This is a genomic window from Nocardioides sp. IC4_145 (genome assembly GCF_011250565.1).
Taxonomy (GTDB): Bacteria; Actinomycetota; Actinomycetes; order Propionibacteriales; family Nocardioidaceae; genus Nocardioides.
Window position 1 is genome coordinate 1 of sequence record NZ_JAANMS010000030.1, and the last position, 57,671, is coordinate 57,671.

A 57,671-nucleotide genomic window follows, 5' to 3' on the forward strand; every position below is an offset into this window, starting at 1 on the left:
TGCCCGGCGCCGAGGACGCGACGTACGACGCCGTGCTGGTCGGACCGGGCGGCCGCTCCCCGAAGCCGGTGTGGACGCCCCCGCTCGCCCAGGTCGGACCCGGCGAGGGCCCCACGCTGGTGCCGACCAGCCGGGACGGCTCGCTGCGCTTCGGGCTGGAGCGGGCCGACGACGGCACGCTGCGGCTGGTCCGCACGGTGGTCGCCGAGCCGCTGCCGCGCCTGGTGTCGGTCACCTCGACCCCGACCGGCGACGCGGTCGAGCTGCACGTGGCCGGCGCGGCCGGCAGCGAGCTGCACCTGCGCGCCGGCGGCCCGGAGGGCGAGGTCGTCACGACCGTGCCGATCCTCCAGGGGCGGGCCCGGCTGCACCGCGACGACGTGCCGCTCGACCGCGGCCGCAGGCTCGCCGTGACCGCCGGCACCGCCGCCGCGGCCCGACCGGTCGCCCGCGACGGCAACGACCTGCGGGAGGCGAACCCGGCCACGCTGCTGCCGCACCTCTACCTCGACGACGCCGACCGGCCGCTGTGGCGGCTGGTGTGGACGCCCGACCGGACGCTCGGCGTGCGGGTGCCGCCGCGCGACACCGACCACCAGGCCCAGCAGGAGGACGACTCGTGAGGATCGCCTGGCTCGTCCTCAACCTCGACGGCATGGGCGGCACGTCGCGGTCGGCCATCACCCAGGCCAACGCGATGGCGCCGGACCACGACGTGACGCTGGTGAGCGTCACGCGCAGCGCGGACCGGCCGCACTACGACGTCGACGACCGGGTGGACGTCCGCTACCTCGTCGACGTCCGCGAGGACCGCGACCCGGCCGTCTCCCCCGTCCCCGGCGTCCCGCCGCGGGTCGCGCAGGGCCTCGCCGGTCGGGAGTCGGTGCTGGTGCCGGCCCGCTGGGACGGCCAGTTCTCCGCGCTGACCGACGTGGCGATGGAGGCCGCGCTGCCGGCGCTCGACGTCGACGTCCTGGTCACCGTCACGCCCGCGCTGCTGGCGTCGGCCGTCCAGCTGCTGCCCGACGCGGTGACGGTCGTCCACCAGGAGCACCGCTCGTCCTCCGACCGCACCTCCGGCCTCGAGCCGCTGCTGACCTACGCGCCCCGCGCCGACGTGGTCGCGCTGCTGACCCCGACGGTCGAGACCTGGCTGCGCGAGCGGCTCGGCGACGTCGCGCCCGAGACCGTCGTCGTCCCCAACCCGTTGCCGATCGGCTTCGTCCCGCGCTCCCGGCTGGACCGCAAGGTGATCACCGCCGCGGGCCGGCTGGTGCAGGAGAAGCAGTTCCCGAAGCTGGTCGCGGCCTTCGGCCAGGTGGCCGATCGCCTGCCCGGCTGGCGGCTGCGGATCTGCGGCGAGGGCCCGCAGCGCGCGGAGATCATGCGCCAGGTGCGCAAGGACGGGCTGTGGGACCGGGTCGAGCTGCCCGGGGCCGTGCCGGACATGCGCGGCGAGTGGGCGAAGGCCTCGATCAGCGCGCTGACCTCGCGCGCCGAGGGCTTCCCGCTCGTCGTCCAGGAGGCGATGGCCGCCGGCGTGCCGGTCGCGAGCTTCGACTGCGCCTCCGGCCCGCGCGAGATCATCGAGCACGAGGTCTCCGGCCTGCTCGTCGGCCCGGAGTCGGTCGCCGGCATGGCCGCCGCGCTGCTCCGCCTGGCCACCGACGACGACCTGCGCCAGCGGCTGGGCGAGGGCGCCCACCGCGCCGCCCGGCAGTACGACGCGCAGGCGCTCGCCGAGCGCTGGCTCGGGATCTTCGCCGACGCCCGTGCGCGCCGGGCCGGCCGCGGCCGGCTGGAGTCCCGCGCGCTCGCCACGCCGCCGCGCCGCCCACGGCCGGTCGTGACCGACCCGGCCGAGGTCTCCGGCGTGACGCCCCTGGAGGCGCGCCGCACCGCGCTGCGGCTGGCCGTCGAGGCGGCCCGCGCCGCCAGCGACGCCTGGTTCGTCGTGCCGCGCGACGGGGCCACCCCGCCGACCGTGGTGGTGCCGATGTCGGCCCGTCGCGACGTCCTCGACCACCTCGCCGCCGCCGGCGTCCCGGCGTACCTCTCCCTGCGCGACCCGGCCCAGCACGGCTGGCACGAGCGGCGCGGACCCGTCGGCGACCTCGCCCGCGACCTGCGCCGCGGGATGACCACCTCCGTCGCGCTCGAGCCGTGGCCGGCCGATCCCGGCACCGGGCGGCCGGGGCTGCTCGCGCACGACGGCGGCGTGGAGGTGCAGTTCTGGGAGTCGACGGTCGACGGCGACCTGGTCGCCCCGCGCCGCAACCGCTGGGTGCAGCTCGTCCCGCCGGGCACCGACCTCGTCGACCACGAGGTCGAGGGCGTGCCGGTGCGGACGCTGGCGCTGATGGCCGAGCCGACCTTCGACGAGGTCCGCTTCCCCGTCGACGTCGTCTACACCTGGGTCGACGGCGACGACCCGGTCTGGAACGACGCCCGCGCCGCGCGGCTCGCGCAGGTCACCGGCACGGCCACCACCCGCGAGGCCAGCGGGCGGGCCCGCTTCGTGCCGCGCGACGAGCTGAAGCACTCCATGCGCAGCGTGCACCTCTTCGCGCCGTGGGTGCGCCACATCCACCTCGTCACGGCCGGTCAGCGGCCCGACTGGCTCGCCGACCACCCGCAGGTCACCGTCGTCGACCACCGCGAGATCCTGCCGGCCGACGCGCTGCCGACGTTCAGCTCGCACGCGATCGAGACCGGCCTGCACCGCATCCCGGGGCTGAGCGAGCAGTGGGTCTACTTCAACGACGACGTGTTCCTCGGCCGGCCCGTGCGGCCCGAGCAGCTGTTCGCGCCGGCCGGGCAGAACGCCGTCTTCCTCTCCACCACGACCGTCGGGCCGGACGACGCGCCCGGCGCGCCGGCGTACCTCCGTGCCGCGTGGAACAACCGTCGGCTCCTCCGCGACGCCTTCGGCGTCACCACCACCAGCACGCTCGCGCACACGCCGCACCCGCACCGGGTCTCGGTGCTCGCCGAGATCGCCGACCGGTTCGCCGACGAGGTCGACCGGACCGCCCGCGCGCCGTTCCGCTCCGAGACCGACGTGTCGCTGCTCAGCTCGCTCGCGCAGCACTACGGCCTCGCGACGGGCACGGCGTACGTCGGGTCGGCGGAGCACGCGTTCGTCAACGTCAGCAACAGCGACGTCGAGTGGCAGCTGCAGCGGCTGCTGGAGCGCGGGCAGGACTTCTTCTGCCTCGGCGACCACCACGACCACGCGGTGACCGCGGCCCGGCTCGACGCGCTGCTGGCCGACTTCTACGCGGAGTACTACCCCGTCGCCGCGCCCTGGGAGCGCTAGCCGGTCAGCCCCGCTCAGCCGCGCTCAGCCCCGCTCAGCCCCGCTCAGCCCCGCTCAGCCCTGGGGCGCCTGCAGCGCCTTCAGCTCGGCGCGCAGCTTCTCGATCCGCTCGTTCTTGGTCGCGAGCCGATCCTTGAGCTGGCGGCGGACGGCGGCGACCTGCGCCTGGGTCTCGTCGGAGGCCATCGCCGCGGCCTCGTCGTACATCGCGGCGTACTCCGCCTGCAGCCCGGCCAGCTCCGCCACCGCCGCCTCGTCGTGCGGGGAGGTGACCAGGGTGCCCATCGCGGCCCACGTCCGGTCGGCGAGCGAGCGCAGCGTGGGCGAGACCGTGATGTCGTCCCAGGTCACCTGCGAGCGGTTGAGGCGGACGTCGACGAAGTCGTCAACCGGGTGCGGACCAGTCAGCGCGCCGGCGTAGGTGACGCCGAGCTGGTCGCCGGCGCGGGTCATCGCGGTGCGCCAGTCGGAGACGAGGTCGGCGTACGGCACGAACGCCCGACGGTGCGCCCGCGTGGCCTGCTCGGTGAGGAACGCGGCGTTGACCCAGGCGGCGACGTTCGCGGTCTCGCGCTGGCGGCGGAAGGAGTCCGACTGCGAGGTGAGGTACGCCGTGTCGCGCGAGCGCACGACCTCGGTCGGGTGGCGGAGCATGGTCAGCGTCGACACCTCGACACCGAGTGCGCCCGCGACCCGCAGCCACAGGTCGTGCACCCAGAACTCCCGCGGGTCCTTGACGACCACCTGCGGCTCGCCGAGCGCGACGACGCCGGCCAGCCACTCGAGCAGCTCCGCCTCGGCCTCGGGCGTGACCGCCGCAGCCGCGACCTCGGCCGCGGTCGGCCGGGTGTCGATCGTGCGGACCGGGACCGGGTTGAGCAGTCGCTTGTGGAACTCCGTCACCCACAGCGGCTCGTAGTAGCCGCGCGGGTTCGACTCGTCGGCCTCGACCTCCGGCTGGGGCACGTGCAGCCCGAGCCGTTTGAGGGTGCCGGCGACGCTGCTGGTGCCGCTGCGGCCGGAGCCGGTGACGATGACGAGCTTCACGGGCGCCGAGGCTACGCGACTCTCCGCCCCGCTCCGGGCTCAGTAGGCTGCGCGACCGTGAGAGCGATGGGTGCCGACTTCCTCCCCGTGGCGCCGGCCGTGGGGTCCGTGCAGCACGAGGGCCGGGCGACGGTCTGGGCCGAGCGGCCCGACGGGAGCCGGGCGGTGCTGCGCGTGCGGTTCGAGGACGCGTCGGCCGCGGCGGTCGTCCACGAGCTCGACCTGCTGCTCCCCGTCGAGGAGGCGGCCGGCTCGGACCGCCGGCGGCTGCTGCTCATCGGCTCCCGCGAGCCGGACGTCCGCGCCTACGTCCGCCGCCTGGCCGACCAGGACTGGCGCGAGGTGGCCCGCGCGGTCCCCGCCGGCGCCGGCTACGCGCTCAGCCTCGTGGAGAGTGCCGCGGGCTGACCCCCGTCGAACCGGTCAGGCCCTCCGGGCGCGCAGCTGCTCGACGAGGATGTCGCCGTGGCCGGCGTGCCTCGCGAGCTCCGCGACCAGGTGCGCCAGCACGAAGCGCAGGCTCACCGGCCCCTGGTGCCAGGGGTACTCCTCGTCGAGCTCGTGCTCCGCGGCGATCGTCCGCGAGCGGTCGCACGCGTCGGCGTACCCCGCTCGCACCGACGCGACCGTGTCGTCGTCGGTGAGCACGAAGCTCTCGTCCACGGTGTCCGGGATGCCCAGCTCGGCGCGCGGGACGCCCGCGACCCGGCTGTGGAACCACACCTGCTCGACGAACGTCGCGTGCTTGACCAGCCCCAGCACGGTGGTCAGCGACGGCACCAGGCGCACCCGGGCCTCCTCCTCGGTGAGGTCGTCGAGCAGGCCCGCGACCGCAGCCCGTTGCCGGTCGACCATCGCCTCGAGCAGCGCCCGTTCGCCGGCGACCGTCGGGCCGCGCTCGGCGGTCACCGCGTGTCCTCGACCCGGTTGCCGTCCTCGTCCCAGTGCGAGGCGACCTTCTTGCTCGGCTGCACGCGCGGCGGCTCGCCGGGCATCTTGGGGTAGTCGGGCGGGAAGTTCAGCTCGCCGCCGGGCAGCTCCTCCCACAGCCGCAGCAGCGGCTCGAGGGAGCACGCCACCTCGTCCATGTCGGCCCACGGGTCGCCGTCGGCGAGCCGGTCCGGGACGGTGAAGAGGTTGTACGCGTGCGGGTCGGTGAGCTCGGCGAGCTCCGCCCACGTGACCGGGGTGGAGACCGGCGCGCCGGGGATCGGCCGCAGGGAGTACGCCGAGGCGATGGTGCGGTCGCGGTTGTTCTGGTTGTAGTCCACGAAGATCCGCTCGCCCCGCTCCTCCTTCCACCACTCGACCGTGACCCCGTCGTCGCGGCGGGCCAGCTCGCGCCCGAAGCCGATCGCGGCGTGCCGCAGGTCGGTGAACTCCCACCGCGGCTCGATCCGCACGTAGATGTGCACCCCGCGGTTGCCCGACGTCTTCGGGTAGCCGCGCAGACCGAGCTCCTCGAGCAGCTCCCGGGCGACGCCGGCCACGCGGACGGCGTCGGCGAAGGACGTCCCGGGCTGCGGGTCGAGGTCGATGCGGAGCTCGTCGGGGTGGTCCACGTCGTGGCGCCGCACCGGCCACGGGTGGAAGGTGAGCGCCCCCATCTGGGCGCACCACACCGGCACCGCGATCTCGGTCGGGCAGATCTCCTCGGCGGTCCGGCCGGACGGGAAGGTGATCTCGACGCTCTCGAGGTAGTCGGGCGCGCCCTTGGGCACGCGCTTCTGGTAGAACGCGTCGGCCTTCTCGCCGGGCCGCCCGGTCGCGAGCTTGATGCCCGGGTGCACGCCGGCGGGCCAGCGCTCGAGCGCGGTGGGCCGGTCGCGCAGCGCGCGCATCAGCCCGTCGCCGACCGACGCGACGTACTCGGCCACCATCAGCTTGGTGACCTCGGGCGTGCTGTCCGTCGCCGGGTAGATCACCCGGTCCGGGCTCGTCACCCGGACCTCGCGGTCCCCTGCCACGACCGTCGCCGCCGCTGCCTTCGCCATGGCGACACGCTAGCGGGGTCAGCGCCGGGCGGGCGTGACCTCCGTGAGCGCGGAGCTCGGCTGGAACGTCGGCCGCTTGTCGAGGTCGTCACGCCCCGGCCGGACGAACTCGAAGCTCGCGGTCGTCGCCAGCACCCACTCCGCCGGCGGCGCGTCGAGGCCGAGCACCTCCTCGGCGACCGAGGAGTACGCCGCCACCAGCCCCTCCGCGCAGGCCAGGTGCGCCGGAGGCAGGTGGAAGGCGAGCCGGTCGACCTCCGAGCGGGTGCCGACGAACGCCAGCGGACGGCCGAGGCTGGCGCCGCAGACCCCGCAGACGCGGCTGAGCGCGCACTGGGTCACCCGCCGCTTGTCCAGCCCGCGGGCCGACAGCACGCTGCCGGCCGGCCGGTCGCCGTACCCGACGTCGGTGCCGGCGGCGAACGGCACCGGCACCCCCAGCTCGGGGTCGGTCGGCAGCTCGGCGAACTCCCGGGGTGCGGGGTCCATCAGTCGTGGCTCCTCTCCCGGGGCGAGCGGGTCCAGGCACCGAGCTCGGCGCGGCGCGGTTGGCGCTCGGCGTCGGACTTGCGGCGCCGGTCGCGCGACGGCTCGTTCGCGGTGTCGGAGCGCTCCGGCGGGGCCGGGTCGTTGCTCGTGGTCCAGCTGTTCGGCACCGAGAGCTTGATGATCGTCCGCAGCGCCTGGCCGTACTGCCGGTGCAGGGGGCCGGTCGTGTACGGGATGTCGTACTTCTCGCACAGCGCGCGGACCTTGACCGAGATCTCGGCGTACCGGTTGCTCGGCAGGTCCGGGAAGAGGTGGTGCTCGATCTGGAAGCCCAGGTTGCCGCTCATGATGTGCAGCAGCGGGCCGCCCTTGAAGTTCGCGGCACCGAGGATCTGGCGCAGGTACCACTCCGAGCGGGTCTCGTCCTCGAGCTCCTCCTCGGTGAAGTGCATCGCGCCGTCGGGGAAGTGGCCGCAGAAGATGATCACGTAGGACCACAGGTTGCGGCTGAGGTTGGCGGTCGCGTTGGCGACGGCGACCTGCTTCCACCGCGGGCCGGACAGCGCCGGGTAGACGACGTAGTCCTTGAGCACCTGGTTGCGGCCCTTGCGGAAGATCTGCTTGAGCTGCCGCTTCATCTCCTTGGGGTCCTTCTCGCCCTTGCGGATCCGCTCGAGGTCGAGGTCGTGGAGGGCGACGCCCCACTGGAAGAGCGTGGCGAGCATGGCGTTGTAGACCGGCTGGCCCAGGTAGTACGGGTGCCACTTCTGCTCGCGCGCCATCCGGAGGATGCCGTAGCCGATGTCGTTGTCGTGGCCCAGGACGTTGGTGAACTGGTGGTGGATGTAGTTGTGCGAGTGCTTCCACTGCTCGGCCGGCTGCGCGGTGTCCCACTCCCAGTTCGAGGAGTGGATCTCGGGGTCGTTCATCCAGTCCCACTGGCCGTGCATGACGTTGTGGCCGATCTCCATGTTCTCGAGGATCTTGGCCAGGCCGAGGAAGGTCGCGCCCGCGACGAGAGCGGGCTTCTCCACCTTCGGCGCGAAGCGGCCGCCCCACGTGCCGGCGAGCATCGTGACCCGGCCGGCGGTCGCGAGGCCGCGCTGGATCTTGATCATCCGGTTGATGTACGCCACGTCGGCGGCGCCGCGCGAGTCCTCGATCTCCTGCCGGATCGCGTCGAGCTCGCGCCCGATCTGCTCCACCTCTTCCTCGCTGAGGTGGGTGTACTCCTTGACGTCCGCGATGGCCACGGGGCCTCCAGTGCTGGTGTCGGTCGTGCGGTGGTGGATCAGATGTCGAGCGTGCAGTCGCCGACGGCGGCGGTGACGCAGGTCTGCACGGGCTCGTTGGGCTGGCCGAACTCGTCGCCGCTGCGCAGGTCGCGGACCGTGCCCTCGACGAGCGTGAGCGTGCAGGTGTGGCAGATGCCCATCCGGCAGCCGTAGGGCATGCCGACACCCGCCTCCTCGCCGGCCTCGAGGACCGTCGTGGCGCCGTCGACCTCGATCGACTTGCCGGAGTTGCGGAACGTGATCGTGCCGCCCTCGCCGCCCTGGTCGCCGAGCTTGAGCTGGAAGCGCTCGAGGTGGAGCTGCTCCTCGAGCCCCTCCTTCTCGAAGTGCTCGCTGATCGCGTCGAGCATCGGCCCCGGCCCGCAGGCCCAGGTCTCGCGCTCGCGCCAGTCCGGGCAGATGCCGTCGAGCCCCTTCTCGGGGTGCTCGAGCTCGAGCATGCCGTCGGTGTCGGTGTGCAGCTGGTGCAGCGTGAGCCGGTCGTGCTTCTCGGCGAGCGCCTCGAGCTCCTCGCGGAAGATCATCCGGTCGGGGGTCGGCGAGGAGTAGTGCATGACCACGTCGGGCGCCTCGGGGCCGTCGAGGGTGCCGCGGCGGTCGAGGGTGCGCAGCATCGACATGACCGGCGTGACGCCGCTGCCAGCGACGAGGAACAGCATCCGCGGCGGCGGCGGGTCCGGCAGGGTGAAGTCGCCCTCGGGCAGCGCCAGTCGCAGGATCGTGCCGGGCTCGAGGCCGTTGACCAGGTGCGACGAGAGCTTGCCCTCGGGCATCGCCCGCACGGTGATCGAGATGGTCCGGCCCTTGCGCTGGGGCTCGGAGGAGACCGAGTACGACCGCCACTGGAACTTGCCGTCCACCTGGATCCCGATGCCGACGTACTGCCCCGGGCGGTGCCGGTAGCGCCAGCCCCAGCCGGGACGGATCACCAGCGTGGCGGCGTCCTCGGTCTCCGGGACCACCTTCTCGACGCGGCCGCGCAGCTCACGGGAGGTCCACAGCGGGTTGAGGAACCGGAGGTAGTCGTCCGGGTCGAGCGGTGTCGTGAGCGTGTGGCCCGCCTTGCGGACCCGCTCCCACGGGATCGTCGCTGCCATGCCGCCCCCCATACCCACGTGATGTCGGTCGCACGCCCCAGTGAACACATGTCCTCTAGACCGGTCAACCGGTCGTCCACGACGGATCCGCGCTGGTCCCGCGCCGTAGGCTGGAGACATGGGTTACCAGGTCGAGAAGTCGGACGCGGAGTGGCGCGAGCAGCTGTCCCCCGAGGAGTACGCCGTGCTGCGCCAGGCGGGCACCGAGCGCGCCTTCACCGGTGAGTACAACGACACCGAGACCACCGGCGTCTACCGGTGCCGCGCCTGCCAGGCCGCGCTCTTCGAGTCCGACACCAAGTTCCACTCCGGCTGCGGTTGGCCGTCGTTCTACCAGCCGATGACCGACACGATCGAGTACATCGAGGACAACTCGCACGGCATGAAGCGGGTCGAGGTCCGCTGCGCCTCCTGCGGCTCCCACCTCGGCCACGTCTTCCCCGACGGCTACGGCACCCCGACCGGCGACCGGTACTGCATCAACTCGCTCAGCCTGACCCTCGAGCCGGCCCAGCAGACCACCCACCAGGCCTGACGGGTCAGCTGCCGAACCAGCCCGCGGGGCCGAGCTCGGAGCCCATCCGCGGCACGTACTGGTCGAAGTAGATCCGCGCGATCAGCTCGCGCCGCGACCGCACGTCGGCCTTGTCGAAGACCGACTTCAGGTGGTCCTGCACGGTGTAGGTCGAGACGTGCAGGGTCGCTGCGATCTCCTTCGTGTCGACGCCCTGGAGCACCAGCTGGGTGACGTCCCGCTCGCGCTGGGTCAGCCCGAAGGCGGCCACCACCAGCGCGACGATCTCCGGAGGCCGAGCCTCCTCGATCGTGACCACGACGTCGCCGGCACGGTCGCCGAAGGACGTCAGCGGGGAGGCGTGCAGGACCAGCCACATCCCGCTGGCGCCGCGCACCCGGCACCGCGGCGGGGTGAGGGTCTCGCCGCGGGCGTAGCGCCGGGCCGCCCCGACGAGCCCGGCCACCGGGCTGAGCGGGTCGCCCGCGGCCGGTGAGGTCGCGATCAGGTCCGCGATCCGCTGCTCGGCGCCGACGCTCATCTGCGAGATCGCGTCGTCCGCGCCGACGATGAGCACCGCCGGGCCGGTGGGTCCGACGGGAGCCGGCGCCGTCCCCGAGGGTGAGGCCGCGACCGGGGCGTCGACCAGCCGCGTGAGCAGCCCGGTGCGCACGCCGCGCGCGAACGCCGCGGAGACGCCGGCGAGGAACTCGATCTCGGCCGCGTCGAAGGGCCGGTCGCCGTCCCCGCGGAACAGCGCCATCCCACCCCAGACCTCGCGGCCGTCGCGGAAGACGAGGCGGGCCTCGTCGGTGAAGCCGAAGTGCGGCACCATGAACGAGCTCATCCGCCCCGACCGCTCGACCTCGCCGCCGGTCACCTGGTGGACGCCGGCCGCCGCCGTACGGGTCGTGGCGAGCTCGGTGAACGCGGTCGGCTCGACCGTGCCGTACTCGATGAGGCCGAACTCGTGGTCGCGGGAGTTCATCGACCGGAGGTCGCCGTACTTCCGCGCGCTGGTCAGCAGGTGCGTGCCGGGGTCGTGGGTGGCCAGGCAGGCGCTGACCCACGGGACGGCCCGACCGACCGACTCGACGGCCTCCTCGAGGAACGTCTCGAGGTCCAGCCCGGCCCGGGACACGACGTCGACGTCCTGACGGACGCGCTCGGCGGTCAGACCTCGGGCCATGCCTGAGAGTGTGCGCGCCGGCTCCGCCCGGCGACATCCCACATTTGTGGGTGGTCCGGACCACCAGGTCGTCGGGCACGGAAGTCCCCGGTGCACCGGGATGGTCCGCGCCCCTCCCCCGGCCCCAGCGTGGTCGCCATGACCACTCCCGCCGCAACCCGGCACGCGACCACCCGGCACGCGACCATCCGCCACACCGCCACGCCGGTCGACGAGGCCGGCCGCCTGCTGCACGCCGAGGACCCGGCCGCCCAGCTGGCCCTGGCCCTGGCCCGGCTCGAGGCCTACCTCGGCCGCACCGGTCGCGCCCCGGCCGACCTCGCCTCGGTGACCGTCCGCACCACCGACCCGACCGCCGTCGACGGCGTCCTCGACGTGCTCACCGAGCGCCTCGAGGCCACCGACGCCGCGCCGTACGTCGCCGTGCGGGCCGTCCGCGAGCTGGACCGGCCCGGGATGCTCGTCGCGCTCGACGCCACGACCCGCCCGCGGCTGCTCGTGGTGGTGGCCCACCCCGACGACGAGGCGTTCGGCTGCGGCTCGGTCCTGGCCAGCGCCAGCGCGGCCGGTGCCCGCACGACCGTCGTCTGCGCCACCCGGGGCGAGCTCGGCGAGCCGGCCCCCGGCAGCGGGCTGGCCCGCGCCGACCTGCCGGCCGCCCGCGAGCAGGAGCTCCGCGACGCCTGTGCCCTGCTCGGCGTGGAGCGGGTCGAGGTGCTCGGCTACCGCGACTCCGGCGTCGAGGGCCCACCCGCGCCCGGGTCGCTCGCCGCGGCCACCGCCGCCGACCCGACCGAGCTGCGCGACCGGGTCGCCGCCCTCTACGACGAGCTCCGCCCCGACGTCGTGGTCACGCTCGACGCGAGCGACGGGCACCGCGACCACGCGGCCGTCCGCGACGCGGTCCTCGCGGCGCTGGGCACGGCGGCGCACCGACCCGGCGCGACGTACCTCTCCTGCCTCGCGCGCTCGCTGATGGCCGTCTTCGCCGGCGCCGACCCGCGCACGACCGCGCTGGGCACGCCCGACGCCGACATCACGACGTACGTCGACATCGAGGACCTCCTCGACCTGCGGTGGCAGGCGATCCGGACCCACGCGTCGCAGGTCCCACCGTTCGACGCGATGGACAAGGAGCTGCAGCACGGCTTCCTCGCTGTCGACCGGCTGCGCCGCGTCGACCCGCCCTGGCCGGGCGGGAGCCCCGAGACCACCTGGCTCCCCTACAGCGGGATGCCGGAGGACACCGATCGAACCACTCACGAAGGAACGCGCATGACCCTCACCACCCCGCCCACCACCGACCCCGCGGCGATCCTGCGGGCCTCCCTCGGGGCGTCCGGCTGCGAGCTGCACCTGCCCGGCGACCCCGGGTACGACGCCGCGCGGACGCCCTGGAACCTCGCCGCGCAGCAGCGGCCCGCCGCCGTGGCCGTGCCCCGCTCGGTCCCGGAGGTCCAGGCCGTCGTCGTGGCCGCCGCGGCCGCCGGCCTGCGCGTCGCGCCGCAGAGCACCGGCCACGGGGCGGCCGCCCTGGCCGAGACGTCCCTGGGCGACACCGTCGTCCTGCGGCTCTCCGAGCTCACCGGCGTCACCGTCGACCCGGTCGCCCGCACCGCGCGGGTCGTCGGCGGCACGCTGTGGCGAGACGTCGCCGCGGCGGCGGCCGAGCACGGCCTGGCCGCGCTCCACGGCAGCGCGGGCGACGTCGCGGTCGCGGGCTACGCGCTCGGCGGCGGGCTGTCGTTCTACGGCCGGCGGCACGGGCTCGCCGCGAGCAGCATCACCGCCGTCGAGGTCGTCCTCGCCGACGGCTCGCTGGTGCGGGCCAGCGCGGAGGAACAGCCCGAGCTGTTCTGGGCGGTCCGGGGCGGCGGCGGCAACCTCGGCGCGGTCGTCGCGCTCGAGCTGTCCCTCCTCGAGCAGCCCGACGTGTTCGCCGGCATGCTGCTGTGGGACCGCGAGCGTGCGCCCGAGGTGGTGCGCGCCTGGGTCGACTGGACCCGCTCGGTCCCGGAGTCGGTGACGACCTCGCTGCGGGTCATGAGCTTCCCGCCGCTGCCGGAGCTGCCGCCGTTCCTCTCGGGGCGCGACCTGGTCGTCGTCGACGGCGCCGTGCTCGAGGACGACGAGCGCGCCGCGGAGCTGCTGGCCCCGCTGCGGGCGCTCGCCCCGGAGCTGGACACCTTCGGCCGGATCCCGGCGCCGGCGCTGCTCGGCGTGCACATGGACCCGCCCGGGCCGACCCCGGCGGTCTCGGAGCACGCGGTGCTCGACGCCCTGCCGGACGCCGCCGTCGACGCACTGCTCGGGTCGGTCGGGCCGGGGACGCGGACCGGCCTGCTGTTCGCCGAGCTCCGCCACCTCGGCGGGGCGCTCGGCCGGCCGGCGGTCGGCGGCGGGGCGCTGGCGTCCCTGCCGGGCGAGTACGCCCTGCTCTGCCTCGCGATGGCGCCGACCCCCGCGGCGGCCGAGGCGGGGTACGCCGCGGCTCGGTCGGTCGTCGCCGCGTTGGCCCCGTGGTCCAGCGACCGGACGGTGCTCAACTTCGCCGAGCGGCGGGTCGCGGACACCGCCACGGCGTACGAGCCCGGCGTCCGCGACCGCCTCCGGGCGGTGCGTGCCGCGGTCGACCCGACCGGGATGTTCCGCGCCAACCACGAGGTCTGACCCGGCCCTCCTCACACCCGCCTCGTGCTGCCCAGCGAGCGCTCCGGCGCACGCTGGGCAGCACGAGGCCGTGAGGGGTCAGGCGTCGGCGAGCAGCGAGCGGACGACCACCACACCGGCGCCGTGGGTCTCGTCGGCCCAGGCCTGCAGCGAGCCGTCGTCGTACGTCACGTCGACGCTGACGCGGCCGTCGCCGACGTACGCACCCTGAGCCCCGGGGAGGTCCTGGACGTCGGCCTGGACCGCCGCCAGCTCCTTCTCGGACAGGTCCCGCGCCGGGGCGGGCAGCGGCGGCTCGGGGTCGGCCGCGGCGGCGTCGTAGAGGACGGCTGGCACGGCGTCGACGACGGTGAGCGCGGTGCCGTCCCAGGTGCCGCTGACGGCGAACATCCCCCACCGCACCTTCCCGGATCGCTCGTGGACGCCCTGCATCGCGCGCCAGTCCCAGCCGAGGAGGGCGGGCCCGTCGCACTGCGGCGGCCACGACTCCAGGACCGGGCCGAGGCACAGCCGGGGCCGGCCGTCCCCGGTGTCGAGCACGGTCGCGAGGTCGCGCGTGCGCACGCGGCCGTCCGCTGCCGGGACGGCGTCGGGCCGGGGCGCGGCGGCGGCCGCCGGGGTCGTGGCCGCCGGGTCCGCCGCGGTGGCCGGCGCCTCGTCGGAGCCGCAGGCGACCAGGGCGAGCAGGGGCGCGGCCAACAGCAGCGCGAGCATGGTGGTCCTCATGCCGCTACGACGCCGGCCGTGGCTCCGCGGTTCCGGGTGATCCGGACCGCCCGGGTCCCAGGGCTCAGGAGCCGAGCAGGCGCAGCGGCTGCCGGGAATGCAGCGGGTGCTCGTGGCGGCGGGACGGCCATCGGCGGTGGACCGGCCGGCTGCGGCGTCGGGCGGGCAGGTCCCACCCGAGGGCGGCCTCGGAGCGGGTGAGCGCCGCGACCCGGCGCACCACGCGGCTGGGCGCCACCACGGCGCACGCCAACCCGGCAGCACGCACGGCCCGGCGCACCGCCACGATCGTGGCCAACCCGCACGCGTCGACGAAGGTCACCTCGCCGAGGTCGACGACCACGTCGCGCCCGGAGGCGACGGCAGCGAGCGCCGCGCGGCGTACCGCCGCCACCTCGGCGAGGTCCACCTCGCCGGCCAGCCGCAGCACGGTGTGCCGCGGCAGTGTCTCGACCGCGACGTCCAGCCCGATCCTGATCCCCTCGCCCATGCCCGGCGCAACGAACAGGCCGGAGCCCCGACACGGGTCCCCGGCGCGAATGGTCCGATCGCCGACCGGAACCCCCCGACCGGGCCAGCCCGGGAGGGTGAGGCGGTCGGGGTGGCCCGGGCGGTCAGAGCGTGGCGGTCAGGGCAGGCGCTGGACCAGCTCGGCGACCGGCACGAGGGCGCCGGTGTAGAACGGCACCTCCTCGCGCACGTGGCGTCGGGCGTCGGAGGCGCGCAGGTGCCGCATCAGGTCGACGATGCGGTGGAGCTCGTCGGCCTCGAACGCGAGCATCCACTCGTAGTCGCCGAGCGCGAAGCTCGCGACGGTGTTGGCCCGCACGTCGACGTAGTCGCGCGCCATCTTGCCGTGCTCGGCGAGCATGCGGCGGCGCTCGCCGTCGTCGAGGAGGTACCACTCGTAGGACCGCACGAACGGGTAGACGCAGACGTGCTGCTTGGGCTCCTCGTCGTTGAGGAAGGCCGGCACGTGGCTCTTGTTGAACTCCGCCGGGCGGTGCAGCGCCATCTGGCTCCACACCGGCTCGAGGCGGGAGCCGAAGGCGGTGCGACGGAAGCGGTGGTACGCCGCCTGGAGCTGCTGCGAGTCGACCGCGTGCCACCAGACCATGACGTCGGCATCGGCGCGCAGGCCGCTCACGTCGTACACCCCGCGCACCACCACGTCGGCCTCCGCGAGCTCGGCGAAGAGCCGCTCGACCTCGGCGCCCTCGGCGGCGCGGTCCGCCCCGCCGTCGACCGGGCCGAGCACGTCGCGGAGCCGGAAGACCGACCACATCGTGTAGCGGATGGAGTCGTTGATCTCGCGGACCCGGGCGGCGTTCGACTTCGTGTCAGGGGCGGTCTCGGCGGTGGACTCGGTCATGGCCCCCATTGTGCCGCGACGCCCGCCCGGACCGGCCGCCGGTCGCTGTCGGCCTGCTCACCCCGCGAGGCGGGCCGGGCCGGGTCGGGCCGGGTCGGCTCGGCTCGGGCGTCGACGATCGTTCAATTGCGCGGTTTCAGCGCCTCGACCGGCCGGAACAGCGACAGTTCCGCGCAATTGCGCGGTTGTCGCCGTCGCCGTCGCCCACGACCGCCGATTCAGCCGCGGCCGTACCCGGCCTCGCGCGCCTTGACGATCGCCTCGGCGCGCCCGGCGGCGTGGAGCTTGGCGTAGATGGCCGAGACGGTGTTGCGCACGGTCTTGCCGGAGACGTAGAGCTCGGCGGCGATCGCGTCGTTGGAGCGGCCGGCCGCGAGCATCTCGAGCACGGTCCGCTCGCGGTCGGTGAGGTCGGGGAACGGGTCGTCGGCGGCGCGGGCGGCCGGGGCGGCGGCGCCGGCGAAGTACGACGCCACGCGACCGGCCAGGCTGGCGCCGAAGACCATCCCGCCGGTCGCCGCGGCGCGCACGGCGTTGTGCACCTCCTCGGCGCCCGACCCCTTGAGCAGGTAGCCGCTCGCGCCCGCGCGCATCGCGGCCAGGACGGTCTCGTCGTCCTCGTTCATCGTCAGCATCACCACGCGGGTGCCGGCGTGCCGCCCGGTGATGAACCGGGTCGCCTCGATGCCGTCGAGCTCGGGCATCTGGATGTCCATGACGACCACGTCCGGGGTCGTCTCCCCCACCACGTGCAGCGCCTCGCGGCCGTCGGCGGCCGAGCCGACCACCTCGATGCCGTCGAGCGCGTCGAGCAGCGCGACGAGCCCGTCGCGCACGATCTGGTGGTCGTCGACGACCACCACTCGGATGGCCGGCGACGCGCTGGGACCGCTCACGGTGTGCTCCTCAGGGGCAGGGTGGCCCGGACGACGGTGCCGCCGCCGGGTGGGCAGGTGACCTCGGTGGTGCCGCCGAGCTCGGCGGCCCGCTCGCGCAGCGACACCAGCCCGACCCCGGCCTGCACGCCGGCCGGGACGCCGACGCCGTCGTCGGCGACCTCGACGACCAGCGCGCGGTCGGTGCGCGTCAGCCGGATGTCGCACCGCGAGGCGCGGGCGTGGCGGACGACGTTGGTGAGGGCCTCGCCGGCGATGCGGTACGCCGCGACCTCGACCGCCGCGGGGAGCGGGCCCAACCCGCCGGCCGGCCCGTCCGCCGGCTCGGTGACCACCTCGGTGGCCACCGACGCCGCGTCGGCCTGCTGGCGCAGCGCGCCGACGAGGCCGCGGTCGTCGAGGGCGGGCGGTCGCAGGTCGTGCACCAGGCGGCGTACGTCGGCGACCACGTCCTGGACCAGGGCGCTGGTGGCGGCGATCTGCTCGCGGGCGCCGTCCGGGTCGCGCTCGACCGAGAGCCGGGCCGACTCGAGACGGAAGACCACGCCGCTCAGCGACGGGCCGAGACCGTCGTGCAGGTCGCGGCGGATCCGGCGGCGCTCCTCCTCGCGGGCCACGACGAGGCGCTCGCGGCTCTCCTGGAGCTCCTCGGCCAGCCGACTGGTGCGCGCGGCTGTCGCGGCCTGGCGGACCAGGTCGCCGAGCAGCTGCTCGTCGCGGCGGGTGAGCCGGCTGCGCAGACCGCGGGCGGGCAGGACGAGCCGGCCGACCTCGGCGTCGCGGTAGGTGATCGGCAGGGTCCGCGTCTCGGCGGGCCGCGGGCCGTGGGTCGCCTCGACCCGCTCGCCGCCGGGGCGGTCGACCTCGACGCTGACGTACCGCACGCCGAACGCCGCGGCGACGGCCTCCGCGACCGCGGCGAGCTGCTCGGGCCCCTCGTCCGCGGTCTCGAGGGTGGAGGCGAGACCGGCCACGACGTCGTACGGGTCGTCGCGGCGGCCGAGCACGAGCCGGCGCGCCAGCGACTGCAGGCGCAGGCGGAGCGGGCCGTAGAGCAGCACCGTCAGCAGCAGCACGACGCCGACGACCTCGCGCTGGGCGAGCGCGTCGCCGAGCACCCGGGTGAGCGCGGTGACCGCGAGCAGGTCGACGACGAGGAGGGCGGTCCACAGGCCGCCGTACGCCAGGGTCCGGCCGAGCAGCGCGTCGACGTCGACCGCGCGTGGGGCGACGACGGCCACGGTCATCGCGGCGGGCAGGAGACAGACGACGAGGAAGAAGACGAACGGCTCGGCCGCGCCGACGTCGAGCAGCACGGTGGCGAGCACCAGGAGGACGACCGCGACCACGCCCCACAGCAGCCACCGCATCCGGTCGCGCTCGAGGCCGGTGGCCCGGCGGTGGCGCACGACGACGGTCGCGACCGGGACGAGGAGGGCGACCAGGGAGGTGGTGCCGGCCAGGGCCAGGAGCGGGCCGGCGGCGTCGCCGAGCGGGAGTGTGGTCGGGTCCGGGTCGGTGCCGACCGGGAGCCGGCCGCGGTCGTCGAAGCCCTCGGAGGGGGCGACGACGTACGCCAGCGAGCCCAGCAGCAGGACGCCGAGCGACACCTTGCCGGCCGTGCCCCAGCGGCCCGGCAGGAAGCGGCCGGTCGGGAAGAGCAGCGCCACCACCGCGACCGTCACCGGCAGCAACGAGGTGAAGCGGAGCAGGAACCACGCCGTGAACGTCATCAGCGGCAGCGGCTCGTCGCTGTCCAGGCCGGTGCGGAACCACGCCTCGGAGATGCCGTCGAGGGTCCAGAACACCCCCGACCACGCGAGCGCCCAGCCGAGCCCCTGGCGCCGGTCGGAGGAGAGCACGACGGCGGCGAGCGAGGCCAGGACGAGGCCGGTCAGGCCGGTGCTCCAGCCGGGCCCCGGCGCGAGGCCGTCGCCGGGGATCTGCGCCGGCAGCCGCGACTCGAGCCAGACGGCCAGGCCGACGCCCGCGGCACACAGCACCGGCAGGGCCAGCACGGGCACGTCGACGGCGCGTCGACGTGCGGCCGTGCGCGCCGCGACCTGGTCCACGGGGACAGTGTGCTGCCGGCCCGGCCCGCGTGGGGCCGAACCGGCAGCGTCGGAGGTGGTGGTCACGCGGTCCGGTACGCCTTGTCGCCCAGCGCGAAGCCGAGCGCGGTGACGAGCAGCCAGACCGGGCCGACCATGCCGGCGACGTACTGCAGCGGCGAGATGCCGGCGAGCAGCGTCAGCCCGCCGAGCACGAGCCCGACGCGGCCGACCCAGCGCGGCACGGCGCCGGCGCGGCCGGCCAGGTGCAGGGCGAGCCCGGCGAGGCCGGCCAGGACCCAGCACCACGGGACGGTGCCGATGAAGTGGCCGTACATCACGACGTTGCTGTCGACGAGCACGTCCTGGTGCGGCAGCCCGAAGAGGAACTCGGTGTCGAGGCTGGTGCCGATGACCTGCACGACGGCCGTGCCGGCGAGGCCCGCGAAGGCTGCCGTCGGCAGCAGGCTGTCGCCGCCGAGCCGGTGCCGCAGGCGGCGGAGCAGGCCCGCGGCGAAGACCACGAGCAGGACCGCGCTGACCAGGGCGAAGGTGTGGAAGACGAAGGCCGCCTCGGTCTGCGTCGCGAGCTTGTCGGCGATCGCGCCGGCGTCGCCCTGGATGTCGGGGTCGTAGACGGCGTCGACGATGCCCGAGGAGGCGATCGCGCCGATGCCGGCCAGGCCGGCGCCGACGCCGGCCAGGGCCCAGTGGCGTGAGGGACGGGCGTCGCCGTCGTGGGTGCTGCTGTCGGAGGTGCGGTCCGCACGGGTGTGCTCGTCGGCGAGGTCGGTGCGGGCCGGGTTGGTGATGGTGGTGGTCGTCATGCCGAGGAGGTTCGCGGGCCGGGTGTCCCGCCGCCCAGGGACAACCGGGCAGACCCTGTCCCGTCGTCCGGCCGGCCGTGGGGACGGTCCTGGATCAGCCCAGCTCGCGCACCGCTCGGTGCGCGGAGGCGACGACGGCCGGGATGCCGACGCCGTCGTACGTCGCCCCGCAGACCGCCAGCCCAGGGACCGCGTCGAGGGCGGAGCGGACACGGGCGACCCGGTCGAGGTGGCCGAGCGCGTACTGCGGCAGCCCGCCGCCCCACCGCTGCACGTGCACGTCGACCGGCCGGGCGGCCAGCCCGGTGGCGTCGGCGAGGTCGGCCAGCGACCAGGCGACCAGCTCGTCGTCGGTGGCCTGGAGCGCGACCTCGTCGCCGTGCCGGCCCAGCGAGGTGCGCAGGTGCACGACGCCCTCCGTGGCGCCGGCCGCGCGGACCCAGTCCCACTTGGCGAACGAGAACGTCGACGCCTTCACCCGTCGCCCCTCCACCGGCGGCACGAGGAAGCCCGACGACGCCGCGCCGACCACCGGGCCGGCGTCCTCCACCCGGTAGGCCAGGGTCACGACCACCACCGACGCGGTCTCCACGCCGGCGAGCTCGGCGGCCGCGACAGGCGCCACGTCGGCGAGCAGCCGGGCGGTCGGCGCGGCGGGCGTGGCGAGGACGACCGCGTCGGCCTCGACCAGCTCCGGGGCGGTGGTCGGTCCGCAGGTGAGCGTGAACCCGCCGCCGGGCCGGTGCGCCAGCCCGCGGACGGTCACCCCGAGCCGCACCGGCAGCCCGGCCGCGAGTGCCTCCGGCAGCCGGCCCATGCCGCCGGGGACGCCGGCGAAGACGGGTGAGTCGTACGTCGTCGGCAGGGCCGCCGCCTGCTCGAGGAGCGAGCCGCGGGCGGCGTACGCCACCAGCTGGGGGACGGCCGCGCGAGCCGAGATCGCGCGCGCGCGACCGGCGTACACCCCGCCCAGCAGCGGCTCCACCAGCCGGTCGGTGACCTCGGGCCCGAACCGACGGTCGACCAGGTCGCCGACCGACACGTCGCCCTCGAGCGCCTCCGGCTCCTCGGGCCCGAGCGCCGGCTCGGCGCGCACCCGGGCGAGTCCCTCGTCGCTGAGCACGCCGGACGCCGCGAGCTGGTCGAGGTCGAGCGGCACGCCCATCAGCGACCGCGGCAGGGGGCGGAGCCCGCCGCGGGTCCAGATCCGCGAGGAGGTCAGCGCCGGGTGCTCGACGTCGAGCCCGGCGGCGCGGGCGAGGTCGACCCCCTCCGGGCGGCGGTTGAGCATCGCCTCGGCGCCGACGTCGACGGCGACCCCGGCGACCTCGTGCCGCCGGATCTTGCCGCCGACGACGTCCGAGGCCTCGAGCACGACGACCTCGTCACCCGCGGCGACGAGGTCGCGGGCAGCGGTGAGGCCGGCGATCCCGGCTCCCACCACGACGGTCCGGCGGCGCTGCTGGTCGGTCACCCGACCAGCCTCCCACTGCACCCTCAGGCAGACGCCTCCAGCCGGCCGAAGCCGGAGCGGTGGAAGACCAGCGGCAGGGAGGTGTCGCCCCCCAGGTCCGCCGACTCGACCGCGTGCAGGCGCAGCAGCACCAGCGTGTGGTCGCCGGCGACGACCTCGTCGTGGATCGAGCAGTCGAACCGGGCCAGGCCCTCGTCGAGCAGCACCGCACCGTCCTCGGTGGTGCGCAGGCCGATCCCGTCGAAGCGCTGCTGGACCGGACCCGCGAGCTGCCGGCAGACCGTGCCCTGGTGGGAGGCGAGGATCGTGACGCCGAGGTGGGTGGCGCGACGCAGCGTCGGCCAGGTCTTGGAGGTGTTCGCGACCGAGAACGACACCAGCGGCGGGTCGAGGCTGACCGAGGTGAACGAGCTCGCGGCCAGGCCGACCGGCTCCCCGTCGACCTCGGCGGCGACGGCCACGACGCCGGTCGGGAAGATCCCGAAGGCCTCGCGCAGCCGGCGGGGGTCGAGGTCCTGGTTGGTGGTCAGCGTGGTCACGGTGGCGAGCGGGTCGGGTGTGACGGTCATGCGGGGACTCCTGTCCGGGAGAGGGCGGCGGCGACCCGGGGGCGGGCCTCGGCCAGCCACACGACGTACGCCGTGGGGTCGTCGTGGTCGGCGTCGAGCACGTAGAGCGCGCGGGTCGGGACGGTCGCCCCGATCTCGCCCAGCAGCGGCCGGAGGGCCAGCTCGGGGGCGAGCGCGTGGTGCGGGCCGGCGCCGAGCATCAGCGGCACGGCGACGCCGCGCAGGCCCGTGGCGGAGAACCGGTCGAGGAAGAGCTTGAGCAGACCGGTGTACGTCGCCTTGTAGGTCGGGCTCGCGACCACGACCAGGTCCGCGGCGCCGACCTCCTCGACCAAGCCGCGGACCTCCGGGTCCGACCAGTCGAGGAGCGCCGGCCCGAGGACCGCGAGGTCGACCACCAGGTCGGGCTCGGCGCCGGACAGCTCACGGGCGACGTACGTCGCTGCGGCCAGCGTGCGGGAGCCGGGCTTCGGGTTGCCGACGACGACGGCGACCTTCACGACGCGGCCCTGCTCCCGGTCGCGCCGAACGGCACGGCCGCGGGACCGGTGGCCGCCGGGGAGGGGTGCTGCCAGAGCCCGCGGCGGGCGAGCTCGGGCAGGACGCCCTCGCCGAACCAGTACGACTCCTCGAGGTGGGGGTAGCCGGAGAGGACGAACTCCTCGATGCCGACCGCGGCGTACTGCTCGACGAGGTCGGCGACCTCGCTGTGGCTGCCGACCATCGCGGTGCCCGCGCCGCCGCGGACCAGGCCGACGCCCGCCCAGAGGTTCGGATGGATCTCGAGGTCGTCCTTGCTGCCGCCGTTGAGCTCGAGCATCCGCTGCTGGCCCACCGACTCGCTGCGCCTGAGCCCCTCCTGCACCCGGGCGACCTGCTCGTCGTCGATGCCGGCGAGCAGGCGGTCGGCCTCGGTCCAGGCGGCGGCGGAGGTGTCGCGGGCGATGGTGTGCAGGCGGATGCCGAACCGCAGCTCGCGGCCCTCCTCCTTGGCCAGGCCCTTGATCCAGTCGACCTTCTCGGCCACGGCGGCGGGCGGCTCGCCCCAGGTGAGGTAGACGTCCGCGTGCTTCGCCGCGACCCGGCCGGCGGCCGGCGAGGAGCCCCCGAAGTAGATCTCGGGGAGCGGGTCGGGCCGCTGGGCGAGCGCGGCGTCCTCGACCGAGTGGTGCCTGCCGTCGAAGGTGACCGTCTCGCCGCGCCAGAGCGCGCGGACGATGTGGAGGAACTCGTCGCAGCGCTCGTAGCGGCCGTCCTTGTCCAGGAAGTCCCCGAACATCCGCTGCTCGTGGCTCTCCCCGCCGGTGACGACGTTGAGCAGCAGGCGGCCGCCGGAGAGGTTCTGGAACGTGCCGGCCATCTGCGCGGCGAGGAACGGCGCGGTCAGACCGGGCCGGAAGGCGACGAGGAACTTCAGCCGCTCCGAGAGGCTGCTCAGCATCGCCGTGGTGACCCACGCGTCCTCGCACCAGGCGCCGGTCGGGGTCAGCGCGGCTTCGAAGCCCAGCTGCTCGGCGCTGCGCGCGACCTGGCCGAGGTACGGCACGGTCGCGGGCCGGCCGGCGGCACCGGCGGACACGCCGTGCCCGCCGCCGACGACCTGGCGGCCGTCGCCGCCGTTGGTGGGCAGGAACCAGTGGAACCTCAAGGACATCTCGTCGCTCCTGTGGGTGGAGGGGTACGTCGGGTGGCGGGTCAGACCTGGCCGTGGTTGGGCGGGAACACCCCGTCCAGGGCGTGCCGGCCGAGGTGCTGGACCTTCCAGGCGGCCGGGTCGTGGAGCGTGTGGGTGCGCGCGTTGCGCCAGTGCCGGTGCAGGTTGAGCCCGTCGAGCGCCGACCGGGTGCCGGCGACCTCGAAGAGGCGGCTGGAGACGTCGACCGACGCCTGGGTGGTCGAGGCGCGGGCGGCGGCCACGGCGAGGCTCGCGAGGCCCGCGGACTCCTCGGTGAGGTCAGCGGTCGCGCGGTCGACGGCGCGGGCCGCCTCGGCCACGAGCGCCTCGCAGGCCCGGACCTGCACCTCCATCTCGCCGAAGGCGTGCACGACGAGCGGGTCGTCGGCGTGGCGGGACACCCCGGCGTCCGGGTAGGGCCGGGACCTGGTGGTCACGAACGCCGCCGCCTCGGTCAGCGCGGCGCGCGCGATGCCGGCGTCCAGCGCGGCGTGGAGCACCTGGGCGAAGGCGCCGTACACCTGGGGTCCCTCGAAGGTGAGGTGGTACGGCGTGATCCGGGCGTCGTCCACGGCGACGTCCTGCAGGCGGACGGTGCCGCTGGCGGTCGTGCGCTGGCCCATGCCGTCCCAGTCGTCGACGACGGTCACGCCGGGCGCGGCTCGCTCGACCCACGCGACGTGCATCGGGCCGTCGACGTCGAGGTGCGCCAGGACGGGGATCCAGTCGGCGAAGAGCGCGCCGGTGCTGTAGCCCTTCTCCCCGTTGAGCAACCAGCGGCCGTCGGGGGCGCGGGTCAGCGTCGTGCGGTGGTCGCGCACGTGCTTGGTGCCGACCTCCGACTGGGCGTTGCCGAACCGCTTGCCGGCCACCACCTCGCCGAAGAAGAACGCCTGCTGCGCCGGCGTGCCGCGGTGGCGCAGCGCGTTGACGTAGACGAAGTGGCTGTGCGGGATCTGCGCGATGCTCGGGTCCCCCACGGCCAGCAGGCGGAACACCTCGGCCACGACGGACGTGGGCAGGTCGGCGCCGCCGTGCTCGGCGGGCACCGTGATCGCGAGCAGGCCGGAGGAGGAGACGAGGTCGACCTCCTGGGCGGGCAGGACCCGCTCGGCGTCGCGCTCGGCGGCTCCGTCGGCGAGGCGGCGGCCGATCTTGGTGGCCACCTCCACCGCGGACGCGGCGTCCAGCACCGGCACGCGGCCGGCGCCGATCACCGCGAACGAGCCGGTCTCGGGGGCATCGGACGTGAGGAACGTCGACATGGTCGGTCCACCTCTCCTGCTGGGGGGCCTGGGTGCGGCCCCTCGACGCCGGGCGTCGGTCTTGATGGCTTATGTCGATCAGGTTGGTCTAGTTATTGGCCGAGTGCAAGCCGACCCGCCCTCCGGCTGCGAGGAAGCCGGGAGCGGGCGACAGGCGGCGCCTTGCACCGCTGCGCGCTCGCCCTGTCCGACTTCCGTCCGGGTCGCATTAAGTAGATATTGCTGATTGACTTTGCCAATCATCAGCTCACCCCGGAGGAGCACCGTGCGGATCGAACAGCTCGAGTACCTCGCCGCCGTCACCCAGCACGGCTCCCTGCGCCGCGCCAGCGAGCAGCTGCACATCTCCCAGCCGGCACTGTCGGAGGCGGTGACCAAGCTGGAGCGCGAGCTCGGCGTGACGCTCCTCGACCGGCGCCGCTCCGGCGCCCGGATCAGTCGTCAGGGCCGCGACCTGCTGCAGAACATGGTCGACGTGCTCGACGCGGTCGACCGGCTGCGACGGGCCGCCGGCGACCAGGCCACCGCGACCCGGCTGCTGCGGGTCGGGACCGTGAACGCCGCGACGTCCACGCTGCTCGTGCCCGCGCTCCGGCTCCTCCAGGACCACCACGCCGGCGCGACCGTCGAGGTCGTCGACGCCCAGCAGGCCGAGATCCACCAGGGCCTCGCCGAGGGCTCGCTCGACCTCGGCCTCGTCAACGTCCTGGCCGGCGACGACGCCCCGCCCGACCTGGTCGGCACCGCGCTCGTGCGCGGCCGACCCGTCGTGGTCCTGCCTGCCGATCACCCGCTGACCGCCCGCCCGGTGGTCACCGTCGACCAGCTGCGCGAGGAGCCGTTCGTCGCGATGCGGGCCGGCTACCTCATGCACCGCTTCGCGCACCGACTCTTCGGAGGCCGGCTGCCCGCCCGCTCCCACACGGCCGATGGCGCGGAGATGGGCAAGCTGATGGTGGCCGAGGGCCTCGGCGTCACCGTGCTGCCGGACTACAGCGTCGTCGGCGACCCGCTCCAGCGCACCGGGCTCCTCGCCTGCCGGCCCCTCGCGGGCGACGAGACCGCGGTGACCCTGGTGCTGCGCCACCGCGAGGGCCAGCTGCCCGGCCGGGTGGTCGACCTGCGCGCCGCGCTCGTCGAGGTGGCCCGCGGCCGGCGTACCTCCCCGACCGCAGGTGGAACCGTCATGGAGGTCGTCCCGTCCCAGACGGCATGACGCCCCGCACCCGCCTCGCTGCAGCCTCGCTCGTCGCCCTCGCGGCCCTCGGCTCCGCCTGCTCGACCGGCGCCTCCGACGGGGGTTCCTCTGCCGACACCTCCGCCGACACCTCCGCCGGCGGCTCGGTCGCGGACGCCCCGGCCGCGGAGTCGAGGCAGGACGCGCTCGCCTTCTCCGACGAGGCCGACGGGGCCGTGCCCATCACGGCCGCTTCGGTGGACACCGACCGCAAGGTCATCTCGACCGGCAACGTCGCGCTCCGCGCCGAGGACGTCGGCGAGGCCCGTGCGGAGGTGCAGGAGGTGGTCGACCGGTACGACGGCGAGGTCGCCGAGGAGAACACCGGCACCGACGACGACGGCGACGTCGCTCGGTCGCGGCTCGTCCTGCGCGTGCCGACGGCACGCTTCGACGAGGCGGTCGAGTCGCTGACGGGGGTCGCCGACCTCGTCGACGCCAGCACCACCAGCGAGGACGTCACCACCAAGGTCCTCGACGTCGACATCCGCGTGCGCGTGCAGCGGCGCAGCATCCGCCGCATCGAGCTCCTCCTCGACCGGGCCGAGTCGATCCGCGACATCGTCGCCATCGAGGCGCAGCTCTCCCGCCGCCAGGCCGACCTCGCCTCCCTCGAGAAGCAGCAGGACCACCTCGCCGACCAGACCGCCCAGTCGACGATCACCGTCTCCATCGCCCGGACCCGCGAGGGGCAGGAGGCCGAGCCGGAGGCCGACGACGCCGGCTTCCTCACCGGCCTGGCCAGCGGCTGGGACGGTCTGGTCACCACCGCCGTCGCCGCCGCCACCGTCCTTGGCGCCGTCCTCCCCTTCGCCGCCGTCGCCCTCCTCCTCGGCCTTCCCGCCTGGGCGCTCCTCAGGCGGCTCCGCCGCCGCCCCGCCGTCCCGGCTGAGTGAACGGGTCGGCCACGAACGCCGCGCGGCCCGGGCAGGGGTGCCCGGGCCGCGCAGGTGGTGCGGGTGCGTCAGCCGGTCCGCGGGACGTCGCAGATGGCGTCCTTCAGACCGAGCGTCAGCGGGATGCCGAGCACCTCGACGGTGACGTCGAGGCGGGTGTCCCCGACGCAGCGCACCTCGCCGGTGCCGCCCGTGCCGTCGACGCCCACCGTCTGGCCGAACAGCTTGCGCGGCTTCAGGTGGGTGAGGGCGTCGTCGGCGAAGAACCCGTTCCCGGGCCGGAACAGCAGGCTCGCCGCGCCGAGGTCGGCGCCGACCGAGCCGCCGAGGACCGGGCGGACGCACCCCGCGTCCCCGCACTCACCACCGAACTCGGTGGTGTTGAGGTAGACGTCGCCGCCGTTGTCGGCGTCCAGCGTGCCCGTCAGCTCCAGGACCCGGACCCGCAGCCCGGAGGCGGACAGGCCACCAGAGGCGTCGGCGAGGTCCAGCGTCGTGTGCTCGCTGGCGGCGAACCGGACCGAGCCGAGACCCGGGTCGTCGATGCCGAGGCCCGGCAGGCACGCCTCGTCGCCGGCCATGCACACCGTGAGCTCAGCCGGCAGCGGTCCGCTGATCGACCCGGAGAGCCCGCCCATGTCGAACGCGAGGCTGTTGGTGGGCTCGTCGGCGGAGTAGCGCAACGACAGCGCGCCGCTGCCGTCGTCGACCAGCGCCAGCCGCATGTGCGGGACCAGGTGGTCGAGGGTGGCGCGGACGTCGTCGACCAGCACGCCCTGCTCGTCGCGCTCGGTGAGCGCCACGTCGAACACCTGACCAGCCACCGTGTCCAGCATGATCTCGGGCGCGACGCCGAGGCTTGCCGACACCGAGCGGAGCCCGCGGATCCGGGCGGCGATCGCCGTGCCGTCCGGACGGTTCTCGACCGCGAGACCGTCGCCGTCACCGGCGAGGGCCAGCGGCTGGCCGTCGTGGGCCCGGAGGTCGACGAGCCCGATCGGCCGTCCGCCGGTGTCGAAACCGACCGCGCCGGCCTCGTCCAGGCTGACCGACAGCAGGCCGGGGACGTCCTCCAGCCTCAGGTCGAGGTCGGTCGCCCCCTCGAGGAGGCCTTCGTCGTCGTGCGCCGCGACGGTCAAGAGGCCGATCGGCTCGGACCCCTCGACCCGGATCGCGCCCTGCGGGGACAGGGCGAGTGCGAGGGTGCGCGGAGCGTCGAGGATGCGGGCGTCGAGGACGAGGCCGTCCTGGTCGACCAGCGCGCGCAGCGGGGTGGGAGCCATGGTCAGGCCCAGGGAGATCTCGTCCTGCAGGGCGAGGTCCATGCCCTCGAAGCCGGGCAGCCGTAGCGCGACGGACTGCGTGTCGCCGTCCTGCAGGAGCCGCAGGTACGCCGGCTCGTCGAGCGTCGCCACCGGGCGGCCCGAGGCGTAGCCGGCCTCGAAGACGCCGATCGGTCCGCTCGCCGTCAGCTCACCCGCGCCCTCGGCGCCGAGGCCGAAGGAGACGACGGCCGGCACGTCGGTGAGGCCCAGGGAGATGTCGTCGACCGTGCGGCCGGCGTGGAGGTGCCGCGCGTGCAGGTGCACGGACTCCAGCCCGGACGGGCTCGAGAGGGAAGCCTGGAGGCCGTCGGTCTCACCGCCGGCCAGCTCGAGCGACAGGGAGCCCTGCACGCTGTCCAGGACGCCGTCCGCCAGGAAGACCTCGTCGCCGCCGCTGTCGTCGGCCAGGTGCAGGCCGACGACGGTCGGACGGTCGACGTCGAGCCGGGCGGCGATGTCCTCACCGCTCCCGCCGAGGCGCATGCCGATCCGGGCGCCGGTCGGCGCGCGGTCGAACGAGACGGCGAAGCGCTGCTCGGCCGGCTCCGCGGCTGCAGGGTCGGCCGCCGCGGGCACCACGGCACCCGTGACGCTGACGGGCGAAGCTCCGCGGCTGCGGAGGTCGAGCACCGCACCACCGTCTGCGAGCAGGACGTCGGCCCGGAACGCCTCGGGGGCGTCGCCCTCGCGCGCGTCGTACCCGAAGCGGTAGCGCTCGGTCCCGCCGGGCAGGTCGAGCAACGCCTGGATGCTCAACGGCAACGCGTCGGGCGCGCCGTCGAGGCGCGCGACCTCGAGCCGCGGGACGACCCGGGTCGGGTCGCCGCTCGTCACGGCGTCCGCGAGGCCGGTCAGGGTCACGTTCGCGAGCACGTCGGCCGTGCCGTCCCCGGTGACGTCCAGCGGAGCGGGTGCGCCGATGAACCCGCCGAACTCGCGGTTGCGGCGGGTGCCGTCGGGCGCCTCGTAGCTGGCCCGCCACTCGAAGCGAGCCGCCTCGGTGGCCGCGCCGAGCGGGGAGCCGGCGCCCACCGTGCGCAGGATGCGGTCGAGCGTGCGGTCGACGGGGTCGCCCGCGGCGTCGACGCCCCGACCGAGCGCGCCGAGGAGGCGGTCGAGGACGGCGCGCAGCTGGGTGGTGTCGAGCAGGTGGAGGAGCCCCGACGCGACGACGTCGGTGATCGCGCCGAGCGGCGTGCTCGGGCCGACGATGCCGGTCAGCGTGCCGAGCAGGTCCCCGAGCGACGTGCCGCCGCCGCCCGGCGCGGCGCTGCCGGGACCGAGCAGCCCGCCGAGCAGCCCGCCGATCGCACCGGTCACGTTGCCCACCACGCCGGACTGGTTCGGCGCCGGCGACGCGGCGTCCTCACCGACGTAGAACGACACGGTGTCCGAGCTGGGCCCGTGGACGCCGTCGCCGGCGTAGGTCGCCGAGGCCGGGACCGTGCGGGAGGGGCCGGCCACGACCACCGTCCGCATCGCCCGACCGGTCGCGACGGTCGTCACCGGGGCGACGTCGTCGCCGAGGGCCAGGACGAGCGGCGCGCCGACGACCGGCTGGCCGTAGCGGTCGCTGTCCGGGGTCACGTCGACGACCTGGCCCTCGAGCACGGCTGTGCCGCCCGGCAGCGCGCGGGTCGCGCCGCGGTAGAGGGTCTGCGTCGGACGTGCGGTCAGCCGCGTGGTGGCCGAGCCAGAGAGCCCGGCGTACGACGAGTCGTCCTCGACCGCCGCGGCGACCGTGAGGGGGCCGGCCGGCAGGTCGGGGAGGTCGACCGTTGTCCGCCCGACGCCGTCAGCGCCGGTGTCGATGCTGACCTCGCCGGCGCCTGGGACCGTCACCGTGACGTGGCGGCCGCCCAGGGGCTGCCCGGTGACGCCGGTGCCCGACCGGGTGGTGCGGACCGTCACCGGCAGGTCCTCGCCGGTGACGACCGAGGACGGCAGCTCGATGGCCACGGCGGACTGGTTGCGCAGCGTGACGGTGATGTTCGACAGCTGCTGCTCGGCCTGGGCGGTGCAGCCCAGGTTCAGGAAGCCCGACTTCTTGCCGTCGCGGGCGTAGGTCTGGATGCGGTACTGGCCCAGCGGGTTGCCGACGCTGTTCCAGGTCGTGGTCAGCGCTCCGGAGCCGGACTTCGACGCGGTGTGCACCTGGGCGCCGTCGGCGACCCGGGTGACCACGACCCGCGAGCCCACGCTGCTCGGCGGGCTCACACAGTCCTCGGTCGCTCCGCGCGCCTCGGTGATGGCGACCTGCCCGGAGACGACGGATCCGTTCACGGGACCCGTGACGGCCGCCTGCGCGGGCGCACCGGCGAGCACCGCCGCCGGCAGCGCCAGGCTGGTCGCCAGCGCCGCGCCGAGCGCGCGGCGGCCGCGCCGGCTCCTCGGCTCGGGAGGTGGCGCCGTTGATCGGACGGACCTGCTGTGGGGGGACATGCAGCCTCCTGCTCGCGCCGCCCGCGGTCGGGCGGCCTCCGCACGCACGAACGCTGCAGACGTGGCCCGGGTCACGCCCTGCCCCGAGCGGGTCCCGGCCGGTGGTCACCGGCCCGCCCCGCGGGGTCAGCCCAGGGGGTAGGACTGCACGAACTCGGTGAGCCGCTCGAGCTGGGCGGGGTCGGTGGAGGGGATGACCCCGTGGCCGAGGTTGAAGATGTGGCCCTTCGCGGCGCGGCCCGCCTCGATGACCTGGGCGGCGCGGGCGGTCATGACGTCGGTCGGCGCGAAGACGAGGGTGGGGTCGAGGTTGCCCTGGACCCCGCGGTCGCCGACGAGGGGGAGCGCGGAGGCGAGCGGCGTACGCCAGTCGACGCCGACGACGTCCGCGCCGGCCTCCCCCATCAGCCCGAGCAGGTTCGAGGTGCCGACCCCGAAGTGGATCCGCGGGACGCCGAGCTCGCCGGCGGCGGCGAGCACGCGGGTCGAGTGCGGCATGACGTGGGCGCGGTAGTCGTCGGGGGTGAGCGCGCCGGCCCACGAGTCGAACAGCTGCACGGCGGAGGCACCGGCCTCGACCTGGACGGCGAGGTACGCCGACGCGATGCCGGCGATCTTGCGCATGAGCGCGTCCCAGACCTCAGGGGCTCCGAACATCATCGCCTTGGTCTTGGCGTGCTCCTTCGAGGGACCGCCCTCGACGAGGTAGGAGGCGACGGTGAAGGGCGCCCCGGCGAACCCGATGAGCGGCGTCGCGCCGAGCTCCCCGACCAGGGAACGGACGGCCGCGGTGATGAACGGGACGTGCTCGGGGATGAGGTCGGGGATCGCGTCGACGTCGGCGAGGGTGCGCACGGGGTTCGCGACGACCGGCCCGATGCCGGGCTTGATGTCGAGGTCGACGCCGACGGCCTTGAGCGGCAGGACGATGTCGGAGAAGAAGATGGCCGCGTCGACGCCGTACCGCCGCACGGGCTGCATGGTGATCTCGGTGACGAGGTCGGCGTCCATGCAGGACTCGAGCATGCCGATGCCCTCGCGGACGCGGAGGTACTCGGGGAGCGAACGGCCCGCCTGCCGCATGTACCAGACCGGCGTGTGCGGCACCGGCTCCCCGCGAGCGGCCTTGAGGAAGGCGCTGTCGGCGAGGCCGGGGTGGCGGCCAGGAGTGCCGTCGGACGTGCGGTCGGTGGTGCGGGCGGCGCTGCTCACGGCCACAAGCCTCCCACCCGCCCGGCGTGTTCGCACATCGGTTCGAGCGCAGCGACCTACTGTGGGGGCATGGTCGTGCGTCAGGAGACGCACCCGGGCACGGGTGCGTCGGTGAGCCCCGCGGAGTTCCGGGACGCCGTGGCGAGCATGCGCTCGGCGCGTCTGCGCCCGGAGGTCTTCTGCGAGGAGATGCCGGCGCCCCAGCGGATCGCGCCGTACGCCGCCGCGCTGAGCGCCGACGTGACGGTCGACGGGGTGGACGTCGGCACCGGCCGGATCATCCTGCTCCACGACCCCGACGGCAACGACGCGTGGGACGGCACCTTCCGGTGCGTGGCCTACGCGCGCGCCGACATCGAGGTCGACATGGTCAGCGACCCGATGCTGGCGGAGGTCGGCTGGTCGTGGCTGACCGAGGCGCTCGACGCCCACGGAGCGACGTACTCGATGGTCTCGGGCACGGTCACGCGCGTGGCGACCGAGAGCTTCGGCGGCATGGCCGACGAGGGTGGCACCGCCCAGCTCGAGGTGCGCGCCTCGTGGACGCCGGGCACGCCGGACGGCTCCGTCCCGGGCGCGTCCCTGGACGTCGGACCGCACGTCGAGGCGTGGGGCGAGCTGCTGTGCACCGCGGTCGGGCTGCCGCCCGTGCCCGACGGCGTCAGCGTGATGCCGAGCCGCCGCGGGCAGCGCGGCCCGGGCCGGTGACGGTCGAGGGGCCCGAGCAGGCCACCGACCCGTCCCCTGCCGACGACAGCGCGCCCGAGGCGCGGCCCGACGATTCCGAGGCCCCCGAGGCACCGGAGGCACCCGGGGCACCCGACGCCCCGCCGTCACCCCTGCTGACCCTGCGCGACGGCCTGCCGCCGGTGGTCGACACCGCCGAGGCGCTGGCCGAGGTCTGCGCCCGGATCGCCGCCGGCACCGGACCGGTCGCGATCGACGCCGAGCGGGCGTCGGGCTACCGGTACTCCAGCCGCGCCTACCTCGTGCAGCTGCGCCGGGAGGGCGCCGGCACCGCGCTGGTCGACCCGATCGCCTTCGACGACCTCGCCCCGCTGCAGGAGGCCCTCGAGGGGACCGAGTGGATCCTCCACGCGGCGACCCAGGACCTCCCCTGCCTGGCCGAGGTGGGCCTGACGCCGACCTCGCTGTTCGACACCGAGCTGGCCGGGCGGCTGCTGGGCTATCCGCGGGTGGGGCTGGCGACCCTCGTGGAGACGGTGCTCGGCTTCTCGATGAAGAAGGAGCACTCCGCGGTCGACTGGTCGACCCGCCCGCTGCCGGAGCCGTGGCTGGAGTACGCCGCGCTCGACGTCGAGGTGCTCGTCGAGCTGCGCGAGGCGATCGCCGCGGAGCTGGTGGCCCAGGGCAAGGACGAGTGGGCGCAGCAGGAGTTCGACCACCTGCGCAGCTTCGAGCAGCCGACGCGGGTCGACGCCTGGCGTCGTACGTCGGGTCTGCACCGCGTCCGCGGGCGCCGGGCGCTCGGCGCCGTCCGTGCCCTGTGGGAGCTGCGCGACTCGATCGCCGAGCAGCGTGACGTGACCCCGGGCCGGATCATCCCGGACGCCGCGATCATCGCCGCGGCCACCGCGATGCCGCTGGAGCGGTCCGCGCTGCTGTCGACGAAGGGCTTCCACGGCCGCGGCGCCGAGCGGTACGCCAACCGCTGGATCGCCGCCCTGCGCGAGGTCGCCGAGATGGACGAGGCCGACCTGCCCTCGCGCTCGCCGCGCGGTGACGGCCCGCCGCTGCCACGCGCCTGGGCCGAGAAGGACCCCGTCGCCGCCGACCGCCTCCAGCTGGCGCGCGAGGCCATGACCGCCCTCGCCGACGAGCACGGGCTGCCGGTGGAGAACCTGCTGACCCCCGACTACCTCCGCCGCACCCTGTGGACGCCACCGGCCACCCGCGACCCCGGCGAGCTGCTCGACGCCGTGGCGGGCGCGCTCCAGGGGTACGGCGCCCGCTCGTGGCAGGTCGCCCTGGCCGCCCCCGTCCTCACCCGTGCCATCCTCGACGCCGACGCCCGCGCGGCCGGCTGACCGCAGGGACGGCGCGGCGACAGCTTCATCGGCCCGCCGATGAAACTGTCGGTGGGCCGCTGAAGCTTCATCGGCCCACCGTGAGGTTCGTCGGCCAGCCGATGAAGCTCACGACCCGATCGCCCGGGACCTACTCCTCGTCCTCGCCGGACTCCTCGGAGGGCGAGGGCGACTCGGTCGGCTCCTCGAACTCGGGGTCGAGGACACGCTGGGAGTCCAGGTCGATCTGCTCGGTGACCGCCTCGAGGTCGAGCTCGGGGGCGGAGGTGACGAGCGAGCGGATGTCGTCGCGGATCGCGGTCTCCAGCTCGTCCCAGGTGTCGAGCAGCGGGGGCACGCGCAGCGCGCGGATCGAGTCGGTGAAGACCGAGGCGTGGGCGGGCAGGCGGTCGGGCCGGACGAAGTCCTCGGAGTAGGCGACCTCGAGGTTGGCCGGCACCAGGTAGCCGGCGCGGACCACGCGGGCCACGGACTCCGACGAGGTGGCGTGGACCAGGAAGTCGGCGCCCTCGGCGGTGCTCGCCGCCGCCTTGGACAGGCACAGCCCGGTGATGTCGCCGACGGTCGCGTAGGACCCGAGCGTCGGGATCGGCATCACGTCGAACTCCAGCCCCGGCACCTGCCGCAGCTCCGGCACGAGCGAGCGGTCGCCGGTCATCATCGCCAGCCGGCCCCGCTCGAACCACTCCACCGGGGTCGCGCGCTGCAGCTGGCCCTCGGTGAGCGTGAGCTGGGGGTTGCGCAGCAGCTCGAGGGTTCGGGTCAGCGCCTCGCGGCTGCCGTCGCTGGAGAACGCCGTGGACGTCGGCTCGGTCTCGTCGTTGAAGACCGACCCGCCACCGCTCTCGACGAACGGCGCCAGCCCCTGCAGCGTGGGCTCGACGTGGACACCGCGGACCCGCTTGCGCGGGCGCGTGGCGAAGTCGGCCGCGGCGACGAACTCCTCGAAGGACCAGCGCGTGTCGTCCTCGTCGCTGGGCGCCGGGAGCTCGCGGTTGCGCATCTTCTCGAAGTCGACGAGCTCGGTGTTGTAGTAGACGACCGTCGGGGAGATGCCGTACGGCATGCACTGCAGGCGCGTGTCGGCGGAGAAGGCGCGCAGCGCGTCGCGGGAGTAGTTGTCGCCGAACTCCGTGCCGCGCTCGTCGAGCAGCTCGTCGACGGGCTGGGTCAGCCCCTCCTCGAGCAGCCACCGCAGGTCGCGGCGCGAGGCCAGGAACACGTCGGGCACCTTGCCGCCGGCCCGCAGCGCGTCGGAAAGGTCCTCGCGGTCGTCCCAGGAGCGCAGCTCGACCTGGCTCTCCTGGGAGGCGGCGTTGAAGGTGTCGACCATCGCCTGGTAGGCCGACACCTCGTCGTTGGTGCCCCACACGCCGAACAGCAGGCGCACCGGCGGGGCGGCGCGGGTCGGCTCGGGAGCGGGCGGGTCGTCGTCGCCGCCGTCGTTGCTGCACGCACCGAGGCCCAGTCCCAGGGCGAGCACCAGCAGGGCGGCCACCCCGGTCCGGGTGCTCCGCCGTCCCCGTCGCAGCCGCACGGCACGCCTCCTCGCTCCGGCCGCACGGGCGGCCCAGGTCACAGCACGCGCCCCCGTGTCCGGGGCGCGCCGTCACCCTACCGACCGCCCCGGCTGCCTACGATGCAGCGTGCCCCGCCTTCCCCGAGCACCCCAAGCGCTCCTGCTCCCCGCCGCTCTCGCCCTGGCCCTCGGCCTCTCCGCGTGCGGAGGCGACGGGAGCGACGCCGCCGAGGCGCCGACGAGCCCCGCCGCCACGACGAGCGCGACCGCGCCAGCGGCGCCGCCCGCGAGCAATCCGACCGAGGGCGCCCGGACCGACGAGCCGGAGGCGAGCCGCACCGCGCGGCCGAACCGCACCCTCGCCCCGCTGCCGCCGCAGCCACTGCTGGCCAAGCCGGCCCGCGCCCACCTGCTCGCCGCGGACCGGATGCCGACGGTGGCCGAGGACCGGCCCTGGACCGAGGCGACGAAGGGCGACGGCTCGCGGCCCGTCGGCGCGTGCCAGAAGGCCTCGCTGTTCGACATCGGCGCGATCCGGACGACCGAGCGCCGGTTCACCACGGCCGACGGCTCGGCGACCGCGGTCCAGGTGCTCGGCAGGTTCGCGGACCGCTCCTCGGCCTACCGCGCCGCCGAGGTGCTGATGGCCTGGCGCGCCGACTGCGCCGAGCGCCTGTCCTCGCCCCGCGCGAAGGTCGGTGAGGCGCACGACGTGCCGGTCCGCACCGGCTTCGGGACCGTGTACGCCGCGACGTACGGCGAGCGCTCGGCCGACGGCGCCCGCGCCACCGCGCTCGGCGTGGTCCGGAAGGGCAGCTGGATCAGCGTCGTCGAGGTCGCCACCGACGAGCGCCGGTGGCCGAGCGGCCGGAACCCCGCCCGCCAGGCTGTCCGCCGGATCGCCGCGACGTTCCGGGCGTCCTGAGCCCGGCGAGGTCCTCGGCGAGGTAGGGGGCCGCGGCGGCGACGACCGCGTCGAACGTGCCGCGGGCGAGCGCCGCGCCCTCCCGGCGCACCGCGTCGGGGTCGAGCACGAGCAGCCGGTCCAGCCGGACCTCGCTCGGCCGGCCCTGCCGGTCCCAACCCCCGGCGCCGACGTCCATCCAGTGACGGCCCCACCGGGCCTCGTCGGCGGCGTCGCGGTCGTGGTCCTTGCTGGTGAGCATCAGCGCGAGCAGCCGCTCGCCCCCGGGTGTGCGCTCGCGGGCGAGCACCAGCACCGGGCGGTCCTTGCCGCGGCTCGCGTCCTCCTCGTAGGGGACCCAGGCCCAGACGACCTCGCCGGGATCGGGACGGCCATCGGCGCGCGGCGCGTGGACGAACCGCGAGAGCGGCACGCGGGAGGGGAGCCGGCGCGCAGCGTCCCGGAGGGTGGAGAGCACGCCGGACCGGGAGCGCCTCACGGCGCGTGGCCGCTCGTAGCGGCTAATTGTGGGACCCGGGGCTGCCACGGCCCGGCGTGCTCGTTCTCCATTGTAACGACCTACTGGAGCCGTGCGGCCAGCTCGAGGTGACCGGCGGCCTCGAGCTGCTCGGCCATGGCGAGCATCCGCCGCACCCCGTCCTCCCCGGGGCCGGGCAGGTGCGCCCGTCCGGTCGCGACGACCCGCGCGAAGGCCGCGGCCCGCAGCAGGACGTCGGCGAAGTCGCTCGTGGCGATCCCGCGCAGCACCTCGTCGACCATCGCCTTGAGCTGCTCGGGCCCCGGCGGGTCGGCCACCCCGGCGACGACGCGGGCGACCTGGGCGCGGGCGCGCCCGGCCTCGAACTCGCGGGCCACGGCGACCGGCTCGGCGTGCACCCACGAGCGCAGCAGGAAGAGTCGCCACAGGCAGCCGGCGATCGAGTCCGCCGGTGCGCCGGCCCACACCTCGGCGATCGTCTCGATGCCCTCGTCCTCGGCCAGCCGCAGCAGCCGCTCGGCCACCTCCGAGTCGTCGCTCGCCCGCGCGCCACGCACGAGCAGCACGGCGGCGCGGTCGGCCGCCTCGGTCACGAGCGCGGGGTCGGCCCCGCCGACGATCTCGGCGAAGAAGCCCGCGCCCGGGGTCATCGGGCGGTGGTGCTGGCGGCTCACCCGAGCGAGGTTACGCCCGGGCCCCAGCCCCGGGACCCGAGCCGCCGCCCGAGCCGGCGGCCTGCGCGAGCACCTTGCGGATCCGCTGGTCGCTGACCGGGGCGGGGGTGCCGAGCTGCTGGGCCCACAACGAGACGCGGTACTCCTCGAGCATCCACCGGACCTGCCGCAGGGCCGTGCCGGCCGGCCGCCCCTCCGGCAGCGCCGCGGTCGCGTGCAGCCACGCGTCCTGGAGGTCGGCCACCTGGTCCATCAGCCGACGGTCGCGGTCGACGGCGGCGTACCCCTCGTCGAGGCGGGCCCGCCGCTGGAGCAGCGCCTGGAGGTAGCGCGGGTAGGACCGCAGCTGCGCCGCGCCGGCCTCGCCGACGAAGCCGGGGTGGACCAGGCGCGCGAGCTGCGCCTCGAGGTCGGAGAGGGCGGGCAGCATCGTCATCTCGGCGCGACCGGACAGCGCCTTGTCGGCCTGCCGCCAGAGGTCGAGCACGCGGATGACGTCGGTCACCACCGCGCGCACCCGCGCCTCCTGGTCCTGGGCGGCGACGGCGCGGAGCGCGTCGTACGCCGCCTGGTCCCGCGCCGCGGGCCGGGCGTCGACGACGTCGACGACGACGGCGCGGCGGCAGTCCTCGAGCAGGGCGCTCACCGAGGGGTACGGCGTGCCGGCGAGCGCGAGCTTCTCGTGGTTGCTGAGCGAGTCGAGGACGGCCTTGACCGGCGAGGACGTGCCGAGCAGCAGGAGCCGGACGACCGCGAGCCGGTGCCGCGCCTCCTGCTCGTCGGCGGACCCGACGACCTGGAGCCCGACGGTCGAGCCCTCGTCGACGAGCGTGGGATAGGCCTTGACCTCGTGGCCCGCCCGCTTCTGGGTGAAGGAGGCGTCGATGGTGCCGAAGGTCCAGGTCGTCTCGCCGCTGCGGGTCAGCCCGCTCTCGGTGGCGACCTCCTCGAGCGCCCGGCGGAAGCGCGGCCGCAGCGGCGCCTTGAGCGCCTCGAGGTCCTTGCCGCGCGCCTGCTCGCGGCCGGCGTCGTCGACGACGCGGTACGTCGGGCGCAGGTGCTCGGGGACCTTCGACCAGTCCCAGGCGTCGCGGGGAACGACCACCCCCGTGGTCGCGCGGCACCAGCGCTCGAGCGCGTCGAGCAGCGGCTCCTCCCCCGGCGGGACGGCGGCGAGGAACTCCCGCGCCTTGTTGGGCGCCGGCACGAAGCTGACCCGGAGGTTCTTCGGCAGGCTGCGGATGAGCTCGGTGACCAGCTCCTCGCGCAGGCCCGGGACGTTCCAGGAGAAGTCCTCCGCCGCGACCCGGTTGAGGGTCGCCACGGGCACGTCGATCGTCAGCCCGTCCTCGGCCGTGCCGGGCTCGAAGTGGTAGCTGATCGGGAACGTCAGCCCCTCGGCCTGCCACTCCTGCGGGTAGTCGGCCTCGCGCACCTCCTCGGCGGTGCCGTGGGTGAGCATCGCGGGGTCGAAGGTGAGCAGCTCCGGGTGCCGCTGCCGCTCGCGCTTCCACCACTGATCGAAGTGCGCGCCGCTGACGACGTCCTGGCCGACGCGTGCGTCGTAGAAGTCGAAGAGGGTCTCCTCGTCGACGACGATGTCGCGGCGGCGGGCGCGGTGCTCGAGCTCCTCGGCCTCCTCGAGCAGCCGCTTGTTCTCGGCCGCGAACTTGTGCCGGGTGTGCCACTCCCCCTGCACCAGCGCGTGCCGGATGAACAGCTCGCGGGAGACGACCGGGTCGACCTTGCCGTACGACACGAGCCGGTCGGCGACCAGCGGCACGCCGTACAACGTGGCGCGCTCGTAGGCCATGACCGCGGCGCGCTTGCGGCTCCAGTGCGGCTCGCTGTAGGTGCGCTTGACCAGGTCGCCGCCGAGCCGCTCGGCCCACTCCGGGTTGATCGCGGCGTTCTGCCGCGCCCACAGCCGGCTGGTCTCGACGAGCTCGCCGGCCATGAGGTACGCCGGGTTCTTGCGCGCCACGACGCTGCCCGGGAAGACCGCGAACCGGGCGCCGCGGGCGCCGAGGTACTCCCGCGGCCCGCGGCGGCGCTCGCCGGCCTTCTCCTTCTTGTCGCGCTCCTCGAGCGCGCCGATGTGGGAGAGCAGCCCGGACAGCAGCGCCTGGTGGATGCCGTCGGCATCGGGCGTGTCGGCGGGATGGCCGACGTCGATGCTCATCTCCTTGCAGACCTGCCGCAGCTGGGACTCGAAGTCCTGCCACTCGCGCACGCGCAGGTAGTTGAGGTGCTCGGCGCGGCACATCCGGCGGAACGCGCTGCTGCTGAGCTCGCGCTGCTGGGCCTTGAGGTAGCGCCACAGCTCCAGCCAGGTGAGGAAGTCGCTGCCCTCGACCTTGAACCGCGCGTGCAGCTGGTCGGCCCGCGCCTGCTCGGCCGGGTGGTCCGGGCCGGGGCGCTCGCGCGGGTCCTGCAGGGAGAGCGCCGCGGCGATGACGACGACCTCGCGGACGCAGCCGAGCCGCTCGGCCTCGAGCACCATCCGCCCCAGTCGTGGGTCGATCGGCAGGCGCGCGAGGCGCCGCCCGAGCGTCGTGAGGCGCGGACCGCGGCGGTCCTGCCGGCCCTCCTGACGCGCCTGGCCCTGCTGCTCGGGCGTCAGCGCGCCGAGCTCCTCGAGCAGCTGGACGCCGGCGGTCACGTTGCGGCGGTCCGGCGGCTCCACGAACGGGAACCGGCCGAGGTCGCCGAGGCCGAGGCTGGCCATCTGCAGGATGACGCTGGCGAGGTTGGTGCGCAGGATCTCGGGGTCGGTGAACTCCGGGCGCCCCTCGAAGTCCTCCTCGGAGTAGAGCCGGATCGCGATGCCGGCCGCCACCCGCCCGCACCGGCCCGAGCGCTGGTTGGCCGAGGCCTGGCTGACCGGCTCGATGGGCAGCCGCTGGACCTTGGTGCGCAGGGAGTACCGCGAGATGCGCGCGACGCCGGTGTCGACGACGTACCGGATGCCGGGCACGGTCAGCGAGGTCTCGGCGACGTTGGTCGCCAGCACGACCCGGCGGCCGGTGTGCGGCGCGAAGACCTTGTGCTGCTCGGCGGCCGAGAGCCGGCTGTAGAGCGGCACGACCTCCAGCCCGCCGCCGCGGGTGGACGTGGTCAGCTCCGACAGCGCGTCGGCGGTGTCGCGGATCTCCCGCTCGCCGGGGAGGAAGACCAGCACGTCGCCGGGCCCCTCGGCGGAGAGCTCCTTGACCGCGTCGACGATCGCCTCGGTCTGGTCGCGGACGATCGGCTCGCCCTCGTCGTCGTTCTCCGGCAGCTCCAGCAGCGGCCGGTAGCGGACCTCGACGGGGTAGGTGCGGCCACTGACCTCGATGATCGGGGCCGGCTTGCCGCGCCGGTCGGCGAAGTGCTCGGCGAAGCGCTCGGGGTCGATGGTCGCGGAGGTGATGACCAGCTTGAGGTCGGGCCGCTTGGGCAGCAGCCGCTTGAGGTAGCCGAGCAGGAAGTCGATGTTGAGGCTGCGCTCGTGGGCCTCGTCGATGATGATCGTGTCGTACTTCTGGAGCATCCGGTCGCGCTGCAGCTCGGCGAGCAGGATCCCGTCGGTCATCAGCTTGACCCGCGTGGCCTTCGACGTGCGGTCGGTGAAGCGCACCTGGTAGCCGACCGGGCTCTCCGGACCGCCCAGCTCGGTGCCGAGCTCGCTCGCGATGCGCTCGGCCACCGAGCGCGCCGCGATCCGCCGCGGCTGGGTGTGCCCGATCAGCCCGCCGCCGCCCGCGCGGCCGGCCCCGCGGCCGAGCTCGAGGCAGATCTTCGGCAGCTGGGTCGTCTTCCCGGAGCCGGTCTCGCCGGCGACGATGACGACCTGGTGGTCCCGGATCGCGGCCGCGATGTCGTCGCGGCGCTGGGTGACCGGCAGCTCCGGCGGGTAGGTGATGTCCACAACCGCTCCATCATCCCAGTCCCGTGGTCGGCGGCGCACCCGAGACCGGGACCGGCGGTTGCGTGGAACACGTTCTACCCGACACGATCCCCCGGTGATCGGCACCGCTGCGGACAGCTCCCCGGACAGCTCCCCGGACAGCCAGGAGTACGACGTCGTCGTGGTCGGGTCCGGAGGTGGCGCGCTGACCGGCGCGGTCCTCGCGGCGCGGGCCGGCCTCTCGGTCGTCGTCCTGGAGAAGACCGGCTTCCTCGGCGGCACGTCGGCCTACTCCGGCGGCGCGTGCTGGCTGCCCGGCAGCGCGGTGCAGCAGCGGGCCGGGCTGCCGGACTCCACCGAGGCCGCGCGGGACTACCTCGGCGCGATCCTCGAGGGCCCGGACGAGGCCAAGGTCGAGGCGTTCCTCGCGCACGCACCCGACCTGGTGGCTGAGCTGGAGTCCGACGAGCTGATGGACTTCGAGTGGGTGCCGTTCGCGGAGTACTACGACGCCCCCGGCCGCGTCCCCGGCGGCCGCTCGATCCAGCCGTCGAAGATCCGCCGGGACGAGCTGCCCGAGCAGGTCGCCGCCTGGGTCCGCCCGCCGGTCGAGCGCGACCGCGCCGGCGAGCCTGGCCGCCGCACGCTGACCGGCGGCCAGGCGCTCGTCGCGCGGCTCGCCGCGATGCTGGTCCGCGACGGCGGCACGGTCAGCACCGGCCTGCCGGTGACGGGCCTGCTCAGCGAGGAGGGGCCGGACGGGTCGCCGAAGGTGGTCGGCGTCGTCGGCATGAGCCCCGAGGGGCCGGTGCGGGTCCGCGCCCGGCGCGGCGTCCTGCTCGGCTCGGGCGGCTTCGAGCGGAACGCCGCGGTCCGCGAGGAGCACGGCGTACCCGGGTCGGCGGCGTGGACGATGGCGCCCGACGGCACCAACACCGGCGAGCCGATCGCGGCGGCCGAGGCGATCGGCGCGGCGAGCGACTACGCCGGGCTCGGCTGGTTCTGCCCCGGGCTCGAGCAGCCGGACGGCGCGGGCGCGTTCACGCTCGGCTTCCGCAGCGGGCTGATGGTCGACCAGACGGGCCGGCGCTACGGCAACGAGTGCCTGCCCTACGACCGGTTCGGCCGGGTGATGGCGCAGGCGCCCGAGCGGATCCCGTCGTGGTTCGTCTTCGACTCCCGCGAGGGCGGCCGGCTCCCGGCCATCGCGATCCCCGAGGGCGACCCCGACGCCCGCCTCGCCGCCGGCACCTGGGTGCGCGCCGACACGGTCGCGGACCTCGCGGAGGCGACCGGGCTGCCCGTCGACGCGCTGACGGAGACGGTCGAGCGGTTCAACGGCTTCTGCTCTTCGGGGGTGGACGAGGACTTCGGCCGGGGCGAGGACGAGTACGACACGTTCTTCGCCGGCGGCACGGGACCGAACAAGGCGCTCACGCCGTGCGACCAGCCGCCGTACCACGCCGCCCGCTTCGTCCTCTCCGACCTCGGCACCAAGGGCGGCCTCGTCACCGACGCCGCAGGCCGGGTCCTCCGCAAGGACGGGAAACCGCTGCTCGGGCTCTACGCCACCGGCAACGCGGCCGCCTCGCTCTTCGGCGGCGTCTACCCGGGGCCGGGGGCGCCGCTCGGCTCGGCGATGGTGTTCGCGTCGCTCGCGGTGCGGGAGATGCTCGGCGCTTGACCCGCGCGGCGGGGCTCGGACAGGCCTAGGGTCGCGCCGTGCACCCGCCCGCCACCCGCTCGCTCGCGCTCGTCGCGGCGGGCGTCGCCGCCCTGCTGCTGGCCACCGCGAACGGCTACGGCCCGCACCGCGACGAGCTCTACTTCGTGCTGGTGGGCGGCCACCCGGCGTGGGGGTACGTCGACCAGCCGCCGCTCGTGCCGGTCCTCGCGCACCTGTGGGACGGGGTGACCGGCGGGCACCTGTGGCTCTTCCGCCTGCCCTCGGCGCTGGCCGCGGGCGCGACGGCGTGGCTGGCCGGCCTCGTCGCGCGCCGCCTGGGTGCGGGCGCGGCCGCGCAGGTGCTGACGTCCGTGGTCGTCGGGCTGGCCCCGGTCACGCTCGCGGTCGGCCACCTGGTGTCGACCTCGACGTACGACCTCCTCGTCCAGGTCGGCCTGCTGCTGCTCGTGCTGCGCGCGCTCGACGAGCCGCGCTGGTGGTGGGCCGCCGGCCTCGTCCTCGGGGTGGGGCTGCAGGTCAAGACGCTGCCGGTGTTCCTCGCCGCCGCGCTCGTGGTGGCGCTGCTCGCGGCCGGGCCGCGGCGCCCGTTCCGCTCGCCCCACCTGTACGCCGGCGGGCTGGTCGCCGCGGTCCTCTGGACCCCGAACCTGCTGTGGCAGCAGGCCCACGGCTGGCCGCAGCTCGACCTCGCGGAGGCGATCGCCGCAGGCGGGTCGGGCACGAGCGCCGGCCTGGTCGAGCTGTGGGCGACCCAGCCGGGGCTGGTGGGTCCGCCGGTCGGCGTGGTGCTGGTCGTCGTCGGCGCGGTGCGGCTCGCGCGGACGCCGGACCGGCGGTTCCTGCTGGTGACCTGGGTCGTCCTGGCGGCGGTGTTCACGGCGACCGGGGGCAAGCCGTACTACCTCGCGCCCGCCTACGTCCCGTTGATCGCCGCCGGCGCGGTCGACGTCGTCGCCTGGGCCGGCCGCGGGGCCGCCCGGGTGCGGCGCTCCGTCCTCGGTGCCGGGCTCGCGCTCGGCGCGGTCGTGGGCGCCGTGCTGTTCCTGCCGGTGGTGCCGGTCGAGCGGCTGCACGCGACGCCGGTGGTCGAGGTGAACTACGACGCCGGTGAGACCGTCGGGTGGCCGGCCCTGGTCGCCGCGGTGGAGGCCGGCCTCGCGGAGGCCGGGCCGGGCGCGGTGGTCGTGACGGGCAACTACGGGCAGGCCGGCGCGGTGGCCCGCCGGCTCCCCGACGTACCTCTCCACTCCGGGCACAACTCGCTGTGGGACCTCGGGCCGCCGGCGGTCGACGACGCGCCGGCGGTGGTCCTGGGCTACCCGGTCGCCGACCTCGAGGCGTGGTGCGGCTCGCTCGTCGAGGTCACCCGTGTCGACAACGGCGTGGACCTCGACAACGACGAGCAGGGACGGCCGGTCCTCGTGTGCCGCGACCCCGTCGGCGGCTGGGCGCGGCTGTGGCCGGAGCTGCGCCGCCTGGGTTGAGCCTGGCCGGGTGCCCAGTCGAGCGGACGGTGACGCCCCTTCCCAGGGGTGAGGATGATCCGCGACGTCTCGGACACCGGGGAAGCACATCAACCCGATCCGGGAGGACACAGATGACGACCGACACCAGCGCGACCGACCGCGCCCAGCAGGCCGCGTCGACCGCCGCGGAGGAGGGGCGCCACGTCGCGGGCACCGCTGCCGACGAGGCCAAGCAGGTCGCCGGGCAGGCGGCCCAGCAGGCCAGGAGCGTGGTCAACGACGCCCTGGGCCAGGCCACCAGCCAGGCCCAGGAGCAGGCGCGCACCCAGCGCGACCGCCTCGTCAGCACCCTCGGCAGCCTCGGCGAGGACCTCGACGGCATGGCCCAGCAGGCCCCCGCCGGCCTGGCCACCGACCTCACCCGCCAGGCGGCCGACCAGGTCCGCTCGCTCAGCAGCCGTCTCGACGGCCGCGAGCCGGGCGAGCTGCTCGACGACGTACGCCGCTTCGCCCGCCAACGCCCGGGCACGTTCCTGCTCGGCGCCCTCGCCGCCGGCGTGGTCGCCGGCCGGCTGCTCCGCGGGGCGAGCGACGGCATTGCAGGCGCCGCCGCTGCACCGAGCACGCCGACCGCACCCAGCGCGTCCACCGCGCCGACCATCCCCGCGGCCCCGATGCCGCCCTCGCCGCCGACGCCTCCGACGCAGACCAGCGCGTTCGCGTCCGGCACCGGCTCGCTCGGCACCGACGTGGGCGTGACCGGCGGCGCCGTGACCGGCGACGACCAGCCGCCCAGCGGCACGGCGACGACGAACCCGCCGATGCCGAGCGCGACGCCGGGCCAGCCGACCCAGCCCTCCCGCGATGAGCTGTCCGGCAACGAGACCGGCTACAGCGGGGGCGGCCTGAGCTCGGAGGACCGGCCGTGACCCAGCCGACCCACCAGCCGTTCGACCCGGCGGCCCAGCCCCACGGTCAGCCGAGCGGGAGCTCGTCGCAGGTCGACCGCGCTCCCGGAGAGCCGGCCGACCCGCGCAGCCTCGGCGAGATCGTCAGCGACGTCACCAACGACCTGACGACGCTGATCAAGCAGGAGATGGACCTCGCGAAGGTCGAGATGAAGGAGGAGTTCAGCAAGGCCGGCAAGGGTGCCGGGCTGCTGGGCGGGGCCGGTCTGGCCGGCTACTTCGTCCTCTTCTTCCTGTCGTGGACCTTGCTGTTCCTGCTCGACAACTGGATGCCGATCGAGGTCTCCGCACTGATCATCACGGGGGTGTGGGCGATCGTTGCCGGCGTCCTCGCCCTGACCGGCCGCAAGGCCCTCAAGGAGAGCAACCCGCAGCTGCCGCAGACGCAGCAGACCCTCAAGGAGGACGCAGCATGGGCCAGAGCACAGAAGAGCTGAACAGCCAGATCGAGGACACCCGGGCCCGGATGGCCGGCGACCTCGACGCCCTGCAGGACCGGGTGAGCCCTGCGGCGATCGTCGAGCGCCGCAAGGAGGCGGCGCGCAGCCGCGTCAGCGGCCTGCGGGACAAGATCATGGGCACCGCGACCGACGTCCGCGACACCGTCAAGGACAAGGCGAGCAGCGCCGGCGGCAGCGTCTCCGGCGCCATGCCGAGCACCTCGGACATGTCGACCCCCGACGTCCGCGGCGCAGCGTCCTCGGCCGTGGGCAGCGCCCACAGCCAGGTCCAGGGCTCGCCCCTGGCCGCCGGCCTCGTCGCCTTCGGCGCCGGCCTGGTGATCTCCTCGCTCATCCCATCGAGCAAGGCCGAGGCCGACCTCGCTCACTCGACGATCGAGACGGCGAAGGAGAAGGGCCAGCCCCTCCTCGACGAGGCCCGCGACGCCGGCCAGTCCCTGGCGCAGGACGTCAAGGAGCAGGCGACCCAGGTCGCCCAGGAGGTCAAGGAGAACGCGACCGAGTCCGCCCAGCGGATCAAGGACGAGGGCCAGTCGTCGGCGGAGAACGTCCGCTCCGACGTCCAGGGCTGACACCCGTCCCTGTCACACACGAGCGGCGGTGCCCTGCGGGGTACCGCCGCTTCGTGCGTCCCCCACCCGACGTACCCCAGGAGGACCGATGAGCGAGAGCACCAACGAGCCCGGCCACGAGCGCGAGCCGGAGCAGCAGTCGCTGGCCGACGTCCAGGAGCAGCTCGACGAGCAGGCCGACGGCGACGGCCTGGCCGCCGAGGCCGGCACCGGCGACGAGACCGGCCTGACCGAGGGCTGACCGACCCACCCCGCCGAGGTGGCACCCCCGCAGGGCCGAAGTGGCACCCCTGCAGCGTCGAAGTGGCACCGCCGCAGGGTCGGACCTGCGCACGCGCCACCTCGGACCTGCGCACGCGCCACCTCGGCGGGTGACGGGTCAGCGGCCGTTGACGACCCGGCGGATCCGGCGGTGGACGACGGCGGCGCGGGCGGCGTTCATGCCGCAGGCGCCGTGGACGCCGCCGCCGGGGTGGGCGGAGGCCGAACCGAGGTAGAGGCCCTTGACCGGGGTCTCCGAGCGGCCGAGGCCGGGGATCGGTCGGAAGACCAGCTCCTGGTGCAGCTGGGAGGTGCCGCCGTTGACGGCACCACCGATGAGGTTGGCGTCACGGGCCTGCATCTCGTGCGGCCCGAGCACGCGGCGCGCGACGACCTTGGACCCGAAGCCCGGGGCGAGCTCCTCGATCCGCGCCTGCATCCGGTCGGCGAACCGCTCGCACTCGCCCTCGTCCCACCGCCCGGTGACCGGGTCGTCGCCGAGGTCGCGGGCGATGTCCTGCGGCACGTGGGTGTAGGCCCACAGCGACTCTGTGCCCGCCGGGGACCGGGTCGGGTCGGACGTGGTCATCTGGCCGGCGAGCATGAACGGCCTGGCCGGCACCGTGCGGCTGTTGACGTGGTGCAGCGCCTCGGACATCTGCTCGACCGAGTCGGCGACGTGGAAGGTGCCCGGCGCGTGCGGCGGCTCGGACTTCCACGGCACCGGCCCGTCGAGCGCCCAGTCGACCTTGACGGTGCCGGGGTCCAGCTCGAAGGACTCCATCTTGCGCATCGTGCTGGCCGGCAGGTCGTCGGCGGCGACGAGCCCGCCGTAGAGGTGCGGCGCCGCCACGTCGGCGACGACCGCGTGCTGGACGGCGTACCGCTCGCCGTCGTGGGTGCGTACGGCGACGGCCCGGCCGCGCTCGACCTCGATGCGCGTCACCTCGGCGTCGCAGCGGATCGTGCCGCCGAGGGCGCGGACCCGCGAGGCCATGGCCTGGGTGAGCATGCCCGCGCCGCCCTCCGGCACGGGGTAGCCGACGGTCTGGCCGAGCATGGTCAGCAGCAGGCCCATCAGCCCGGAGCCCGGCGCGCCGAGCGGGATGTCGGAGTGGCCGGCGTTGCCGGCGAGCAGGATGCGCGGGGCGAAGCCGCCGAAGCGGTGGCGGCCGAGGTCGACCACCGGCATCAGCAGGTCGCGGACGAAGTCCAGACCACCCACCCGCGGCAGCCGGGCCAGCGCGCCCAGCGCGGGCCGCAGCGGCGGGAACGGCGTGAGCAGCGCGCCGACGACCTGGTCGCCGATGCGGTCCCAGGTGTCGCACAGCCGGAGCCACGCGTCGCCGTCACCGGGGTGCTGGGCGTCCATGAGGGCAGCGGTCACGGTGCGGTCGCGGTGGAGGGTGGCCCACTCCCCCGACGGCAGGCAGTGGCCGAGCACCGCCGGGCTGTGCACCCAGCGCAGGCCGTGGTCCTCGAGCTGGAACGAGCGGATCGTCGGCGACCCCGCGGCCAGTGGGTAGAAGGCACTGAACGTGTCGTGCACGTAGTCGGGGTGCAGCTCGCGGTCGCTGCGGACCGCGCCGCCCACGTCGGGCTGGGCCTCGAGGACGAGGACGGACCAGCCTTGGTCGAGCAGGTGGTTGGCGGCGACCAGCCCGTTGGGGCCGGCGCCGACGACGACGGCGTCGTACGACTCGCTCACCGGCCCCTCACCCCCGCAGGGTTGACAGCACGTTGCGGGTGATGCCGACGATCGCGTTGCCCTGGTCGCCGTGGAGCTTGTTGCCGCTCTGGCGCGGGCTGAGCACGTTGCCGGGGTGCGGCTCGACGGGCCGCAGCCGGTCGATCGCGCCGTGGCGGAAGAACGGACCGATGATCGCGTCGTACACGAACGGCACCGCACTGAACCCGAGCCGGATCACCTCGTTGCTCAGCAGCAGCTGCGGCCGGGCGCCGCCCCGACCGATGCGGGACAGAATCTGCGCGGCGACCCGCTCCGGGCTCGCGGTCGGCGGGGGCGGGCGACCCTCGAAGCCGTCGTAGTTGGCCGCCTGCTGGTAGATCGGGGTGTCGACGCCGCCGGGCGCGACGTAGGAGATCGTCACGCCTTTCTTGTCGGCGTTCTCGAGCTTGAGCTGCCGGGCGAGCGCGCGCACCCCCCACTTGCTCACGGCGTACGCCGTCATGCCGGGCACCGCGATGTGGCCGATGACCGAGCCGACGAGCGTGAGGGTGCCGGCGTCCTGCGCGCGGAGGACGGGTACGACGTGGCGCGCGACGTTGGCGGTGCCGAGCAGGTTGGTGCGCATCACCCCGTCGAAGACCTCCTGCGGCACCTCCTCGGTGCGGCCGTAGGCGACGACACCGGCGGCGTTGACGAACACGTCGATGCGCCCATGCCGCGCGAGCACCGCGTCGACGAGGGCCTCGACGGCCTTGTCGTCGCCGACGTCGGTCGGCACCACCATCGTCGAGGCGGCGCCCGCGTCGTCGCACTCCGCGGCGACGAGGTCGAGCGACCCCACCCCGCGGGCCACCAGGACGAGGTGGACCCCCTCCGGCGCAGCGGCGAGCGCGGTGGCCCTGCCGATCCCGCTGGAGGCTCCGGTGATGACGACGACGTCCCCGGGACGTGGCTTGCTCATGGGCGCCCGATACCCGAGGGGCCGGGGCGGCATCCCCGTACGAGTCCGCCCCGCGCGGGTTTGGCCCTCCGATGGTGTACCCGCACGATCGAGGCGACCCGAGTTCCCCGCCGATGCGGACGTTCGTCAGGTTGTCTGACAATCTGGGAGCGACCCGAAGGAGGCACGATGACCACTCTCGCCGAGACCGCCACCGCCGAGACCGCCCGCACGCCGTTCCAGCGCGCCGAGGAGCGGACCGCGCACAACTACCACCCGCTGCCGGTGGTCGTCGAGCACGCCGAGGGCGCGTGGATGACCGACGTCGAGGGCAACCGGTTCCTCGACCTGCTGGCGGGCTACTCCGCGCTGAACTTCGGGCACGCGCACCCGGACCTGCTCCGCGTCGCGCACGAGCAGCTGGACCGCCTGACGCTGACCAGCCGGGCCTTCGTGCACGACCGGTTCGCCGACTTCTGCGCCGCGCTCGGCGACCTGTGCGGCAAGGAGCTCGTGCTGCCGATGAACACCGGTGCCGAGGCCGTCGAGACCGCGATCAAGGTCGCCCGCAAGTGGGGCTACGAGGTCAAGGGCGTGACGCCGGGTCAGGCGAAGATCATCGTCTTCACCGGCAACTTCCACGGCCGCACCACCACGATCGTCGGCTTCTCGGACGACCCCGACGCCCACGACGGGTTCGGCCCGTTCACGCCCGGCTTCGTGGCCGTCCCCTACGGCGACCTCGCCGCTGTCGAAGCCGCGATCGACGACGACACCGTCGCGGTGCTCGTCGAGCCGATCCAGGGCGAGGGTGGCGTCGTGCTGCCGCCCGACGGGTTCCTCCGCGGGCTGCGCGAGCTGTGCACCCGCACCAATGTGCTGCTGGCCGCCGACGAGATCCAGGCCGGCCTCGGCCGCACCGGGCGGACCTTCGCCTGCGACCACGAGGACGTCGTGCCGGACCTCTACGTGCTCGGGAAGGCGCTCGGCGGCGGGATCGTCCCCGTCTCCGCCGTCGTCGCCGACCGCGACGTCCTCGGCGTGCTCCGTCCCGGCCAGCACGGCTCCACCTTCGGCGGCAACCCGCTGGCCTGCGCCGTCGGGCACGCCGTCGTGCAGATGCTCGCCACCGGTGAGCACCAGGCACGGGCCACCGAGCTCGGTGTCGTGCTCCGCGACCGGCTCGAGTCGCTCGTCGGGCGGGGTGTCGTCGGCGTACGCGTCCGGGGCCTGTGGGCCGGCGTCGACATCGACCCGACCGTCGGCACCGGCCGCGAGGTCTGCGAGGCGCTCATGGCCCGTGGCGTCCTGGCCAAGGACACCCACGGCTCGACCATCCGGCTCGCCCCGCCGCTCGTCATCAGCCGCGAGGACCTCGAGTGGGGCCTCGAACAGCTCGCCGACGTCGTCTCCTCCGGGCCGCTCCGCGCCTGAGCCGCTCCCGCCGGGCGGACCGAGGCCGCATGCAACGCGCTGTCCAACCATCTACCGCGCCGTTCGAACGGCGCGGTAGATGTGCGGACAGCGCGTGACAAGCAGCTGCCACTCACGACCCGGCCGACTCCACCAGCGCCGGCAGCGACCCGGCCACCAGCTCGAGCAGCCGGTCGCGGGGGACGTCGGCGGGGTCGGCGACCCAGGCGAGGACGAGCTCCTCGACCATGGCCGACCAGCCGCGGACGAGCAGCCGGTTGACCGGGGTGTCGGGGATCAGGTCGCCCCAGGGGTCCTCGGTGAAGATCCGGCCGGTCAGCGCGGAGCGGGCGTCCTCGTAGATCTCGCGCAGGGCGTCGTTGCCGCTCGCGGCCGCCTTGACCAGCGACTGGTAGCCGGCGTGGTTGGCGACGACGTAGTCGACGTACGCCGTCACCGACGTCAGCAGCCGCTCCAGCGGCTCACCGCCCTCGGGCGGCGCGGTCTGGGCGATGAGGTCGTCGGCGGCGTGCCGGACGACCGCCTCGTGGAAGGCATGCTTGCCGCCGAAGTAGTGGTAGAGCAGGCCGCGGCTGATGCCGGCCTCCTCGGCGAGCACGTCGATCGACAGCTCGTCGAGCGAGCGGGTGGCGAGCAGGCGCACGCCGAGGTCGAGCAGCTGCGTGCGGCGCTGCTCGGGCGCGAGGCGGGTGCGTGTGGGTGCCGTCACGGACATCATCCTATTGACGCTCGTTCAATAGTGGCAATAGCGTGACCGCCCATGACCCAGGCCACCCACTCCCCCGCCAGCGAGGCCACCACCCAGGCCACCACGGAGGTCGACCACGTCATCGTCGGCGCCGGCTTCGCGGGGCTCTGCGCGGCGATCAAGCTCGCCGAGGACGGCGAGCACGACTTCGTGGTGCTCGAGAAGGGTGACGACGTCGGCGGCACCTGGCGCGACAACACCTATCCCGGCGCCGCCTGCGACGTCCCGAGCCAGCTCTACTCCTTCTCGTTCGCGCCGAACCCCGACTGGACCTCGTCGTTCTCCCCGCAGCCGGAGATCCAGGCCTACCTGCGCCGCGTCGCCCGCGAGTCCGGGACGCTCGACCGGTTCCGGTTCGGCACCCGCGTCGAGGACGCGACGTGGGACGACGAGGCCGCCCGCTGGACGGTGCGCACGACGCGTGGCGGGACCCGCGAGACCTGGTCCGCGCGCACGCTCGTCGTCGGCGCCGGCGGCCTCTCCGAGCCGCGGCTGCCCGACATCGAGGGGATCGGCGACTTCGCCGGCCACCTGTTCCACTCCGCCCGCTGGGACCACGACGTCGACCTGACCGGCAAGCGGGTGGCCGTCATCGGCACCGGCGCCTCGGCGATCCAGATCGTGCCGGAGGTGCAGAAGGTCGCCGGGCGGCTCGACGTCTACCAGCGCACCGCGCCGTGGATCATCCCGCGCGCCGACCGGACCTACTCCGCCCTCGAGCGCGCCGCCCTGCGCCACGTGCCGGGCGTGCAGCGGGCCTACCGCACGGCGGTCTACTGGGCCCGCGAGACCTACGTGCCGGCGTTCACCTTCCAGCCGGGCATCGCGTACCCCGCCCGCAAGCTCGCCGAGGCCAACATCGCCCGCGGCATCAGCGACCCCGCCCTGCGCGAGAAGGTCACCCCGCACTTCGCCCTCGGGTGCAAGCGCGTCCTCATCAGCAACACCTACTACCCCGCGCTCGCCGCCGACAACGTCGACCTGGTGACCGACCGGATCGCCCGCGTCACGCCGACGTCGGTCGTGACCGCGGACGGCACCGAGCGCGAGGTCGACGTCATCATCGTCGCGACCGGCTTCCACACCACCGACCTGCCGATCACCGAGCACCTCGTCGGCCGGCGCGGCCGCACGCTCGCCGACCGGTGGAAGGAGAGCGGCATGGCGGCGTACAAGGGCACGACCGTCCCCGAGTTCCCGAACCTGTTCATGCTGGTCGGCCCCAACACCGGCCTGGGCCACTCCTCGATGGTCTTCATGATCGAGTCGCAGGTGCAGTACCTCCGCCAGGCGCTGCGCACGATGCGGGTCAACTCCTACGCCGTCGTCGAGCCGCGCGAGGACGTCGCCCGCTCCTGGAACGACCGGCTCCAGCAGCGGATGAAGCGCACCGTGTGGCACCGCGGCGGCTGCTCGAGCTGGTACCTCGACGAGCACGGCCGCAACACCACCCTCTGGCCCCGCACGACGTTCGGCTTCCGTGCGGCGCTGCGCGACTTCGACCCCGCCGCGTACGCCGTGCGCGGCGCGCCGAGCAGCACCGCCACCCCGAACCCCGCCCCGAACTCCACCAGCACCACCCCGACGAAGACGGAGGACGTCCCCGCATGAAGACGCTCGAGAACAAGGTCGTCGTGATCACCGGCGCCGGGTCCGGCATCGGCCGCGCCCTGGCCCTCGACTGCGCGCGCCGCGGGTCGCTGCTCGCGCTGTCGGACGTGGACGAGGCCGGCCTGGCCGAGACCGCCGACCAGGCGCGCGCCGCCGGCGCCCGGGAGGTCCGCACCGACCGCCTCGACGTCGCCGACCGCGACGCGATGACGGCGTACGCCGCCTCGGTCGCCGACCAGTTCGGCCGGGTCAACGTCGTGGTCAACAACGCGGGCGTGGCGCTCGCCGGCGACCTGGTCGACCTCGACTGGCCCGACATCGACTGGATCATCGGCATCAACCTCCTCGGCGTGCTCCACGGCACGAAGGCGTTCCTGCCGCACCTCATCGCCTCCGGCGACGGGCACGTCGTGAACCTGTCCTCGCTGTTCGGGCTGGTCTCCATGCCCGGCCAGTCGATCTACAACGCGACGAAGTACGCCGTCCGCGGCATGTCCGAGGCGGTGCGGATCGAGATGCTGGCCGCCGGCCACCGCGTCGGCGTGACGGTCGTCCACCCCGGCGGCATCAAGACCGCGATCGCCCGCAACGCGCGGGTCTCCTCGCGCGAGGACCAGGCCCGCACGGCGTCGTTCTTCGACAAGAAGCTCGCCAAGACCACGCCGGAGAAGGCCGCCGAGGTGATCGTCGCCGGCGTGCTGGCCGACAAGTCGCGCGTGCTGGTCGGCTCCGACGCGCACGCGCTGCACTGGTTCGGCAAGCTCGCCGGCGCCCGCTACCAGGACGTCGTCGCGCGGGTCTCGAAGAAGGTCCTGCCGGCGAAGACCACCGTCGTCTGAGCCGCGACGGCTGGTCCTCGCGAGGCCTCAGGCGGAGGTCTCGGCCGGGCGCCGACGGGTACGCCGCGTGCGCTGCGACCCGTCGGGCCGGGTGCGCAGCGGACCGACCAGCCGCGGGCCGGCGAGCCGGCTCTCCAGCCGGGCCGCCTCGCGCTTGACCGGCTGGGCGACGTACTCCCCGAGGATCACCCCGGAGGACAGCGCCAGCGCGACCGACGCGGCGGTGACCATCGCCAGCAGGCCCGTGCTGGTCGATGGGCCGCCCTCCGCGAGCAGGGTGAGGCCGCGGTAGATCGAGAGCCCCGGCAGCATCGGCACCACGGCGGAGACCACGACCACCAGCGGGGGGACCCGCAGGCGGCCGGCGACGGTGTAGGCCACGAGGCCGACGAAGAGCGCCGCCAGCGCCACCGACCAGGCGCGGCCGATGCCGGGCGCGGCGATCGACTGCGAGATGCCCATCGCGACGGCGGAGACCAGGGCGATCGGCACGAGGCTGCGCTTCGGGGCGTAGGACGACCACGCGAACGCCGCGGCCGCGAGCGCGGCGCCGAGGATCGTCCACGCGACGCTCGACAGGTTGGCGGTGCCGGGGTCGAGCTGCGGGACCTCGACCCCGACGGCGTACGCCAGGCTGATGCCGCCGCTGACGCCGCCGATGATGCCGGCCGTCGCGAGGAGCGCCTCGGTGAGCCGGGCACCGGCGGTGATGTAGAAGCCGGTCAGCGCGTCCTGGAGCGCACCGACGAACCCGATGCCGGCCAGCAGCATGATGATGTTGGCGGTGACGACCAGGGACGGGTCGAGCGCCAGCGGGGTCGCGCCGACCAGGAGCGCGATGATCGTGGCGAGCCCGCCGCCGGCGACCTGCTGGTAGAAGACCGGGTACCGCCGGCGCGACATCCGCAGCTGCATCCGGTCGATCGCCATCGCCGCGAAGCACGCGATCACCACCACCGCGAGGTCACCGCCCAGCTGGAGGCCGACCCCGCCGCACATCAGCCCCCATCCGAGCGTGATCGCCCACCGCGGCCGGTCGTGGCCCGAGGACGTGATCCGGCCGAGCGCGCTGCGCGCCTCCTTGAGGTCGACTTCCTGGCGCAGCAGCTCGCGGACGAGGTGGTCGACGCGGGTGAGGTGCTCGTAGTCGATGGCGCGCTGCTTGACGTAGCGCAGCTGCACGATCGCCGGCTCGTCGGCGACCGGCTGGAAGCTCGCGGACAGCGAGGTGAAGGTGATGTCCACGTCGACGTTGCGCAGGCCGAGGCTGCGGGCGACCGCCTGCATCGTCGCGGTGACGTCGGCGGCGCCGGCCCCCGAGGCGAGCAGCAGCTCGCCGATGCGGAGGCAGAGGTCGAGGGTCTGGGTGTAGGTGCGGACCGAGGACTCCTCCGACGCCGACATGGCGCCGATGCTAGACAGGGCGCATGTCCTCCCCGGCGCCTCCCCCGGCAGGCTCCCGGGTCACTGTGGCGATGACCAAGTGGGGCGCCCGGCCGCACTGGACCTTCGAGGCGGTCGTGCTCGGTTCGGACGCGCACGGCGACTGGTTGGGGGTCCCCGCCGGGACCGTGCTCGAGCGGCCCGGGGCGTCGTACGTCGCCCCCACCGACCAGGTCGTGCTCGTCCCCGCTGCGGGCCCGGACCTCGGCCGCGCGTGGCTCGCGACCTTCCACGGCGAGGGCGGTCCGCTGGCGGTGTACGTGGACGTCACCGCGCCGCCGACCTGGGACGGCGACACCCTGCGCGCCGTCGATCTCGACCTCGACGTCCTGCGAGGGCCGACCGGTCGCACGTGGGTCGACGACGAGGACGAGTTCGCCGAGCACCGGGTCACCCTCGACTACCCCGCCGAGGTCTGCGCGCTGGCGACCGCCTCCTGCGACCGGGTCCGCGCGCTCGTCGAGGCCGGCCGCGCGCCGTACGACGGTGCCACGGCGCGCGGGTGGCTCGCCCGGCTCTGACCTGCCGGCCGGTTCGGGCCGGTGTGCTTCGCTGGTGGCGTGCGGATCGACTTCCGGCCCTCCCCCGAACCGACGCTCGGCGTGGAGTGGGAGCTCGCCCTCGTCGACCGCGGCTCCCGCGACCTGGTCAACGGGGCCTCGGAGCTGCTCGGAGCGGCGCAGGCCCGGCTCCCCGACCCGGGCCGGCTGCACAAGGAGCTGCTGCGCAACACCATCGAGGTCGTCACCGGCGTGTGCACCACCGTCGGCGAGGCGGTCGGCGAGCTGCGGCAGGCCCTCGAGGTGGTGGTGCCGGTCGCCGACGAGCTGGGCGTCGACCTGTACGGCGGCGGGACCCACCCCTTCGCGTCGTGGACCGCGCAGCAGCTGACCGAGGGCCACCGCTACGAGGAGCTGATCAACCGCACCCAGTGGTGGGGGCGGCAGATGCTCATCTGGGGCGTGCACGTCCACGTCGGGCTGCCCGAGCGCGACCGGGTGATGCCGGTGCTGTCCTCCCTGCTCAACCACTACCCGCACCTGCAGGCGCTCTCGGCGTCCTCACCGATCTGGGCCGGCGTCGACACCGGCTACGCGTCGAACCGGGCGCTGATGTTCCAGCAGCTGCCGACCGCGGGGCTGCCGTTCCAGTTCCAGGACTGGTCGGAGTTCGAGGCGTTCGCGGGCGACCAGCTCCACACCGGCGTCATCGACGAGCTGAACGAGATCCGGTGGGACGTCCGGCCGGCGCCCCACCTCGGGACGCTGGAGAACCGGGTCTGCGACGGCGTCTCGTCCTTCGACGACCTGGCCGCGATCGTCGCGCTGTGCCACTGCCTGGTCGTCGACCTCGACACGCGCGCGGCGGCCGGCGAGGTGCTGCCGACGATGCCGCCGTGGCACGTGCAGGAGAACAAGTGGCGCGCCGCCCGCTACGGCCTCGACGCCATCGTCATCCTTGACGCCGACTCCCGGGAACGGCTGGTCACCGAGGACCTCGCCGACCTGCTGGTCCGGCTCGAGCCGACCGCGGAGCGCCTCGGTTGCGCCGCCGAGCTCGCCTCGGTGGCCGAGATCCCGGTGCGCGGCGCGTCCTACCAGCGGCAGCGCGCGGTGGCCGAGGAGTCGTCCGGTGACCTCGTCGCCGTCGTCGACTCGGTGGTCGCGGAGCTCCGCGACGGCCTGGGCCGGTAGTCCGGTCCCGCCGGTCCTTCCGCAGCCGCCGGTCTCAGTAGCCGCCGGTCTCAGTAGCCGCCGGGTGGCGGCACCATCTCCAGCCGCACGCCCAGGAGCCGGACCGGGCGGTCACGCTCGACCCGGTCGAGCAGGCCCGCCGCCGCGTCGGCGAGCACGTCCGGGTCGTTGGTCGGAGCCGGCAGGGTGCGGCTGCGCGAGATCGTGAAGAAGGGCCGGTAGCGCACCTTGATGCCCACGCGCGCCGCCGGCCGGCCGGCGGCGTCGATGTCGACCGTCGCCGCGCGGGCGAGCCGGCGGACGGCCTCCTCCACCTCGGTCCAGTCCTCCAGGTCGGCCTGGAACGTCTCCTCCCGCCCGTGCGCCCGCGGGACGTACGGCGTCGGGTCGACCCTCGTCGTGTCGACGCCGCGGCCGAGCCGGACGTACCACGGACCCATCGTCGGCCCGAGCTCCCGGGCCAGGTGGTCCGCGTCGGCCGCGGCCAGCTGGTCGACGGTCTCGATCCCCAGGGCGGCCAGTCGCTTGGCGGTCCGGCTGCCGATGCCCCACAGCGCGTCGGTCGGCCGGTCGCCCATCACCGCGGACCAGTTCCCGGCCGTCAACCGAAACGTCCCGCGCGGCTTGCCGAAGTCGGTCGCGATCTTCGCCCGCAGCCGGTTGTCGCCGATGCCGACCGAGCAGTGCAGCCCGGTCGCCTCGAGCACCGCCGCCCGGACCTCGTCGGCGAGCTGGTCGGGGCT

General features: G+C 74.7%; 49 protein-coding genes and 1 pseudogene (1 of these 50 running past the window's edge). 21 read left to right on the top strand and 29 right to left on the bottom strand.

Annotation, left to right across the window (positions count from 1 at the left end; all coding sequences use genetic code 11):
• Both G6553_RS13260 and G6553_RS13265 read left to right on the top strand, forming a co-directional pair.
• Nucleotides 1-623 (top strand): hypothetical protein (locus G6553_RS13260; RefSeq protein ID WP_166193604.1); only part of this gene is annotated, 623 nt, incomplete at its 5' end.
• Nucleotides 620-3,319, top strand: a complete 2,700-nt coding sequence (locus G6553_RS13265) for a stealth conserved region 3 domain-containing protein (protein ID WP_166193607.1) — start codon at nt 620-622, stop codon at nt 3,317-3,319. The genes G6553_RS13260 and G6553_RS13265, both read left to right, overlap by 4 nt.
• Nucleotides 3,320-3,373: 54 nt before the next feature.
• Here the strand turns inward: G6553_RS13265 and G6553_RS13270 are convergent, their stop codons facing one another.
• Nucleotides 3,374-4,366, bottom strand: a complete 993-nt coding sequence (locus G6553_RS13270) for a hypothetical protein (protein ID WP_166193610.1) — start codon at nt 4,364-4,366, stop codon at nt 3,374-3,376.
• A gap of 57 nt (nt 4,367-4,423) precedes the next feature.
• Here G6553_RS13270 and G6553_RS13275 point away from each other — a divergent pair, with 57 nt between their 5' ends.
• Nucleotides 4,424-4,774 carry a hypothetical protein gene (locus G6553_RS13275; RefSeq protein WP_166193613.1) on the top strand — a complete coding sequence of 117 codons (351 nt, stop codon included), beginning with the start codon at nt 4,424-4,426 and terminating at the stop codon, nt 4,772-4,774.
• A gap of 15 nt (nt 4,775-4,789) precedes the next feature.
• Here G6553_RS13275 and G6553_RS13280 read toward each other — a convergent pair whose 3' ends face one another.
• From G6553_RS13280 to G6553_RS13300, 5 genes are read right to left on the bottom strand one after another with little or no spacing between them, the layout of a single operon-like run.
• Nucleotides 4,790-5,275, bottom strand: coding sequence for a DinB family protein (locus G6553_RS13280; RefSeq protein WP_347565697.1), 486 nt, complete (start codon nt 5,273-5,275; stop codon nt 4,790-4,792).
• The gene (locus tag G6553_RS13285; protein ID WP_166193616.1) at nt 5,272-6,360 is read right to left on the bottom strand and encodes a DNA polymerase domain-containing protein; all 1,089 of its coding nucleotides are present in this window, start codon (nt 6,358-6,360) and stop codon (nt 5,272-5,274) included. The genes G6553_RS13280 and G6553_RS13285 overlap by 4 nt, the downstream gene beginning before the upstream one ends.
• An 18-nt stretch (nt 6,361-6,378) precedes the next feature.
• Entirely contained in the window at nt 6,379-6,849 is a 471-nt protein-coding gene (locus G6553_RS13290; protein ID WP_166193619.1) for a hypothetical protein, read from the bottom strand.
• Entirely contained in the window at nt 6,849-8,102 is a 1,254-nt protein-coding gene (locus G6553_RS13295) for an acyl-CoA desaturase (RefSeq protein ID WP_166193622.1), read from the bottom strand. The genes G6553_RS13290 and G6553_RS13295 overlap by 1 nt, the downstream gene beginning before the upstream one ends.
• Nucleotides 8,103-8,140: 38 nt before the next feature.
• Nucleotides 8,141-9,241 carry a ferredoxin reductase gene (locus G6553_RS13300; RefSeq protein ID WP_207619751.1) on the bottom strand — a complete coding sequence of 367 codons (1,101 nt, stop codon included), beginning with the start codon at nt 9,239-9,241 and terminating at the stop codon, nt 8,141-8,143.
• 118 nt (nt 9,242-9,359) lie between these two features.
• Between G6553_RS13300 and msrB the strand changes: the two genes are divergently transcribed.
• Nucleotides 9,360-9,776, top strand: a complete 417-nt coding sequence (msrB, locus tag G6553_RS13305) for a peptide-methionine (R)-S-oxide reductase MsrB (RefSeq protein WP_166193625.1) — start codon at nt 9,360-9,362, stop codon at nt 9,774-9,776.
• Between the two features lie 4 nt (nt 9,777-9,780).
• Here msrB and G6553_RS13310 read toward each other — a convergent pair whose 3' ends face one another.
• The gene (locus G6553_RS13310; protein WP_166193629.1) at nt 9,781-10,944 is read right to left on the bottom strand and encodes a helix-turn-helix transcriptional regulator; all 1,164 of its coding nucleotides are present in this window, start codon (nt 10,942-10,944) and stop codon (nt 9,781-9,783) included.
• A 138-nt stretch (nt 10,945-11,082) separates the two neighbouring features.
• Between G6553_RS13310 and G6553_RS20720 the strand changes: the two genes are divergently transcribed.
• Nucleotides 11,083-13,614, top strand: coding sequence for a PIG-L family deacetylase (locus tag G6553_RS20720; protein WP_207619752.1), 2,532 nt, complete (start codon nt 11,083-11,085; stop codon nt 13,612-13,614).
• A gap of 78 nt (nt 13,615-13,692) precedes the next feature.
• Here the strand turns inward: G6553_RS20720 and G6553_RS13325 are convergent, their stop codons facing one another.
• The 11 genes from G6553_RS13325 to G6553_RS13375 all read right to left on the bottom strand — a co-directional run bounded on the left by G6553_RS13325 (nt 13,693) and on the right by G6553_RS13375 (nt 24,469).
• Entirely contained in the window at nt 13,693-14,340 is a 648-nt protein-coding gene (locus G6553_RS13325; protein WP_166193632.1) for a hypothetical protein, read from the bottom strand.
• 64 nt (nt 14,341-14,404) lie between these two features.
• Complete coding sequence (locus G6553_RS13330; RefSeq protein ID WP_166193636.1) at nt 14,405-14,830, bottom strand: STAS domain-containing protein; 426 nt, start codon at nt 14,828-14,830, stop codon at nt 14,405-14,407.
• A gap of 138 nt (nt 14,831-14,968) precedes the next feature.
• Nucleotides 14,969-15,712, bottom strand: coding sequence for a hydrogen peroxide-dependent heme synthase (gene hemQ, locus G6553_RS13335; protein ID WP_166193639.1), 744 nt, complete (start codon nt 15,710-15,712; stop codon nt 14,969-14,971).
• Nucleotides 15,713-15,930: 218 nt separating this feature from the next.
• Nucleotides 15,931-16,608, bottom strand: a complete 678-nt coding sequence (locus G6553_RS13340) for a response regulator transcription factor (protein WP_347565698.1) — start codon at nt 16,606-16,608, stop codon at nt 15,931-15,933.
• The gene (locus G6553_RS22190) at nt 16,605-18,680 is read right to left on the bottom strand and encodes a GAF domain-containing sensor histidine kinase (RefSeq protein ID WP_166193642.1); all 2,076 of its coding nucleotides are present in this window, start codon (nt 18,678-18,680) and stop codon (nt 16,605-16,607) included. Before G6553_RS22190 ends, G6553_RS13340 begins: the two co-directional genes overlap by 4 nt.
• Before the next feature lie 62 nt (nt 18,681-18,742).
• Nucleotides 18,743-19,486, bottom strand: a complete 744-nt coding sequence (locus G6553_RS13350) for a hypothetical protein (RefSeq protein ID WP_166193645.1) — start codon at nt 19,484-19,486, stop codon at nt 18,743-18,745.
• A 94-nt stretch (nt 19,487-19,580) separates the two neighbouring features.
• Nucleotides 19,581-20,960, bottom strand: coding sequence for a protoporphyrinogen oxidase (gene hemG / locus G6553_RS13355; protein WP_347565699.1), 1,380 nt, complete (start codon nt 20,958-20,960; stop codon nt 19,581-19,583).
• Between the two features lie 23 nt (nt 20,961-20,983).
• Nucleotides 20,984-21,529, bottom strand: coding sequence for a flavin reductase family protein (locus tag G6553_RS13360; protein WP_207619753.1), 546 nt, complete (start codon nt 21,527-21,529; stop codon nt 20,984-20,986).
• Nucleotides 21,526-22,029, bottom strand: coding sequence for an NAD(P)H-dependent oxidoreductase (locus G6553_RS13365; protein ID WP_166193648.1), 504 nt, complete (start codon nt 22,027-22,029; stop codon nt 21,526-21,528). Before G6553_RS13365 ends, G6553_RS13360 begins: the two co-directional genes overlap by 4 nt.
• Nucleotides 22,026-23,183: an LLM class flavin-dependent oxidoreductase gene (locus tag G6553_RS13370; RefSeq protein ID WP_166193651.1), complete on the bottom strand. Its 1,158-nt coding sequence runs from the start codon at nt 23,181-23,183 to the stop codon at nt 22,026-22,028. The genes G6553_RS13365 and G6553_RS13370 overlap by 4 nt, the downstream gene beginning before the upstream one ends.
• A 41-nt stretch (nt 23,184-23,224) precedes the next feature.
• The gene (locus tag G6553_RS13375; protein WP_166193654.1) at nt 23,225-24,469 is read right to left on the bottom strand and encodes an SfnB family sulfur acquisition oxidoreductase; all 1,245 of its coding nucleotides are present in this window, start codon (nt 24,467-24,469) and stop codon (nt 23,225-23,227) included.
• Between the two features lie 265 nt (nt 24,470-24,734).
• Between G6553_RS13375 and G6553_RS13380 the strand changes: the two genes are divergently transcribed.
• Together G6553_RS13380 and G6553_RS13385 are read left to right on the top strand one after the other, a co-directional pair.
• Entirely contained in the window at nt 24,735-25,685 is a 951-nt protein-coding gene (locus G6553_RS13380) for a LysR family transcriptional regulator (protein ID WP_166193657.1), read from the top strand.
• Nucleotides 25,682-26,602: a DUF4349 domain-containing protein gene (locus G6553_RS13385; protein ID WP_166193660.1), complete on the top strand. Its 921-nt coding sequence runs from the start codon at nt 25,682-25,684 to the stop codon at nt 26,600-26,602. The genes G6553_RS13380 and G6553_RS13385 overlap by 4 nt, the downstream gene beginning before the upstream one ends.
• Before the next feature lie 68 nt (nt 26,603-26,670).
• On the opposite strand, the gene G6553_RS13390 is transcribed toward G6553_RS13385, so the two are convergent.
• Nucleotides 26,671-30,369: a hypothetical protein gene (locus G6553_RS13390; protein WP_166193663.1), complete on the bottom strand. Its 3,699-nt coding sequence runs from the start codon at nt 30,367-30,369 to the stop codon at nt 26,671-26,673.
• Nucleotides 30,370-30,495: 126 nt separating this feature from the next.
• Nucleotides 30,496-31,581 carry a uroporphyrinogen decarboxylase gene (gene hemE, locus G6553_RS13395; protein ID WP_347565700.1) on the bottom strand — a complete coding sequence of 362 codons (1,086 nt, stop codon included), beginning with the start codon at nt 31,579-31,581 and terminating at the stop codon, nt 30,496-30,498.
• Between the two features lie 69 nt (nt 31,582-31,650).
• Between hemE and G6553_RS13400 the strand changes: the two genes are divergently transcribed.
• Both G6553_RS13400 and G6553_RS13405 read left to right on the top strand, forming a co-directional pair.
• Nucleotides 31,651-32,289: a DUF3000 domain-containing protein gene (locus tag G6553_RS13400; protein ID WP_166193669.1), complete on the top strand. Its 639-nt coding sequence runs from the start codon at nt 31,651-31,653 to the stop codon at nt 32,287-32,289.
• A complete protein-coding gene (locus G6553_RS13405) occupies nt 32,286-33,629 on the top strand; it encodes an HRDC domain-containing protein (protein ID WP_166193672.1) in 1,344 nt (447 codons plus the stop codon). The genes G6553_RS13400 and G6553_RS13405 overlap by 4 nt, the downstream gene beginning before the upstream one ends.
• A gap of 130 nt (nt 33,630-33,759) precedes the next feature.
• Here the strand turns inward: G6553_RS13405 and G6553_RS13410 are convergent, their stop codons facing one another.
• Nucleotides 33,760-35,166 (bottom strand): extracellular solute-binding protein, encoded by a 1,407-nt coding sequence (locus tag G6553_RS13410; RefSeq protein ID WP_166193675.1) that lies wholly within the window; start codon nt 35,164-35,166, stop codon nt 33,760-33,762.
• A 109-nt stretch (nt 35,167-35,275) separates the two neighbouring features.
• Between G6553_RS13410 and G6553_RS13415 the strand changes: the two genes are divergently transcribed.
• Complete coding sequence (locus tag G6553_RS13415; RefSeq protein WP_166193678.1) at nt 35,276-36,073, top strand: hypothetical protein; 798 nt, start codon at nt 35,276-35,278, stop codon at nt 36,071-36,073.
• Here G6553_RS13415 and G6553_RS13420 read toward each other — a convergent pair.
• The 3 genes from G6553_RS13420 to hrpA form a co-directional block, all read right to left on the bottom strand.
• Nucleotides 35,970-36,551 carry a type II toxin-antitoxin system PemK/MazF family toxin gene (locus tag G6553_RS13420; RefSeq protein WP_347565701.1) on the bottom strand — a complete coding sequence of 194 codons (582 nt, stop codon included), beginning with the start codon at nt 36,549-36,551 and terminating at the stop codon, nt 35,970-35,972. The genes G6553_RS13415 and G6553_RS13420 overlap by 104 nt on opposite strands.
• A gap of 80 nt (nt 36,552-36,631) precedes the next feature.
• Nucleotides 36,632-37,225 carry a hypothetical protein gene (locus G6553_RS13425; protein WP_347565702.1) on the bottom strand — a complete coding sequence of 198 codons (594 nt, stop codon included), beginning with the start codon at nt 37,223-37,225 and terminating at the stop codon, nt 36,632-36,634.
• 10 nt (nt 37,226-37,235) lie between these two features.
• Nucleotides 37,236-41,135: an ATP-dependent RNA helicase HrpA gene (gene hrpA, locus G6553_RS13430; RefSeq protein WP_166193683.1), complete on the bottom strand. Its 3,900-nt coding sequence runs from the start codon at nt 41,133-41,135 to the stop codon at nt 37,236-37,238.
• A 94-nt stretch (nt 41,136-41,229) separates the two neighbouring features.
• On the opposite strand from hrpA, the gene G6553_RS13435 reads away from it, so the two are divergent.
• The 6 genes from G6553_RS13435 to G6553_RS13460 all read left to right on the top strand — a co-directional run bounded on the left by G6553_RS13435 (nt 41,230) and on the right by G6553_RS13460 (nt 46,509).
• Nucleotides 41,230-42,798, top strand: a complete 1,569-nt coding sequence (locus G6553_RS13435) for an FAD-dependent oxidoreductase (RefSeq protein WP_207619761.1) — start codon at nt 41,230-41,232, stop codon at nt 42,796-42,798.
• Between the two features lie 38 nt (nt 42,799-42,836).
• A complete protein-coding gene (locus tag G6553_RS13440) occupies nt 42,837-44,285 on the top strand; it encodes a glycosyltransferase family 39 protein (RefSeq protein ID WP_166193689.1) in 1,449 nt (482 codons plus the stop codon).
• Nucleotides 44,286-44,398: 113 nt separating this feature from the next.
• Nucleotides 44,399-45,196 (top strand): hypothetical protein, encoded by a 798-nt coding sequence (locus G6553_RS13445; RefSeq protein ID WP_166193692.1) that lies wholly within the window; start codon nt 44,399-44,401, stop codon nt 45,194-45,196.
• Complete coding sequence (locus G6553_RS22195) at nt 45,193-45,672, top strand: phage holin family protein (RefSeq protein WP_166193695.1); 480 nt, start codon at nt 45,193-45,195, stop codon at nt 45,670-45,672. Before G6553_RS13445 ends, G6553_RS22195 begins: the two co-directional genes overlap by 4 nt.
• Nucleotides 45,648-46,268: a DUF3618 domain-containing protein gene (locus tag G6553_RS13455; RefSeq protein WP_166193698.1), complete on the top strand. Its 621-nt coding sequence runs from the start codon at nt 45,648-45,650 to the stop codon at nt 46,266-46,268. Before G6553_RS22195 ends, G6553_RS13455 begins: the two co-directional genes overlap by 25 nt.
• Before the next feature lie 88 nt (nt 46,269-46,356).
• Nucleotides 46,357-46,509 (top strand): hypothetical protein, encoded by a 153-nt coding sequence (locus G6553_RS13460; RefSeq protein ID WP_166193701.1) that lies wholly within the window; start codon nt 46,357-46,359, stop codon nt 46,507-46,509.
• 138 nt (nt 46,510-46,647) lie between these two features.
• On the opposite strand, the gene G6553_RS22200 is transcribed toward G6553_RS13460, so the two are convergent.
• Nucleotides 46,648-48,237, bottom strand: coding sequence for an NAD(P)/FAD-dependent oxidoreductase (locus tag G6553_RS22200; protein ID WP_166193703.1), 1,590 nt, complete (start codon nt 48,235-48,237; stop codon nt 46,648-46,650).
• Between the two features lie 7 nt (nt 48,238-48,244).
• Nucleotides 48,245-49,180, bottom strand: a complete 936-nt coding sequence (locus G6553_RS13470; RefSeq protein ID WP_166193706.1) for an SDR family NAD(P)-dependent oxidoreductase — start codon at nt 49,178-49,180, stop codon at nt 48,245-48,247.
• Nucleotides 49,181-49,348: 168 nt separating this feature from the next.
• Between G6553_RS13470 and rocD the strand changes: the two genes are divergently transcribed.
• Nucleotides 49,349-50,593 (top strand): ornithine--oxo-acid transaminase, encoded by a 1,245-nt coding sequence (rocD, locus tag G6553_RS13475; protein WP_166193709.1) that lies wholly within the window; start codon nt 49,349-49,351, stop codon nt 50,591-50,593.
• Nucleotides 50,594-50,705: 112 nt separating this feature from the next.
• Here rocD and G6553_RS13480 read toward each other — a convergent pair whose 3' ends face one another.
• Complete coding sequence (locus G6553_RS13480; protein ID WP_242680432.1) at nt 50,706-51,308, bottom strand: TetR/AcrR family transcriptional regulator; 603 nt, start codon at nt 51,306-51,308, stop codon at nt 50,706-50,708.
• 45 nt (nt 51,309-51,353) lie between these two features.
• On the opposite strand from G6553_RS13480, the gene G6553_RS13485 reads away from it, so the two are divergent.
• Complete coding sequence (locus tag G6553_RS13485; RefSeq protein ID WP_166193713.1) at nt 51,354-52,952, top strand: NAD(P)/FAD-dependent oxidoreductase; 1,599 nt, start codon at nt 51,354-51,356, stop codon at nt 52,950-52,952.
• A complete protein-coding gene (locus tag G6553_RS13490) occupies nt 52,949-53,791 on the top strand; it encodes an SDR family NAD(P)-dependent oxidoreductase (protein WP_166193715.1) in 843 nt (280 codons plus the stop codon). The genes G6553_RS13485 and G6553_RS13490 overlap by 4 nt, the downstream gene beginning before the upstream one ends.
• 27 nt (nt 53,792-53,818) lie before the next feature.
• On the opposite strand, the gene G6553_RS13495 is transcribed toward G6553_RS13490, so the two are convergent.
• Nucleotides 53,819-55,195 carry a threonine/serine exporter family protein gene (locus tag G6553_RS13495; protein WP_166193717.1) on the bottom strand — a complete coding sequence of 459 codons (1,377 nt, stop codon included), beginning with the start codon at nt 55,193-55,195 and terminating at the stop codon, nt 53,819-53,821.
• Nucleotides 55,196-55,266: 71 nt separating this feature from the next.
• Here G6553_RS13495 and G6553_RS13500 point away from each other — a divergent pair, with 71 nt between their 5' ends.
• Both G6553_RS13500 and G6553_RS13505 read left to right on the top strand, forming a co-directional pair.
• Entirely contained in the window at nt 55,267-55,755 is a 489-nt protein-coding gene (locus G6553_RS13500) for a DUF402 domain-containing protein (protein ID WP_166193719.1), read from the top strand.
• Between the two features lie 39 nt (nt 55,756-55,794).
• Nucleotides 55,795-56,928, top strand: a complete 1,134-nt coding sequence (locus tag G6553_RS13505; RefSeq protein ID WP_166193721.1) for a glutamate--cysteine ligase — start codon at nt 55,795-55,797, stop codon at nt 56,926-56,928.
• Between the two features lie 50 nt (nt 56,929-56,978).
• Here G6553_RS13505 and G6553_RS13510 read toward each other — a convergent pair.
• Nucleotides 56,979-57,671 (bottom strand): annotated as a pseudogene (locus G6553_RS13510) (DNA polymerase IV) (its annotated part continues 23 nt past the right edge of the window); the annotation flags it as partial.

Bases quoted from the DNA above. Each gene is read 5' to 3' on its own strand.
- G6553_RS13300 (WP_207619751.1), bottom strand. From the start codon at position 9,241: ATGGCAGCGACGATCCCGTGGGAGCGGGTCCGCAAGGCGGGCCACACG.
- G6553_RS13390 (WP_166193663.1), bottom strand. From the start codon at position 30,369: ATGTCCCCCCACAGCAGGTCCGTCCGATCAACGGCGCCACCTCCCGAG.
- G6553_RS13500 (WP_166193719.1), top strand. From the start codon at position 55,267: ATGACCAAGTGGGGCGCCCGGCCGCACTGGACCTTCGAGGCGGTCGTG.
- G6553_RS13290 (WP_166193619.1), bottom strand. From the start codon at position 6,849: ATGGACCCCGCACCCCGGGAGTTCGCCGAGCTGCCGACCGACCCCGAG.
- G6553_RS13375 (WP_166193654.1), bottom strand. From the start codon at position 24,469: ATGTCGACGTTCCTCACGTCCGATGCCCCCGAGACCGGCTCGTTCGCG.
- G6553_RS13360 (WP_207619753.1), bottom strand. From the start codon at position 21,529: ATGACCGTCACACCCGACCCGCTCGCCACCGTGACCACGCTGACCACC.
- G6553_RS13285 (WP_166193616.1), bottom strand. From the start codon at position 6,360: ATGGCGAAGGCAGCGGCGGCGACGGTCGTGGCAGGGGACCGCGAGGTC.
- hemQ (WP_166193639.1), bottom strand. From the start codon at position 15,712: ATGACCGAGTCCACCGCCGAGACCGCCCCTGACACGAAGTCGAACGCC.
- G6553_RS13370 (WP_166193651.1), bottom strand. From the start codon at position 23,183: ATGTCCTTGAGGTTCCACTGGTTCCTGCCCACCAACGGCGGCGACGGC.
- G6553_RS13490 (WP_166193715.1), top strand. From the start codon at position 52,949: ATGAAGACGCTCGAGAACAAGGTCGTCGTGATCACCGGCGCCGGGTCC.
- rocD (WP_166193709.1), top strand. From the start codon at position 49,349: ATGACCACTCTCGCCGAGACCGCCACCGCCGAGACCGCCCGCACGCCG.
- G6553_RS20720 (WP_207619752.1), top strand. From the start codon at position 11,083: ATGACCACTCCCGCCGCAACCCGGCACGCGACCACCCGGCACGCGACC.
- G6553_RS13385 (WP_166193660.1), top strand. From the start codon at position 25,682: ATGACGCCCCGCACCCGCCTCGCTGCAGCCTCGCTCGTCGCCCTCGCG.
- G6553_RS13325 (WP_166193632.1), bottom strand. From the start codon at position 14,340: ATGAGGACCACCATGCTCGCGCTGCTGTTGGCCGCGCCCCTGCTCGCC.
- G6553_RS13310 (WP_166193629.1), bottom strand. From the start codon at position 10,944: ATGGCCCGAGGTCTGACCGCCGAGCGCGTCCGTCAGGACGTCGACGTC.
- G6553_RS13350 (WP_166193645.1), bottom strand. From the start codon at position 19,486: ATGACGACCACCACCATCACCAACCCGGCCCGCACCGACCTCGCCGAC.
- G6553_RS13330 (WP_166193636.1), bottom strand. From the start codon at position 14,830: ATGGGCGAGGGGATCAGGATCGGGCTGGACGTCGCGGTCGAGACACTG.
- G6553_RS13445 (WP_166193692.1), top strand. From the start codon at position 44,399: ATGACGACCGACACCAGCGCGACCGACCGCGCCCAGCAGGCCGCGTCG.
- G6553_RS13460 (WP_166193701.1), top strand. From the start codon at position 46,357: ATGAGCGAGAGCACCAACGAGCCCGGCCACGAGCGCGAGCCGGAGCAG.
- G6553_RS13495 (WP_166193717.1), bottom strand. From the start codon at position 55,195: ATGTCGGCGTCGGAGGAGTCCTCGGTCCGCACCTACACCCAGACCCTC.
- G6553_RS13470 (WP_166193706.1), bottom strand. From the start codon at position 49,180: ATGAGCAAGCCACGTCCCGGGGACGTCGTCGTCATCACCGGAGCCTCC.
- G6553_RS13400 (WP_166193669.1), top strand. From the start codon at position 31,651: ATGGTCGTGCGTCAGGAGACGCACCCGGGCACGGGTGCGTCGGTGAGC.
- G6553_RS13480 (WP_242680432.1), bottom strand. From the start codon at position 51,308: ATGTCCGTGACGGCACCCACACGCACCCGCCTCGCGCCCGAGCAGCGC.
- G6553_RS13455 (WP_166193698.1), top strand. From the start codon at position 45,648: ATGGGCCAGAGCACAGAAGAGCTGAACAGCCAGATCGAGGACACCCGG.
- G6553_RS13485 (WP_166193713.1), top strand. From the start codon at position 51,354: ATGACCCAGGCCACCCACTCCCCCGCCAGCGAGGCCACCACCCAGGCC.
- msrB (WP_166193625.1), top strand. From the start codon at position 9,360: ATGGGTTACCAGGTCGAGAAGTCGGACGCGGAGTGGCGCGAGCAGCTG.